The following is a 57,671-nucleotide window of genomic DNA, read 5'->3' on the forward strand; positions in this document are numbered from 1 at the left end:
ACCCAAGGGATACAAGGTCATCGCCAAATCGGGAGATGCCGTGGAAGAGCCCGGCGATTATCCGTTCGGCCTCAATCCTGCGGGTTATACCAGCCGCAGTATGATTGTCATCTGCAAATAGGCAGGGCTGTCGCGTCAGGTTCTCGGACTTGCGATCTGACGGCCGATTTCCTCGTAGCTGGACTTCAGCACTGTGCGCTGGATATCCGGGCTAGCCAGCATGCGCGCCACGACCAGCGCGCCAATACATTGCGACAGAATCGCCCACGCCAGGCTGTCGCTTTGCAGAACACCCGCCCAACGTTCCTGAAGCCGACAAATCCAGTGCTCTGCCTGTTGGCGGACAGTCACGTCGGAACGGGCAATTTCCGCCCCCAATGCCGGCAATGCACAACCGGTCTCCGGATTCTCGACGTGAGACATACTCAGGTACTGTTTCAAGCAGCGCTCAAGCTTGTCACGGTCCTGCCCCTCCCCCAGTCGCGTCAGGCTTTGCCCCAACTCACGCTCGACTATGCTTGCGAACAACTCGTCTTTCGACGAGAAGTGGCTATAGAAGGCGCCGCCACTCAAGCCAATCGCTTTCATCAGGCCGTCCACGCCCACCGTTGAAAATCCGGACTTCTTGGCCGATACCGCACTGCTTTCCAGCAGCTTTTGCCTGGTTTCCAGCTTGTGACTGGCCGAATAACGCATTGTCCTTCCCCCCTGGATTGCTCGCCTTGACGTCTGTCGAATCATAGCATAACGTTCGTTTAGTTAACGATCGTTTACCAAAAGGGATCTACCCATGAATAACAAGAAGGTCGTACTGGTCGTCGGTGCAGGTGATGCCACGGGCGGCGCCATTGCCAAGCGTTTTGCCCAGGAGGGTTTTGTCGCCTGCGTCACCCGCCGCAGTGCGGACAAACTCCAGCCACTGGTGGATGCCATCAAGGCCGATGGTGGCGAGGCCCACGGTTTCGCCTGCGATGCCCGCAAGGAAGACAATGTGGTGGCACTGGTCGAGCAGATCGAAAGCGAGATCGGCCCCATCGAGGCGTTCGTGTTCAACATCGGCGCCAACGTGCCGTGCAGCATTCTCGAAGAAACCGCCCGCAAATATTTCAAGATCTGGGAAATGGCCTGTTTCTCGGGGTTTCTCAACGCCCGGGAAGTGGCCAAACGCATGGCCAAGCGCCAGCGGGGCACGATCCTGTTCACCGGTGCCACTGCAGGCCTCCGTGGCGCAGCCGGGTTCGCCGCATTTGCCGGTGCCAAGCACGGCATTCGTGCACTGGCGCAAAGCATGGCCCGAGAGCTCGGCCCGATGAATATTCACGTTGCCCATGTCGTCGTCGACGGCGCCATCGATACCGATTTCATCCGCGACAGCTTCCCAGAGAAATACGCGACCAAGGATCAGGACGGCATCCTCGACCCCGAACACATTGCCGAGAATTACTGGTACCTGCACAGCCAGCCCCGCGACGCCTGGACTTTCGAGCTGGACCTGCGCCCCTGGAGCGAACGCTGGTAAGCCCTCCCCTACAACAATAAGCAGAGTGCACCGAACATGAGCAAAACCGTGGAATTCCTTTTTGACCTGGGCAGCCCCACCACTTACCTGGCGTATACCCAGCTACCGGCAATCTGTGAGCAAACCGACAGCCAGCTGATCTACATCCCGATCCTGCTCGGCGGTGTGTTCAAGGCCACCGGCAACGCCTCCCCGGCGACCATTCCGGCCAAGGGCCGCCACATGATTCAGGACCTCGACCGTTATGCCCGGCGCTACGGCGTGCCACTGAAGTTCAATCCGCATTTCCCGATCAACACCCTGGTGCTGATGCGTGCCGTGACCGGCATTCAGCTGCACCATCCCGAGCGTTTTGTCGCCTTCATTGACTGCCTGTTCAAGGCCCTGTGGGTCGACGGCCGCAACCTCAATGACCCGGCAACCGTGGCCGCGGTGCTGAGCGGCAACGGTTTCGATCCCAATGAGGTGCTGGCACTGACCGCCGACGAAACAGTCAAGGCAACGCTCAAGGACAACACCGAGAAAGCAGTGCAGCGCGGCGTATTCGGCGTACCAAGCATGTTTGTCGATAACCAGCTGTACTTCGGCCAGGATCGACTGGACTTCGTAATCGAGGCCCTGAGTTAAATATCGACCACCAACCGCCCCTTTGCCGCTCCCGACAAGAGTAGTTCATGGGCGGCTTCTGCCGATTCCAGCGTGAACGAGTGCGGGTCAAGCAATGGCGCGATCTTGCCCGCCTCGATCAACTGCGCCGCCTCGTGCAGAATTTCGCCGTGATGCTCACGCCCCTTGCCGGTCAGGAGCGGCAGCAAAGTGAAGACACCGGAGTAAGTCGCCCCGCGAAAGGAAAGCGGTGCCAGGCTGTGCTGCCCCCACCCCAGGCAACTGAGCACATGACCGTGATACATCCGTGCCGCCTCGAATGACGCATCCAGCGTTTCACCCCCCACTGTGTCATAGACAATGTCGAAGCCCTCACCGGCCGTGTGCTCGGCCACATAGTCTTCAACCGAAGACTTGCGGTAATCGATAAACGTCGCGCCGAACCCTTCGATAATCGACTGCTGTCCGGCAGAACCCGTGGCAAAAACTTCTGCGCCAAAAGCGCGGGCAATTTGCACCGCGACATGGCCAACGCCACCGACGCCGCCATGAATCAATACCGTCTGCCCGGATCGAACGCGCGCCCGGTCCACCAGGCCTTCCCAAGCCGTAATAAGCACCAGCGGCAATCCGGCAGCCTCCCGCATGCTCAAATTGTGCGGCTTGCGAGCCAACAGTCGCGCATCGACCGTCGCGTATTCGGCCAACGAACCTTGAATACCGCCAATACCGGTGGCCATGGCATACACCTCGTCCCCCGGCAACCAGCCACTGACACCCTCCCCCAACGCCTCCACGGTTCCGGCCAGATCCATCCCCACTATCGCCGGCAATGGTTGAGCCGCATGGGCCGCCTGCCCGGAGCGGATTTTGCCGTCCAGCGGATTGACACCGCTGGCCTTGATCCTGACCAGTACCTGCCCCGCCTGCGGCACGGGCCGTGCAATGGAAACCAAACGTAACGGCGCATTGGCCGAGTCGACCATCAGAGCGCGCATATTCAGTGAGTCAGTCATTTCGCCATGCCCCATCAGAAGTGGATGTGGGACCATCTTGACTCGCTCAATTCATGCCGATAAGACGCCATATCGCTATAGTGACCATTCCACTACAGCATCAATGAGCGATCCCGTGGACAAACTCAATGCAATGGCGATTTTCGTGCGGGTGGTCGAACGGGGCAGTTTTTCCGCGGTTGCCCGGGAGTTGCAGACCAGCCAGCCGACCATCAGTAAAGTGCTGCAGGCACTGGAAACCCGACTGGGCGGAAAGCTGATTGCCCGCAGTACCCGCAAGCTGTCCCTGACGAACGAAGGTCAGCGCTATTACAACGAATGCCGACTCATCCTCGCCGCCGTGGACGCGGCGGAACATAGCTTTCAATCCGGTCGGGAAAGGGTCGCCGGACCGTTGAAAATCGGCTCGTCGGTCAGTTTCGGACGCTTGCAGATCGCCCCCCGCTTGCCGGACTTTCTCAAACACTACCCTGACGTACAGATCGACCTGCAACTGAGCGATCAAAACCAGGATCTGGTCAGCGAAGGGCTGGACGTCACTTTCCGGATCGGAGCCCTGAACGACAGTGGCCTGATCGCTCGCCTTGTCGGTAGCACCCACCGTGTGACCGTCGCCTCCCCTGACTACCTCAGGCAAAACGGCCAACCGCAGACACCGAAGGAACTGGGCGGGCACAACTGCCTGATGTTCAACCTGTTGAGCAGTCAAAACCTGTGGCTGTACACAAAAGACGCCCAACGCCACGAAGTGCGGATCAAGGGCAATGCGCAGAGCAACAATTCCGAGGCGATCCGCGAAATGGTGCTGGGGGGATTGGGGATTGCACTGTCACCGGTGTGGCTATTCAGCGAAGATCTGAGCGCCGGCCGGGTGAGCGCGATTTTGCAGGACTACAGTACGTTGTCGCTACCAATTTATGCCGTATCCCCGGCGAATCGTCGCCAATCCGCCAGGGTCAAAGCCTTTGTCGACTACATGGCTCAAGCGCTGGAAAAAGCACCTGAGCTTCACATCAGATAGCCGCAGTACGGGTATTCAGCCACTCCAGTGCAGCACCTTCGACCAACGGACTCAGGCGCTCGCGCACTTCGGCGTGGTAGGTGTTGAACCACTGCTTTTCCTCGTCCGACAGCAGCGAGGTTTCCAGGCAGCGCGTATCGATCGGGCACAGGGTCAGCGTTTCGAACTTGAGGAACTCGCCGAATTCGCTTTTGCCTGCCTCTCGGTTCATCGCCAGGTTTTCGATCCGCACACCCCAACGACCCGGACGATAGGTGCCCGGTTCAATGGACGTGATCATGCCGGGTTGCATCGCGGTTTGCGGTGCAGGTGCGGCCTGATAAGCGATGACTTGCGGACCTTCGTGGACGTTCAGGAAGTAACCGACGCCATGACCGGTGCCGTGACCGTAGTCGACACTTTCCGCCCAGATGGGCGCACGGGCGATGGCATCGAGCAGCGGCGACAGGATGCCTTTCGGGAACTGCGCACGGGACAAGGCAATCACGCCCTTGAGCACGCGGGTGCAATCGCGTTTTTGCTCATCGGTCGGTGTGCCCACCGCAACCATCCGCGTGATGTCGGTGGTGCCGCCCAGGTACTGGCCGCCGGAGTCGATCAGCAACAGACCGTCCCCTTCGATCACCGCATGTTCTTCTTCGGTGGCGTGGTAGTGCGGCATCGCGCCATTGGCGTTGAACGCGGCGATGGTGTTGAAACTCAGCGACACATAATCCGGACGGCGCTCACGGGCGGCGGTGAGCTTTTCGTCGATGGTCAGTTCGGTGATGCGCTCGCGCCCCAGCGCCGAGTCCAGCCAGGCGAAAAATTCGCACAGCGCTGCGCCGTCCTGTTCCATGGCCTGACGAATGTGTTCGGCATCGGCCAGGCTTTTTTGCGATTTGGCCAGGGTGGTCGGGTTCAGGCCTTCGATCAGCTTCACCCCGCTGTTCAGGTTGTCCAGCAACCCCGCCGTGACCCGCGTCGGGTCGACTTGCAGGCTCGCACCGCTCGGCACGGCGCGCAGTGCGGCGGCGACTTCGCTGTAATCGCGCAAGGTCACGCCGTCCTGTTCGAGGATGGCGCGCAGCTCGGCGCTGACTTTGCTCAAGGCGACAAACAGCGTGGCCTGCTGTTGATTGATCAAGGCGAAAGAAACAAACACCGGGTTGAACGACACGTCGCCGCCACGCAGGTTGAACAGCCAGGCGATGTCATCCAGGGTGGCGATGAAATGCCAGTCGGCACCCCGCGCCTGAAGGGTTTCACGCAGTTTGGCGAGTTTTTCGCCACGGCTGACAGTCGCCTGTGGTGGCAAGTGCTGATAGATCGGTTCGTTCGGCAGGCCTGGGCGGTCGCTCCAGACGCCGCTCAGCAGGTCGATGTCGGTGCGCAGGCGAGCGCCACGCTCTTCAAGTTTACCGCTCAGGGTCCGTGCCGAAGCCACGGCCATGACCGCGCCATCGACCGCGACAACGCCGCCCTCGGGGGTTTGCTCGGCCAGCCATTCCAGTGGCCCGGGTTGACCCGGTTGCAGCTTGACCAGATCAATGCCGCTGCCCTTGAGTTCCTTGGTCGCCTGCTCCCAATAACGGCTGTCGGCCCAGACGCCGGCAAAGTCCGGGGTCACGATCAGGGTGCCGACCGAACCATGGAAGCCCGACAACCACTGGCGCCCCTGCCAGTAACCCGGCAGGTATTCGGACAGGTGCGGGTCGGCCGACGGCACCAGCAAGGCGTGAATGCCCTCCCGGCTCATCAGTTCGCGGGTTTGCGCCAGGCGCTGGGGCACCGATCCATTGATCGAAAGCTGCGTATTCATCGTGTCTCCTGCTAACCACTTCATCATTATTGTTGAGTGCCGATCAATGTCGGCGCTTCGTCGCCCTATTGCCAGAATGCCGGAGCACTGGCGCAGGCTGCCTTGATCAGTTGAACCGCCTGGTCGATGTCCTGCTCGGTGGTGAAACGCCCGAGGCTCAAGCGGATGGTGCGGCCGGCCGAGCGGGCATCGTGCCCCAGGGCCAGCAGTACATGGGATGGGGTATTGCTCGCGGAATTGCAGGCCGAGGTCGCAGAAAATGCGATCGATGCCAGCAACGCCGCCGGGTTGAACTCGCCTTCGTCGAAGGTCAGGCTCAGGGTATGGGGAATGCGCCGGGTCGGGCTGCCGTTGAGACGCACGCCGGGAATGCTCTGCAATTGCTCGAGCAAGCGTTCACGCAAACGCACGATGGTGGCTTTCTCTTCATCGAACGCAGCCGCCGCCAGTGCAAAGGCCGCGCCCATGGCCACGATCTGATGGGTCGCCAGCGTGCCGGAACGCAAACCGCCCTCATGCCCGCCGCCATGGATCTGCGCCTGCAAACGCTGTTGTGCACGTGGGCCGACGTACAACGCACCAATGCCTTTGGGGCCATAGAGCTTGTGCGCGGAAAACGACATCAGGTCCACCGGCCACTGCGCGAGATCGATCGCCACTTTGCCCGCGCCCTGTGCGGCGTCGACATGGAACAACGCCCCGCGATCACGCACGACCTGACCGATGGCGGGAATGTCGTTGAGGGTGCCCAGCTCGTTGTTGACCAGCATCAGCGACACCAGGAAGGTGTCCTCGCGCATGGCTTCGCTGACCGCTTGCGCGGTGATCAGGCCATCGGCGTCCGGCACCAGATACGTCACTGCGATACCGGCATCCTGCAGTTGCCTGGCGGTATCGAGAATGGCCTTGTGTTCGATCTGGCTGGTGATGATATGGCCGCCGCCAGTACTGCGGGCCTGGGCCACGCCTTTGAGCGCAAGGTTGTTGGATTCTGTGGCGCCGGAGGTCCAGACGATCTGCCCGGGCGTCGCGCCGACCAGTTCGGCGACCTGGTGTCGCGCCTGTTCGACCGATTGCCGGGCCTGCTGGCCGAAGACGTGGGAGCTGGAGGCCGGGTTGCCGAAATTGCCGGTAAAGCCCAGACACTCGACCATCACCTTGATGACCCGCTCATCCACCGGCGTGGTGGCGGCGTAATCGAAATACAACGGACGTTTATTCATAAAAGACTCGCAGAGCGTGTTCCGGGATCAGGAAGCTCGTGACTGCAAACGGCAAAACGCAGCCTTGTGAGCTGCGCGCTGTTTTCAGAACGCTACCAATACCTGATCGGATGCCGTTAAAGAAGAATTACTTCATTTAAAAGTGCGTAGGAACGCTCCTGAAAAGTCAGCTTAACAGGCATCGGGCAACCGGTTGAAGCAATGCGTCAGCTAAAGCTTTCGAGCAACAGCGGATACAGCGAACCCACGAGCAGTGCGGCCATGCCCCAATTGAACAGGCGCAGCCAGCGGCGATCCTTCAGAACATTGCGCAACAGCGTGCCGCAAGCGGCCCAGACACCGACGCTCGGCAAGTTGATGATCGCAAAGACGGCCGCGATCACGATCACATTCGTGAAGTAACCCTGCATCGGCGTATAGGTACTGATAGCGCCAATGGCCATGATCCAGGCCTTGGGATTGACCCACTGGAACGCGGCGGCGCCCAGATAGCTGATCGGTTTCGCCTCGCCCTTCTGATTCTCCGACATGGGCCCGGAATGGGCGATTTTCCACGCCAGATACAGCAAATACGCCGCCCCTACATAACGCAGCACGGTGTAGAGCACAGGGTAAGTCTGGAACACCGCGCCAAGGCCGAAACCGACCGCCACCACCAGTACGAAGAAGCCACAAGTGATACCGAGCATGTGCGGGATCGTGCGGTTGAAGCCGAAGTTCACCCCGGAGGCCAGCAACATGGTGTTGTTCGGGCCGGGTGTGATCGAGGTGACGAGAGCAAACAGGGCGAACCCCAGCAGCAGGTCGAGTGAGAGCGTCATGGGTGGCAATCCGTCAGGGTCGGTCAGGTGTTGACCCTATCGCACACCCTGGAGGAAACCCATGGACAGTTAGGCAAAACTTGGAGCAGTACAGTTTCGCCTCAGCTTGGACGACCGTGAAGCTGTACAGATCGCCCGACGTTCATTTCACCCTGGTTGTCGAAGTTGAACGACTTTTGCGGTTGGCCGAGCAGTTCAGCTTTTTTCGCGTGGTATTCGTCGAAGGACAAACCGCGGCGGTTCAGCGCCTCCAGTGCCAGTTCCTTGCTTTCTTCAGCCGTGTAAGGCCGAAGCTCCGGGGAAACATGGCTGGCACATCCGGCGAGTACGGAGACGGCGAGCATCAGCAAAGTGGCAATCATCGGTTTCATTTTGGCGTCCTGGCGACTGGGTTCGAGGCAATGAACACAGGCTACTCGCGCCTCCCGGGCAGCAGAAATCAACGCTTTCAATAGTGGCTATCAAGAAACGGCGATCATTGTCGATGTGCTGGGAGAACGCGGCCCGGGAGTGCACTGGTTGGAACCGACTTGATGGCACTTGAATGGCGCTACTGCTCGTCGGGCACTCGGTGAGGCGAAAGACACTGGCCTATATTTATTCGGTCGTACAACGGCACAGGTACTTTCTATTCACAAAACAGGAACAGGGAGATCCATCATGAGCGTCAAACCCATTCCAGAGGGGTATCACAGCGTCACCCCCTATCTGGGCATCAACAAAGCCGCCGAAGCCATCGCCTTCTACAAAAAAGCCTTTGGCGCCATTGAAATCATGCGCCTGGACATGCCCGATGGCGGTGTCGGCCACGCCGAACTGCGCATCGGCGATTGCCCGATCATGCTGGGCACACCGTGCGATCAAGGGCCGCTGAGCAACCCGGACAATTCGCCGTCCGTGGGTCTGCATTTGTACGTGACGGATGTCGACAAGTCCTACAAACAGGCGATCGATGCCGGCGCAACCGTTGTATCGGAGGTCAAGGATCAGTTTTACGGCGACCGTTCAGGGACCTTGAAGGATCCCTACGGGCACCTGTGGTTCCTGGCCACGCACAAGGAAGACCTGACTCAGGAACAGATTGAGCAACGGGCCAAGGAGATGTTTGCCCAGGGTTGAAATCCCGGGTGCTGGAGCGGGCCTCTTCGCGAGCAGGCTCGCTCCCGCCGGGGCCCCGCCTTCAACAGCACCGCCGACTTGCTGATCACTTGCGCAAGCATGCCCGCCATTGACCTGTCGGCAATGAGAAACATTTTCTTTCATTTCCCCTTTCGGGATTTCCCCTGCTCATCCGTCCTACATAGATGCAGTCCTTTCGCGTAGGCAAAAGCCACGATCGGACCTTCAGGGCGCTCATCCCTGCGAAGCCCGCAGCCGAGCTGCCTCTCATCGAGCCAAGACCTCCAACATGTTAAAGAAGTCCCGTTCAAAAATCTGGTTCCTGGTCCATAGCTGGCTGGCATTGCCGATCTGGTTTTTCGTGCTGATCGTGTGTGTGACCGGAACCCTGGCCGTCATCAGCCAGGAGATCGTATGGCTGGCCAACCCGCCAATGCGCGCCAGCCAACCCTCGGACGATGCTCCGCTGCTCAGCTACCAGCAGGTCATCGAGGCCATCAACAGGGCCGAACCGCAGACCGTGGTGCAGAGCATCAGTCGCCCCGACGAATCGCACTTCGCCCTGGATGTCGAAGTCAGCTACCCCGACGGGCGCTCGGTGGTGATTTATGTCAATCCGTACAGCGGCGTGATCCAGGGCATCGCGCCGGAGTTCAACTTCCGCGCCTTTACCCGCGCCCTGCACGCTTGGTGGCTGGTGCCGTTCACCAATGGTTACAGCTGGGGCTGGTACCTGGTGTCGTTTCTCGGCTTGCCATTGCTGGCGTCGCTAATTACCGGTTTGGTGGTCTACAAACGCTTCTGGAAAGGCTTCTTCCGCCCGACCCTGCGCATTCGCCACGGCGCGCGGATTTTCTGGGGCGACTTTCACCGCTTGAGCGGCATCTGGTCGATCTGGTTCATCGCGGTGATCTCCGTCACTGGCACCTGGTTCCTGATCCAGGCATTGCTGTCCGATAACCAGATTTCCATTTCCACGGAAAAGATCATCCCGGCGATGTCCCGCGAAGCGGTGCCACTGTCAGCCGATGGCTCGCCCCCGCCGCGTATCGACCTCGACCGCGCGGTTGAAATCGCCACACAGGAAATCTCCGGGCTGGAGGCCAGTTTCGTCAGTCTGCCGGGCAATGCCTACAGCCATCTGGATGTCGGTGGACGCGGTTGGTACCCGTTGATGTTCCAGACCGCCACGATCAACCCGTACAACGGCGAAATCGCTGCCTCGCGCCTGATCTCGGACCGTTCGGCCCTGGAGTTCGTCACTGAGTCCATGCGCCCGCTGCACACCGGCGATTTCGGCGGACTGTGGATCAAACTGATCTGGGCGTTCTTCGGCCTGTTGCTGAGCATGATGGTGCTCAGCGGCCTGCTGATCTGGACCAAGCGCACGGCGCTGGCCACCGCCAATGCCTTCAAACGCAGTAACAAGAAACAGCGCGACACCGCGGCGCAACCGGCCACGAACCACGAAGTGTCGGAGGTCGACCTGTGAGCCAAGACATTGCAGCCCCGCAACCCTCGCGCCTGAGTGTGTTCTGGCACAGATGGCGCTTTCACCTGAACGTCCTGTTGCTGCTGATCCCACTCGGTTTCATGCCCAAGTACTTCGCCGACGAGGCATTGATGCGCGGCGACAGTGGCCTTGGCGAACGGGAGGTCGGCGAAGTCCGGGTCGGCCCCTGGAGCCTGCGCCTGGCGGAACTGCGCAACTCAGCCCCGATGCTCGAAGGCCCCGCCGGCTACATGAAGGGTTTCAACGCCGCGTTGTGCGAGGCCTGTATCGGCCAGGTCAAGGCCACTTACCTGCGCATCGGCAAGCCCCGAAGCCTGCGCGCCGCCGGGGTGATTTTCTTCGGTGCCCCGTACCGCATGGGCGCTTCGCTGCCCGTCCCGGAAAAGACCACGGCCGACGCCGAACTGTGGATCACCATGGAAGGCTGGGACGGCGCCATGCATCAGGCATCCATTCCTTTGAGCCAGGCTTCCCCCGCCACCATCGCCTGGTTGAACAAACAAGGAGGCAAACCATGATCAACCCTCTTCGCTCGCTCAACCCCCTGTTGCTGGTGCTCTGCGCCGGTTTCAGTGCCAGCGCCCTGGCCCACAACCCGATGTGCGAATGCAAGGCCATCGACGCCGAACAGATCAAGTGCACCGGCGGTTTTTCCGACGGCAGCGGCGCTCCGGGCGTGACCCTCGATGTGATCGGCTACGACGAAACCATTCTGGTGCCGGGTAAGCTCGGGCCTGATTCGACCCTGACCTTCAAGAAGCCCGGCGCCGAGTTCTATGTGCTGTTCGATGCCGGCCCCGGTCACGTCGTGGAAATCGACCAAGCGGACATCGAGGCACCATGAGCACTCCAACGACCCAAGTTGTGCGCCCGGCCGGGGCCGGTCACGAAACCCTCTACGTTCTGCTGCTGTGCCTGATGATCTTGGCGGTGGCCGGCTCGGTGGTGCTCTGGCGTGGTGAATCCCATGAGGTGAGCAGTGTCAGCAGCCATCAACTGGATGCGCGCCGTGACCTCAGTGCATCCGAGCAAGGTATCTACGCCGATTTGCGGGTGACGCTGGACGAGATTCATTTGTTGCGCCAGGAACAGCAAGCGCTGCCGACTCCCGAGGCCCTCGCCGGGGAAGGATTTGCCCCGTTTTCCCAGGATGCCAGCTCCGTCAGCCGGGGCGGCCATGCCTGGCAATTGCTCGACGCCAAGGCCTATTTCGGCCAGAGCCAGACGCCGACGGTCGCCGGTTCATTCCTGATGCGCCTGGCCGCAGCCAATGATGCGCCGGACATCTGGCTCAACCGCGCCAGCAAGCTCACGGCACCGGCCGACCTCAGCGACGCCGCGCTCGAAAGCGCCGGTTGGCAGCAGGTCGTCGCCCAATTCGATGCCGGCGTAACCCGCCAGCACCGGCACTGAACCCTCGCCTTTATCCGAGAGAAGACCGCTTTCCCATGCCCAATTCATCTCACCGTTGTTTTTTGCGCCTGCTGCTGGTCGGCCTGCTCGCCTGCCTGCTGCCATCACTGGCCAGCGCCGACGAAGCCAAGCGCCTGCGCATCGGCATCACCCTGCATCCTTACTACAGCTACGTGGCGAACATCGTCGGCGACAAGGCCGAGGTGGTGCCGCTGATTCCGGCCGGTTTCAATCCGCATGCCTACGAGCCCCGCGCCGAAGACATCAAGCGCATCAGCGGGCTGGACGTGATCGTGCTCAATGGCGTCGGTCATGATGATTTCGCCGATCGCATGATCGCCGCCAGCGAAACCCCAAAGGTCCCGGTGATCGAAGCCAACGAAAACGTGCCGCTGCTGGCTGCCACCGGCGTGGCCGCACGCGGTGCCGGCAAGGTGGTGAACCCACACACCTTCCTGTCGATCAGCGCCTCCATCGCCCAGGTCAACAACATTGCCCGGGAGCTGGGCAAGCTCGATCCGGTCAATGCCAAGACCTATACCGAAAACGCCCGCGCCTACGGCAAGCGCCTGCGCAAGATGCGCGCCGATGCCCTGGCCAAACTGACCCAGGCACCGAACGCCGAACTGCGGGTGGCAACCGTGCACGCGGCCTACGACTACCTGCTGCGTGAGTTCGGACTGGAAGTGACAGCCGTGGTCGAACCGGCCCACGGTATCGAACCGAGTCCGAGCCAGCTGAAAAAAACCATCGATCAACTGCGTGAACTGGACGTGAAGGTGATCTTCTCGGAGATGGACTTTCCTTCTACTTACGTCGACACCATCCAGCGCGAATCCGGGGTGAAGCTGTATCCGCTGTCGCACATTTCCTACGGCGAATACACCGCCGACAAGTACGAAAAGGAAATGACCGGCAACCTCAATACCGTGGTGCGGGCGATTCAGGAGTCGGGCGCATGACATCGAAAGAAACCATCCTGGCCGATGCAGAATCCCCTGTGGGAGCGAGCCTGCTCGCGAAGGCGCCCACCAGTCTGTCAGCATCATCGTCAACTGACACACCGCATTCGCGAGCAGGCTCGCTCCTACAGAGTTCGGGGCCGACTCTGGATTTTGCCGACATCAGCCTGACCCTCGGGCGCACGACGATCCTCGACAAGGTAACCTTCCAGGTCCGCCCCGGCAGCGTGCACGCGCTGGTCGGCCCCAACGGCGGTGGCAAGAGTTCGCTGATCAAGACCCTGCTCGGGCAAATGCCGCACCAGGGTCGCTTGAGCCTGCAGTGGCCTGCGGTGCCTGGGACCATCGGCTATGTGCCACAGGCGCTGGAGTTCGACCGGGGCTTGCCGATGACCGTCGACGATTTCATGGCCGCCATGTGCCAGCGTCGCCCGGCCTTTCTGGGGCTGAGCAAACACTACGCAACGGCGATTGGCGAGGCGCTGGAGCGGGTCGGCATGCAGGACAAACGCAAGCGCCGCATGGGCGCGCTGTCCGGTGGCGAACGGCAACGGGTGTTGCTGGCCCAGGGGCTGATTCCGCCTCCGCAATTGCTGGTGCTCGACGAGCCGATGTCCGCCCTCGATGAGGCCGGCATCCGGGTGTTCGAACGCTTGCTCGGCGACTGGCGTGCGGCGGGCATCACCGTGCTGTGGATCGAGCACGACCTGGAGGCGGTCGGGCGCCTGGCCGATCACGTCACCGGGCTCAATCGCCGGGTGCTGTTCGACGCCACGCCGCAACAGGCGCTGACACCGGAGCGTCTGTTGACCCTGTTCTCGACCCACCCACGGAGCCTTGCCTGATGAGTTACGAAGCTTTTCGCCTGATGGTCCAGGGCTGGGCGTCGTCGGGTTATCTGCCCGAGGCGCTGGCCTATGGATTCGTGGTCAACGCCTTGATCGCCGGGCTGCTGATCGGCCCGGTGCTGGGCGGCCTGGGCACGCTGGTGGTGGTCAAGCGCTTCGCGTTTTTCTCCGAGGCGGTCGGTCATGCTGCACTGACTGGCGTGGCCATCGGCATTCTACTCGGCGAACCCTACACCGGGCCTTACGGCAGCCTGTTCGGCTACTGCCTGCTGTTCGGCATCCTGCTCAACTACCTGCGCAACCGCACCGGCCTGGCGCCGGACACCTTGATCGGTGTGTTTCTCTCGGTGTCGCTCGCCCTGGGCGCGAGCCTGCTGCTGATTCTGGCGGGCAAGATCAACGTGCATATTCTGGAAAACGTGCTGTTCGGCTCGGTGCTGACGGTCAACGGCAATGACCTGCTGGTGCTGGCCATCGTCGGTTCGCTGGTCATGGCCCTGGCCTTGCCTTTGTACAACCGCATCATGCTCGCCAGTTTCAATCCACAACTGGCGGCGGTACGCGGGGTGGCGGTGAAAACCCTGGATTACCTGTTCGTGATTCTGGTGACGCTGATCACCGTCGCCGCCGTCAAGGTCATCGGCGCGATTCTGGTCGGCGCCCTGCTGGTGATTCCGGCCGCCGCGGCACGCCTGCTCAGCCAATCGCTGAAGGGCTTTTTCTGGTGTTCGGTGCTGATCGCCACCGTCAGCACCCTGTGCGGGATTCTCGCGCCGATCGTCTTTGACCTGCCGATCCCGTCCGGTGCCGCGATCATCCTCGTGGCCGGTATCGCCTTCGCCCTGGCCGCCCTCGCGCGCGGCGTTGTCCCCAGCCTGAAAGGGAACCTTGGATAAATGATTTTTTCACTGCGCCAACTGACCCTCGCCATTGCCCTGTGCGGGCTGGCGACAACGGCCATCGCCGCCGACAACGGCAAACCGCTGCGTGTACTGGCCTCTTTGCCGATTACTTATGGGCTGGGTGAAGTCTTGCTCAAGGGCACCGATGTCAGCCTCGAACGTGCGGCCCCGGCCAACTTGCCCGGCAGCCGCCAGACCGCCTACTTCACCGGCCGTGGCGCCCCGGCGCTGGCCAAGCTGGCGAACGATACCGATGCGGTGATCGGCCTGCGCTCACTGTGGCCGGATGACCCGTTGTACCCGATCTCCCGGCGCAGCAACATCCGCATCGTCGAAGTCGACGCCGCCCGCCCGGTGGACGGCGCCCTGCCCGGCATAGCCCTGCAGCCCGACAACAAGGTCGACGGGCTGAACAGTCAGCCGTGGTTCTCCAGCAATAACATGGGGCGCATGGCCAATGTGATGGCGGCGGATCTGGTACGTCTGGCTCCCGAGGCCAAGCCGAAAATCGACGCCAACCTGGCAGCGTTCAAGCAGCGTTTGCTTAAGCTCAGTGCCGCCAGCGAGGCGCGGCTGGCCAGCGTGGACAACCTCAGTGTGATGAGCCTCAGCGATCACTTCGGCTACCTGATCGGCAGTCTCAATCTGGAATTGATCGACCAGGACGCACGCGCCGATGCCGAGTGGACACCGGAGGCGCTCACGCAACTGGCCACGACGCTCAAGGACAATGACGTGGCGGTGGTGCTGCATCACCGGCAGCCGTCGGATGCGCTGAAAGCGGTGATTGCCGGGTCGGGTAGCCGGTTGGTGGTGTTGAGTACCGATGCCGAGGATCCGGTGGCGGAACTGGAGGGGAATGTGGATCTGGTCATCAAGGGGCTTAGTGGCGTGTAACCTCGGCTGGACCGCGTTATCGTTCTTCGCGAGCAAGCTCGCTCCCACAGGGGACTTGTGTCGCGCCATAAATCCAATGTGGGAGCGAGCCTGCTCGCGATAGCGGCCTTACAGACAACACAAATGCACGACATGAAAAAGCCCGCTGACTGTCACCAGTCCAGCGGGCTTCTTTTTGCATGACGGATCAGTGCGCCACAGCCGCCTGCTCGTCCATTTTCTGCCGCAGGCTCAACGGGCGCATGTCGGTCCAGGTTTCTTCGATATAGGCCAGGCATTCCTTTTTCAGCCCGCTTTTGCCCACGGTGCGCCAGCCTTGTGGCACGGCTTTGTAGTCGGGCCAGATCGAGTATTGCTCTTCGTGGTTGACCACGACCTGAAAGAGGATGTCCTCGCGGTCGAATACTGACGTCATGGTGTCTCTCCATCGTTATCGGGCGGGCTGCGCCGTGTGCGCAGCCGTTATGTAGAAAGAACGTTCCGCAGGGCGGAAAATTTAAGGATTGGCAGTGGCGGCGGCCAGGGCCCGGCCGAAGATTTCGGCCACGCGATCGATCTGCGCAGCAGTAATCACCAGCGGCGGCAGGAAGCGCACCACCGCGCCATGGCGGCCACCGAGTTCCAGGATCAAGCCACGCTTGAGGCATTCGCGCTGCACCAGGGGTGCCAGGCGGGCGAAGGCCGGCGGATGGCCTTGGGCGTCCAGCGCGCCTGTCGGGTCGACCAGTTCGACGCCGAGCATCAAGCCACGCCCGCGAATGTCACCCAGTTGCGGGAAGTCCCGCTGCAGGATGCGCAGGTGCTCGGCCAGACGCTCGCCCATCGCGGCGGCATGCTCGCAGAGCTTGTGTTCGACCAGATAACGCATCACCGCGGAACCGGCGGCCATGGCCATCTGGTTGCCACGGAACGTCCCGGCATGGGCGCCCGGCAGCCAGGTGTCGAGCCAGTCGCGATAGACCACCACCGCCAGCGGCAGGCTGCCGCCGATGGCCTTGGACATCACCACCACATCGGGAATGATCCCGGCATGCTCGAAGGCGAACATCCTGCCGGTGCGGGCGAAGCCACTCTGGATTTCATCGACGATCAACGCGACGCCAGCCTGCTCGGTGATCCGCCGCAGACCGCGCAACCAGTCCAGATCCGCCGGGATCACCCCGCCCTCGCCCTGCACCACTTCCACGATCACCGCCGCCGGCAATTGCACGCCGGCCTCGGGATCGTTGAGCAGGTTTTCCAGGTAACTCAGATTGGCTTTGACCCCCTGCGCGCCGCCAAGCCCGAACGGGCAGCGGTAATCGTAAGGGTACGGCATGAACTGCACGCCGCTGCCGAGCAAGGCGCCCAGAGGCTTTTTCGGCCCCAGGCTGCCCATCAGGCTCAACGCGCCCTGACTCATGCCGTGGTAACCGCCCTGGAACGACAGCACGGTGCTGCGGCCGGTGGCAGTACGTACCAATTTCAGCGCGGCTTCCACGGCGTCGGTGCCGGTCGGGCCACAGAACTGGATCTTCGCTTCAGCGGCCAGGGCAGGCGGCAGCAGACCGAACAGATCCTGGACGAACTGGTCCTTGACCGGGGTGGTCAGGTCCAGGGTGTGCAACGGCAGTTCATCGGCCAGCACCTGCTGGATGGCTTCGATCACCACCGGGTGGTTGTGCCCCAAGGCCAGGGTTCCGGCTCCGGCCAGACAATCGATGAAGGTTCGGCCTTCGACATCTTCGACGTAGATGCCCTTGGCGCGCTTGAGCGCCAGGGGAATGCGCCGTGGGTAGCTGCGGGCATTGGATTCCTGCCGGCTCTGACGGGCGAGCAATGGCGATTCGTTGAATTGATAAAGCGTCTCGGCGGGCGTCGCCGGCTGCTCTTCGATAAGGCTGGTAGCGACTGACATCTCTCGACCCCTCAATACGCTGTGGATAGTGACCAAAACTGCACACCGGGCAGGTGCGCGTTCCGGTCACGGGGCGCACTTGTCAGGTTTTCCTGTTCTGGAAACGCATCAGCGCTGGAAGGATTTAGGCGGATGGAAAGAAGTTGCAGTCGATGGTAAACACAGTTCCCCTGTGGGAGCGGGCTTGCTCGCGAAGAGGCCATCACATTCAACATCTATGTCGACTGTTACGCCGCCTTCGCGAGCAAGCCCGCTCCCACAGGGTATGGTGGTGTATTTCAGACCGGTTGCAGTGGCATCGTCAGCTCAACCCGCAAGCCGTCCGGCCGGCTATCGAAATGCAGCGTGCAACCGCAACGCTGAACGATGGCCTGGACAATCGCCAGCCCCAGACCACAACCGGTGCTCTGGCCGTTGCGCCAGAAACGCTGGGTCAGGTGTTGCAGATCTTCTTCGGCAATCCCCGGCCCATGGTCGCGCACCACGAACTGCACACGATTGCCGGTGGTTTCCAGGCTCAACTCCACCGTTTTGTCGGCGGGGGTATGGCGCAGTGCGTTGTCGAGCAAGTTGCGCAGCGCGGCAATCGACAGCACGGCGGGCATTTGTACCGGCGCGGCGGAAACCTTGCCCGGTGCCTGAAACCTGATGCGCTGGCGATCGCCGCTCGCCGCGTCCTGGATCGCCAGTTTCGCCACTTGCTCGGCGTTGCATTGCACACCGTCGTCAAACGACAGACTGCCCTCGACGCGCGCCAGCAACAGCAATTGCTCAAGTGTGCGGTGCATGCGGTCGGCGCCCTCTTCGGCCCGGGCCAGGGACTGATCCCGGGCGCTGCCGTCAGTCATCCGCGCCACTTGCAGGTGGGTCTTGATCGCGGTCAGCGGGCTGCGCAGTTCGTGGGCCGCGTCTCCGGTCAGGCGCCGTTCGCGCTCGATGGTCTTGCCGATGCGCTGGAGCAACTGGTTCTGGGTTTCCAGCAAGGGTTGCAGTTCGCTGGGCAGCGGCTGGATCTGCAAGGGTTCGAGGGAGTCTGCACTGCGGCGCATCAAGGCGTCACGCATGCGGTTGAGCGGCGCCAGCCCCTGGCCGATACCCAGCCAGAGCAAACACAGGCAACCGAGCAGCGCCACGCCCACCGGCACCGAAGCGGCCAGCAGGATCGACATGTTCAACGCCTCGCGCTCGATCTGCCGATCGGCGGTGGTGATGCGCAGATCGCCCCGGGCCAGTGTAAAGCTGCGCCACGGCGCGCCGTCGATCATCTGATCGTGAAAACCGAGTTTCTCGGCCTCCAGGGTCTGCTGCGGCTCGGTATGGCTGCGGGCGAGGATTTCACCGCGCAACGAGCTGACCTGACAGGCCATGCCGCCCGGAATGTTCAGCTGTTCGGCACTGAAGTGGGTGCCCTCGCCCTTGCTCGGCACGGGCGGCAGTTGCTCCATCAGGCCGGCGACCATGCGTGCCGAGGCCACCAGGCGCTGGTCGAGGGAAAACATCATTTGATTGCGCAAATCACTGAGCATCCAGGCCGCGGCCAGGGCCCAGATCAAGGCAAAGGCGGCGCCGAGCGTCAGGCTCAGGCGCAAACGCAGGCTCATCACTTCGATTCTTCTCCGCCATCAGCCGGCCCCAGGCGATAGCCCAGGCCGCGCACGGTCTCGACAATGCCGTTGCCGAGCTTGCGCCGCAGGTGATGGATATGGACGTTGAGGGCGTTGCTTTCCAGCTCGTCGTTGAAACCGTAGACGCTGTCCTTGAGTTGCTCGGTGGACAACACGCGACCACGGTTATGCAGCAAGGCCTGCAGCAATGACTGCTCGCGACGCGAGAGGTCCACCGGCTGCCCCGCGAGCGTGGTTTCGCGGCTGCTCGGGTCGTAGGTCAGGGCGCCATGCTCGATCAGGTTGACGCTGCGCCCCGCCACCCGCCGTAACAGCGTGTGCAAGCGTGCAGCGAGTTCACGCAAGTCAAACGGCTTGAGCAGATAGTCGTCGGCGCCGGCTTGCAGGCCATCGACGCGGTCGGTGACCGAGTCCCGGGCGGTGAGGATCAAGACCGGCAACTCCAGGCCTTGATGGCGCAACTGCTGCAGCAGCTTGAGGCCATCTTCGTCCGGCAATCCGAGGTCGAGCACCATCACGTCGAACTCCGCCACCTTGAGCATCGCCCGGGCGGCGGACGCCGTGGCGACGTGTTCCACGGTCAGGCCCTGGGCGGTCAGGCCGGCGACGATACCGCTGGCGATCAATTCATCGTCTTCGCAAACCAGTACGTGCATGGGGAGCCTCGTAGAAATAAAGCCTATTAAGCCGTTGACCGATTAAGTCGACATTATGCCGCAAGCGCCACCGCCACAAGGCCGGGGCGGTTAATCATCGGTTAATCGCCACCCGCCACTGTGCACCTCATTAGCACAGGGCAAAGGCTTATCCATGCGTCGTCTGTTTTTACTTTTTACTCTCTTGATCGCGGGCCTGGCCCAGGCGGGAACCAATCCGTTCGACACCAAACCTGAATTTCTCCCGGTTGATAAAGCCTTCACGTTTACCTCTGAACGCCTGGAATCCGGTGAAACCCAGCTCTATTGGCAGATCACCGACGGCTATTACCTGTACCAGAAACGCTTGAAGTTCGACGGATTGCCTGTCGGGCAGCATCCCGCGTTGCCGGAAGGCGAAGCCCACAGCGACGAGTTTTTCGGTGAACAGCAAGTCTACCGCCAGGGCCTTGAACTGAAAATTCCGGCTGGCGCGAGCGGTCAGGTCAAGGTCAGTTACCAGGGCTGTGCCGATGCCGGTTTGTGTTATCCGCCGCAAACCAGGGCCGTGGACCTGGGCAATACCATTGCGCTGAATGCGGCCACTGAAGCACCGGACCAGGCGCTGGCCAGCGGCCTGCAACAACGGGCGCTGGGCTGGAGCCTTTTGCTGTTCTTCGGCCTGGGCCTGTTGCTGGCCTTCACGCCTTGTTCATTGCCGATGCTGCCGATTCTGGCCGGGTTGATCGTCGGCAGCGGCGCCACGCCCAAACGTGGATTCGCCCTGGCCAGCAGTTACGTGGTCAGCATGGCGCTGGTGTATGCGGCGATGGGTGTCCTGGCCGCCTCCCTCGGGGCGAACCTGCAAGCCTGGTTGCAGAACCCCTGGCTGCTGGGGAGTTTCGCGGCGATTTTCGTGCTGCTGGCGCTGCCGATGTTCGGCTTTTTCGAACTGCAACTGCCGGTGGCCGTGCGTGATCGCCTGGAAAACGTCTCGCGCAATCAACGCGGCGGCAACCTTCTCGGCGCCGGGGTGTTGGGGGCGCTGTCCGGTCTGCTGGTCGGCCCGTGCATGACTGCACCGCTGGCCGGCGCCCTGCTCTACATCGCGCAAAGCGGTAACGCGGTGCATGGCGGCTTGATTCTGTTCGCCATGGGTATCGGCATCGGTGTGCCGCTGCTGTTGCTGGTGACCGTCGGCAATCGCTTCATGCCCAAGCCTGGCGCCTGGATGAATCTGGTCAAAGGCATTTTCGGCTTCTTGTTCCTCGCCACCGCATTGTTGATGCTGCGCCCGGTGCTGGATGAATCCCTGTGGGTGGGCTTGTGCGGTGCGCTGCTGTTGATCGCGGCCTACAGCGCCTGGAAACAGTCGGAAGGTTTTGGCCGTATCGCGCACCTGTTTGGCGCCAGTTCGCTGTTGCTCGGTTTGTGGGGTGGCCTGTTGGTGATCGGTGCGGCCGGTGGCGGCGATGATCCGTTCAAGCCATTGCAGGTCTACCGCACCTCGAACCAGGCTGTGGCCGCCGTGCCGGTTGGCCACGATGCCTTCACCACCATCAAGGATCCGCAGGCACTGCAACGGGAACTCGACGCCGCGCAGGCTCAGGGCCAGTGGGTGCTGCTGGACTACTACGCCGACTGGTGCGTGTCGTGCAAGGTCATGGAAAAACAGGTCTTCGGCAAAACCCGTGTCCTCGAAGCCTTGAGCGATGTGCGCTTGCTCCGACTGGACGTCACCGCCGACAATACCGCCAGCCGCGAACTGCTCGGCCGTTACAAAGTGCCAGGGCCACCGAGCCTGCTGTGGATTGGCGCGGACGGTGAAGAGCGGCGCAGCCAGCGCATCACCGGCGAGGTCGATGCCGATACTTTCCTGCAACGCTGGACCGACACCCGAGACGCCCGTTAATGCTGACCTTCACCCTCGGCACCTTTGCCATCGCGCTTAATCACCTACTGTTGATCAGTGCGCTGGCGCTGGCCACTTTTGTCGGCTGGCGGGTGGCCAAGCGTGGCGGTGACAACCCCGAGTCGGTACTGTTCAGCCTGTTTCTACTGGGCATGCTGGCGGCCAGAATCAGTTTCGTGGCGGTCTATTGGGTGCACTATCGCAATGATCCGTGGCAGGTCATCGACCTGCGCGATGGCGGTTTTCTCGCCTTGCCGGGGGTGGTCGTGGTTTTGCTCGCCACGCTGTATCGCGGCTGGCGTCGCCCGGGTCTGCGCCGTCCATTGGGCTTTGGCGTAGCCAGTGGCCTGGCGTTCTGGCTGTTGGCGACGTTCTCCCTGTCGATTTATGAACAAGGCACACGCTTGCCGGAAATCGCCCTGCGCAACGCCGCCGGTGAAACCGTGCAACTGGCCGACTACAAGGGCGGCCCGTTAGTGATCAATCTCTGGGCCACCTGGTGCCCGCCGTGCCGCCGGGAAATGCCGGTGCTGGAAAACGCCCAGCAACAACGGCCGGACCTGACGTTCCTGTTCGTCAATCAGGCGGAAAGTATGCAAAGCGTCGCGACCTTTCTGGAAACCCAGGGCCTGAGCCTGTCCAACGTGCTGTTCGACGGCAGCGGGCGTCTGAGCCAGGCCGTCGGTTCCATGGCATTGCCGACTACGCTTTTCTACAACCCCGAGGGTCGCCTGCTGGGCAGCCATCTGGGCGAATTGTCGGAAGCCAGCCTGGCCCGCGCACTGGAAAACTTCGACACCGTACCCGCCACCTCTTCAAGGAAATTGCCATGCCCCGCCTCCGCCACCTGCTGACCCTGAGCCTCGGTGCTGCCCTGTTGCACCTGCCATCGGTGCAGGCCGAAGAGTTGCCCGATGCGATCAAGAAAATCGAGGCCAAGGGCGCGAAAATCGTCGGCCAGTTCGACGCCCCCGACGGCTTGCGCGGTTATGCCGCGCAATACCAGAATCGCGGCATGGCGCTGTACCTGACCCCGGATGGCAAACACGTGTTGCTGGGCAACCTGTATGACGCCGAAGGCAATGACCTGAGCAGCGCGCCATTGCAGAAACTGGTGTATGCCCCGATGGCCAAGGAAGTCTGGGCCAAGTTCGAAACCAGCAACTGGATCGGCGACGGCAAGAAGGATGCGCCGCGCGTGGTGTACCTGTTCAGCGACCCGAACTGCCCGTACTGCAACATGTTCTGGGAACAGGCCCGGCCATGGGTCAAAGCCGGCAAGGTGCAGTTGCGCCACATCATGGTGGGCATCATCCGCGAAGACAGCCCGGGCAAATCCGCTGCACTGCTCGCGGCCAAAGACCCGGAAAAAGCCCTGCAGGACCACGAGGGCGCTGGCAAAGACAGTTCGCTCAAGGCCTTGAAGGAAGTGCCGCCGGCGATTCAGGCAAAATTCGCGGCCAACATGCAATTGATGGAAGAGCTTGAGCTGCAGGCTACGCCGGCGATTTTCTACATGGACGACAAGGGCAATCTGCAACAGCAGCAAGGCGCGCCGTCGCCGGACAAACTGGCGAAGATTCTCGGGCCGAAGTAAGCAAGATCAAAAGATCGCAGCCTTCGGCAGCTCCTATAGAGACCATTCGATTCCTGTAGGAGCTGCCGAAGGCTGCGATCTTTTTCGCAAACCCTACGCCGGATTGCGCCCTGCCAAAAATGCCAGCAGCGCTTGGGTGACAAATTCCGGATTTTCCAGATTGGAAATATGCCCCGCCTCCGGCACCAGCACCCACGGGCAGCCAATCAGCTCAGCCATTTCACGGGTTTCACTCGGTGGCCGAGGCTTGTCCTGATCACCGCACATCACCAGTGTGTTCGTTGCGTCCAACTCGACCAGACGCGACAATTGATCATCCCGCCCAAATGTAATCCGCCCCAGCGTCACGATGCTTTCACGCAGGCGCTCCGGCGACAGTGCAGCGAGTTTGGCGCGGAAGTCCTGATACAGCGAGGACTGCGGATCAATGCCCGGCCGGAAGAAAATCGGCACCACGATATCCAGCAGCTGCGGTGAGATCGTGCCGCTTTCTTCAATCTGCCTTAACAACGAGAAGTAATACTGGCGGGTCGGCTCCGGTTCGGCGCCGACGTAGGTGTCCATCAACACCAGGCCATTGATCCGGTGCGCTGCCGACAGCGCCAGGCGCACACCCCACATGCCACCGACCGACAAACCGACCAGCGTGACCCGCTCGATGTCCAGATGATCGAGCAAGACCAATGCCTGACGCGCCAGGTCATCCAGCGATGTAGTTCCGACAGGCAACGGCCCGGACTCACCGTGACCCCACAGGTCCAGCGCGATCACTCGATACTGTAGCGCCAGCGCAGCAATCTGCGGCGCCCACATGGCCTGGTCCCACAGGTAACTACCGGCCAGCAGCACCGCCGGCCCGGTGCCCTGATCGATGTAGTGAAGGGCTTGTCCGTCTATCGTTACGAAGGGCATCGACTGTCTCCGCTGGAAAAAATGGAGCAGGAAGACTGAGCGGCTGACGGATCGCAGTCAATCACGAGAATGTATGCGTTTGTATAACCGCCATCGCGAGCAGGCTCTCGGTGCCATTGGTCGGAAACGCCTTTTTTCGCCATTAAAACTGTCAAGTCTGACAGTAGCCGCCACCCTGTTTCGAGAGCATATCTAACCACTGCCAAAATCGCCGATATACAGACAGGAGTGGTTACCGTGGCTAAAAAAAAACGCCGGAATTGCCGTACCCCAAAGTCAAGTACGCAACCAGTGACAATCTGCTGTATCCCCTGGAGGCCATAAATGGCACCAAGGTCACTGTTGCCTTTGAAGGCATGCGCAAACGACACAGGATTCAACTGCATTGGGATGGACCATCAGGGCCAGGCAGCCCAACGCTGCCGGTTGTCGATGGCCGTGACATTGGCAGTGTAGTGATTCCGATCGATGCGTCAGTCATTGGTGCCTGTGTCGGTAAAACCGTGTCCGTCTGGTACACCGCGACACTTGGCGATCAGACGCAGGAATCCTACAAACTGGAACTGACGGTCGAAACGATTGAACCTGAAGACCTGCCAACACCTGAATTTTGCGACCTGAAATTCGAAGACGGCGATTGGTGGCTGAACATGCGCTGGTTCGACGGCAATGCCCGGATCGCCCTGCCGGTGTGGCCCTTCATCGCCGCCGGACAGCGCTTGTGGATCCTGGCTGTAGGCAATGAGCATCAGGAAGACAACTACCGTTTCTCCTGGGTGCTGGAAAACCACGTCGTGACAACACAGGAAGCTGAGCCTGAACGTAAACTTGAACTGAAGCTCTCGCGCACCTGGCTGGCTGGTTGTGAGGACTATTCTTCTGTCACTTTGAATGTGGCCGTGACATTCGATGGTGCACTCGGCACTCGGCACTCGGCCGGTGGATCCGTCGGTTTCACTCCTGCCAGCAAACGCCCATGAATTACTTCACACCACTGCCAAGCTACGGGTGACTGAAATTGAGGAGTTCGACGACTTTGAAAACTATCCGAAAAAGGAGTATCTCGGACCTGGCAGTACTATCGACACGCGTCTTTTGAAGTTCGTATTGCCTCAAGACTCTCCCAAGGGCATCGGGCTGCATGTCGTGCGAACTCCCCCCGAAGACTTTCCAGAAATGCTTCAGGGGAAGGCGTTGGCTCTATGCTGCGGAGGCGTACCAGAACAATTGCGGCTGGCACGCTTACTGCTCAAATGGAAGTGCAGTCGCATCAAATTTGCGTACGCGACAACCGGCGAGGGCGCAACCTTCAGGTTCATTGGCGACGGAGATCTGTTGCTTGAGGAGCGATGGGTGGAAAGCAGGACGTGGGTGAATTTTCAGGACCTGCAAGGTCGCCTGCTTCATTGCATCGAGGTGGAGAGCTTGCAACACGGGTCGATTGATAACCTGACCATCTGGCACAAGGGGGAACCCAATCCCGTGTAAGCCGCTGACAGTACGTCGATACCCTGTGTATCGACGTACTGTCAGAGTGGTTCGCTTAACGGTACTGGAGATTTACAACCCCTCCAGCTCCGCCATCAGGTCGTTCAAGCGATCCACCTTCTCCTCGGTGATCTCGCTGGCCGCCAACCCGTCGATGTACTCGGCCAGTTCCTCCACCGTGCTGCACTCGAACATCGCCCGCAACGGCACATCCCGTTGCAGGGTTTTCTGCACCCGCGAGGCGATTTGCGTGGCCAGCAGCGAATGCCCGCCCAACTCGAAGAAGTTGTCGCGAACGCCCACTTTCTCGACCTTCAACACCTCGGCCCAAATGTCTGCCAGGGTCTGCTCCAGCTCATTGCGCGGCGCCTGGTAATCCTGGCTTTGCAGTTGCCCGATCTCCAGCGCCGGCAGGGCCTTGCGGTTCAGTTTGCCGTTGGCGTTGAGCGGCAGCTTGTCCAGCCACAGCCAGTGCAGCGGCACCATGTATTCCGGCAACTCGGCACGCAGGCGTTGCTTGATGCGCTCCAGGCGTTCAGCCGGATTGAGCACTGAATCGACCGCCACCAGATAGCCGACCAGGTGCTTGCCGTTCGCCCCCTCCTGTACACCGACCGCCGCATCGCGGACTTCCGGTTGTTCATGCAGGCGCGCCTCGATTTCGCCCAATTCGATGCGATAACCGCGGATCTTCACCTGATGGTCGATGCGACCGACGTACTCCAGTACGCCGTCACTGCGACGACGGGCCAGGTCGCCGGTGCGATACAGGCGCTCACCCGGTGCGCCGAACGGGTTCGGCACAAACACCGGGGCGGTGCGTAGCGGATCGCTGACATAGCCACGGCCGACCCCGGTCCCCGCCACGCACAGTTCACCCACCGCGCCCAACGGCACCAGTTCCAGCGCTCCGTCGAGCAGGTACAACCGGTTGTTGTCGGTCGGCGTGCCGATCGGCAGGTAGCTGCCGCGAGTCGACGCCATATCTACGCAGAAGAACGCCACGTCATCCGAGCACTCCGCCGGACCGTAGGCATTCACCAGGCCGATCTGCGGATAGCGTAGCAACCATTGATGCGCCAGCTCCGGCGGCATCGCCTCACCCGTCGGCAACATCCAGCGCAAGCCGTCGAGGCTCATGCGCTCCTGGGCGAGCATGCCCTGGATCAGCGACGGCACGCTTTCCAGCACGCTGATGCCCTGGCTCTGCACATGGGCCAGCAAGCCCTGCGGGTCGTGGGCGATGGTGTTCGGCACGATGTCCACCCGGGCGCCGAACAATGGCGCGGCGAGGAACTGCCAGACCGAAATATCGAAGCTTTGCGAAGCGGTTTGCGCGATCACGTCGGCGTCGCTCAGGTTCAGGTACGGCACCTTGCTCAGCTGGTTGTTGAGCATGCCGCGCTGTTCGACCATCACGCCTTTGGGCAAACCGGTGGAGCCGGAGGTATAGATCACGTAGGCGAGGTTGTCCGGTCCGCTGTAGACACCAGGATTGTCCGCCGACAGCGCAAGGGCCTGGACTTCCTCCCAGACCAGCAGCCGTGGCCGGCTGGCGCAGCCGGACTCGTCGAGCAAGGCCTGCGCCTGTTCACGGCACGCTTGCGTGCACACCAGCAATGGCGTGCGGCTCAAATCGATGATCCGGTTCAGACGCTGACTCGGCAAACCCGGGTCCAGCGGCAGGTAACCCGCCCCCGCCTTGAAGCTGCCGATGATCATGCCCAGTAAATCAAGGCTGCGTTCGGCCAGCAAGGCCACTGGTTGATCGCGCCCGATACCGGCGGCGATCAACGCATGACCGAGGCGGTTACTGCGCTGGTTCAGCTCCAGATAGCTGTACTGCCGGTCCAGACAACTGGCGGCAATCCGCTGCGGGTGCCGGGCGACTTGCGTTTCAAACAATGCAACGTAGCTTTGCTCCAGCGGGTAATCCTGTTCGCTCTGGTTGCAGCCATGGATGAGGAAGTCCTGCTCCTCGGCCCCCAGCAACGGCAGGTCGGCCATGTCGCCATGGAAACCCTCCACCAATGCCAGCAGCAGACGCTTGAACTCAGCGAGCATGCGCTCGACCGTGGCCTCATCGAAATAGCGCTGGTCGTAAGACAGGTGCAAACCCAGGTCATCCCCCGGATAGCACACCGCTGTCAGCGGGAAGTTGGTGTGGGTCCGGCCCGAATCCGAGGTCGCGTTTAGGCTCTGCGCACGGTCCAGCACCGAGACCTCCACCGGGGCGTTTTCGAACACGAACAGGCTGTCGAACAGCGGCTGGCCTTTGGGCAGTTCGCTTTGCTCCTGGATGTTCACCAGCGGCATGTATTCATATTCACGCAGTTGCATGTTGTGGTCGAGCAGACCGCTAAGCCACTGGCGCACGCTGCAACGCTGGCCGTCCTCGGGCATCTTCACCCGCAGCGCGATGCTGTTGATGAACAGGCCGACGGTGCGCTGCATCTGCGGCATGTCCACCGGACGCCCGGCCACGGTGACGCCGAACAGCACGTCGCGATCACCGCTCAAGCGCCGCAGCACCAGCGCCCACGCCGCCTGGGCGAAGGTATTGATGGTCAACTGATGGGCCTGGGCCAGTTCGCGCAATTGCGCACCGTCACGGGCATCGAGCCTTGTATAACGGTCGCCGACGATCATGCCGCCGCTGTCGCCGGCATGTTCGCGCAGCAATGGCCGGTCGCTCGGGATCGGCGTGGTCCGTTCGAAACCCTGCAAGTTGGTTTTCCACCACTGCCGCGCTTCGGCCAGGCTTTGGTGTTGCAGCCAGCCGATGTAGTCGCGATAACGTGTCACAAGCCCAAGCTGCGCTTCCCGGTCTTCACCGAGGGCGCTGTAGATCTCGAAGAAATCATTCATCAACAGCGAACGGCACCAGGCGTCGATGAGGATGTGGTGGTTGCTCATCATGAACCAGTAGCGCGCCGCGCCCACACGGATCAAACGCAAGTGGAAGGGTGCCTGGTTGAGCAGATCGAACCCGGCCTCGCGTTCGGTCTTGAGCAGGGTTTGCAGCTTCGGCTCTTGCTCGGCTTCGGCGAGATCGCTCCAGTCGAGGTATTCGATCGGCGTGCTGCCCGGTTTGTGGATCACTTGCAGCATGTCTTCGCCGACGTTCCAGCAAAACGACGCGCGCAACGCTTCGTGGCGGGCGATCACCGCTTGCCAGGCCTGGGCGAAACGCTGCGGGTCGAGTTCGCTGTTGATGCGGTAGCGGTCCTGCATGTAGTACAGGCCGGTGCCCGGCTCCAGCAAGGTATGCAGCAGCATGCCTTCCTGCATCGGGGTCAACGGGTAGACGTCTTCGATGACGGCGGCCGGGACCGGCAGCGCATCCAGTTGCGTCTGGCTGAGATTCGCCAGCGGGAAGTCCGACGGCGTCAGGCCGCCCGCGTCGTCGCGCAGGCAATGCTCGATCAGGCTGCTCAACTCACCGAGGTAGGCATCGGCCAACTCGTTGATGGTTTGCCCATCGAAGCGTTCTGCACTGAAAGTCCAGCGCAGTACCAGTTCACCGCCATACACCTGACCGTCGACGCTCAGCTCGTTGGGCAGCGGGGCATTGCCATCGTGGGCCGCGCCGATGGCTTCATCCAGTGGATGGAACAGCGCGTCCGCCCCGAAGCTCTGGTCGAACTGCCCGAGGTAGTTGAAGGTGATCGGCGCCACCGGCAACCCGGCCATGCGCTGGCGACTCTGGTCATCGGCGAGATAACGCAGCACGCCATAGCCCAGGCCTTTGTGCGGCACGGCACGCAGTTGCTCCTTGATTGCCTTGATCGACGCGCCCTGCCCGGCGGCTTCTTCGATGTTCGACGGGGTCAGGCGCAGAGGATAGGCGCTGGTGAACCAGCCGACGGTGCGGGTCAGGTCGATCTCGTCGAACAGCGCTTCGCGGCCGTGGCCTTCCAGTTGAATCAGCGCCGATGGCTGACCGCTCCAGCGGCACAGCACGCGGGCCAATGCGGTCAGCAGCAAGTCGTTGACCTGGGTGCGATAGGCACTCGGTACCTGTTGCAGCAACTGCCGGGTACGTTCGCTGTCGAGGCGCACGCTGACGGTTTGCGCATGCCGGTTCTGCCGCCCGCCCTCGGGGTGATCGCAGGGCAGATCGGCGGTGGGCCCGGCCAGCTGCGCTTGCCACCAGCCCAGTTCTTCGCGCAGGGACTCGCTGCCGGCGTAGGCCTGCAAGCGAGCGGCCCAGTCCTTGAAGGCGCTGGTTTTCGCCGGCAGTTTCACCGACTGCTGCGCGTCCAGTTGGCGATACACGGTTTGCAGATCGTCCAGCAGCACGCGCCATGAAACGCCGTCGACCACCAAATGGTGAATCGCGATGAACAGCCGTTGCTGACCGTCGGGACCATCGACCAGCAACACACGCAACAACGGCCCTTCTTCAAGGTCGAGGCTGCGCTGGGCATCAGCGAACAAGGCCGCGCATTTGTCCATGGACGAAACGCGCACCTGCCACAACACCGGCGCATCGGAAATCGACTGGTGTGTGGCCTGCCATTGGCCGACGACCTTGCTGAACCGCAGGCGCAAGGCGTCGTGTTGTTCGATCACCGCCAGCAGCGCTTGCTCCAGGCGATGAGGTTCGAGGGCGACAGTCGGTTGCAGCAACAACGCCTGGTTCCAGTGCTGGCGTTGCGGGATGTCGGTGTCGAAGAACCAGTGCTGGATCGGCGTCAGACGCGACTCACCCATGATCAAGCCTTGCTCGGCGCTGACCTGCCCGCTGCGGGTGGCCACGGCGGCGAGGCTCTGCACGGTCTGGTGCTGGAACAGATCGCGAGGGCTGAAGTGAATGCCCTGCTGCCGCGCCCGGCTGACCACCTGGATCGACAGGATCGAGTCGCCGCCCAACTCGAAGAAGTTGTCGTTGAGGCCAACCTGAGCGACGTTCAGCACTTCGCACCAGATCTGCGCGAGGGTGATTTCCAGCTCGTTGCCGGGCGCCACGTAGTGTTGGCGATTCAGCTCAGGGTCCGGTGCCGGCAGTGCGCGGCGGTCGAGCTTGCCGTTGGCGGTCAGCGGCATGCTGGCCAGAAGGATCAAGTGCGTGGGTACCATGTAGTCTGGCAGTTGCGATTTCAGATGCGCTTTGAGGGCTTCGCGCAAGACCGATTGCTGTGCTTCGTTGTGTTCGGCGACGTCAGTCACCAGATAGCCGACCAGTTGCTTGCCACTCGGTGCATCGAGCGCCAGCACCACAGCTTCACGAATCGACGCATGCTCAAGCAAACGGGTTTCGATCTCGCCCAACTCGATGCGGAAGCCGCGAATCTTCACTTGATGGTCGATGCGACCGAGGTACTCCACCAGGCCGTCGGCGCGCTGGCGCACAAGGTCGCCGGTGCGGTAGATGCGCCCGCCGCTGGCGGCAAACGGATCGGCGACAAAGCGCTCCGCGGTCATGCCCGGACGCTGGTGATAACCCTGGGCCAGACCCGCGCCACCGACGTACAACTCGCCCGTCGCGCCTTGCGGCACCAACGCCAGGTCGGCGTCGAGAATGTAGGCCACGCGGTCGCCGATCACGCTGCCGATCGGTACGCTACCGGCGCCCTCTTCCAGTACTTCAGGGGCAAGACTGGCCAGCGGCATGACCACTGTTTCGGTCGGGCCGTAGGCGTTGAAGAACTGGCTCGGCTTGAAGGCTGCGCGAATGCGCGCCAGGTGTTCACCGGTCAAAGCTTCGCCGCCGGTGATGATCATGCGCACCGGCAGGGTTTCATTTTGCGTTGCCAGCCATTGGGCCAACTGGCTGCCGTAGCTCGGCGTGAAACCGAGGACGTTGATGTGATGAGTGCGGATCAAACCACAGATTTCTTCAGCGTCCCACTGGCCCTGCGCACGCAGCACCACTTGCGCCCCGCTCAACAACGGCACCAGCAAACGCTCTGTGGCGGCGTCGAAGTTGATCGAATAGAAGTGCAGTTCGCAATCGTCCGGGCGCATGCCAAAGCGCTCGATCACAGCGCGGCAGTGCATGGCGATTTCGCCGTGGGACACCACCACGCCTTTCGGTTTGCCGGTGGAACCCGAGGTGTAGATCAGGTATGCCTGATGTTGCGGCAGGCTGGTAAACGGCAGCTCGGAAATCGGGTAGCTGGCCAGTGCGGCGGTGTCTTCTTCAAGACACCAGCGGCCGACGGTCGCCGGCAACTCGCCCAGGGCCTTGAACATCGCCACATCGCTGAGCAGCAAACCGATGCCGCTGTCTTCGATCATGTAATGCAAGCGGTCCAGCGGGTATTCCGGATCCAGCGGCACATAGGCGCCGCCGGCCTTGAGGATCGCCAGTAGGCCGACGACCATTTCCAGCGAACGCTCCAGTGCCAGGCCAACACGAACCTGCGGCCCGACACCGCGCTCACGCAGCATCCAGGCCAGGCGGTTGGCGCGGCTGTCGAGTTCGGTGTAGCTCAAAGTCTGCCCGGCAAAGGTCAGGGCTGGAGCGTCTTGGCGCGTCAAGGCTTGCTCGGCGAACAGGTGATGGATGCACTGATCCAGCCGATGTTCGCCCGGCTCGACGCCAAGGCTGTCAAGAAGATCTTGTTGTTCGCCGCACGCCAGCAGCGGTAGCTCGCTCAAGCGCTGCTGCGGATCGGCAATCAGCGCCTCCAGCAGATTGCGCCAATGCCCGGCCATGCGCGCAATGCGCGGTTCGTCGAACAGATCGGTGCTGTAGGTCAGGCAGCAACCCAGGCGATGGTCGAGGTCGGTGACCTCCAGGTTTAGGTCGAACTTGGTCGCGCGGGCATCGTTGGCCAGGTACTCGACCGTCATGCCGGCCAGGCTGCGGCTTTGCTGGAACTCCCAGCGCTGCACGTTGCACATCACCTGGAACAACGGGTTGTAGGCCGCGCTGCGGGGCGGCTGCAGGGCTTCCACCAGATGATCGAACGGCAGGTCCTGATGGGACTGGCCTTCGATCACCGTGTGGCGCACCTGTTCGAACAACTCGCCCACGGACATCTGCCCGTCGAGCTGGCAGCGCAGCACTTGCGTATTGAGGAACGCACCGATCAGCCCTTCGCTTTCCGGACGAATGCGGTTGGCCACCGGCGCACCGATGCGCAGATCGGTCTGGCCGCTGTAGCGGTACAGCAGCGTAGCCAGGGCGGCGGTCATGGTCATGAACAGGGTCAGGCCGTGTCGCGCATTGAAGGCGCGGACCTTTGCCGCGAGCTCATCACTGAGGTCAAAGCGATACAACTCACCCTGATGGCTTTGCACCGGCGGGCGCGGCCGGTCGGACGGCAACTCCAGCAACGGGTGTTCGCGGCCCAGTTGCGTGGTCCAGTAATCGAGCTGGCGCTGACGCTCGCCGGCCTCGAGCCACTGACGCTGCCACACGCTGTAATCCAGGTACTGCACCGGCAACGGCGCCAACGGCGATTCACGATCATCGACGAACGCTTCGTACAGCGCGCTGAGCTCCCGGGCAAAAATGTCCATCGCCCAGCCTTCGGTGACGATGTGGTGCAGCGTCAGGACGAAGTAGTGTTCCTGTTCGGCGGTCTTGACCAGACAAGCGCGCAGCAAGGGTCCGGTCTCCAGATCGAACGGCTGGTGCGCTTCGTCGTCGGCCAGTTGCTGCACCTGCCACTCGCGGACTTCGGCATCCAGCGCGGTGAAATCCTTCCATGCCATGCGCACGCCGGTTTGCGTGTGCACCTGTTGGCGGGCGACGCCGTCGATGCTCGGGAACGTGGTGCGCAGGGTTTCGTGACGCAGGATCAGGGCTTGCAGCGCCGCCTCGAAACGCGCCACGTCGAGCACGCCGCGCAGCCGCGCCATGCCGCCGACGTTGTAGGCCGGGCTGTCCGGCTCCATTTGCCAGAGGAACCACATGCGCTGCTGGGAATAGGACAGCGGCACCGGCTGGCTGCGGTCGACTTTTTCAATCGGCGGCTGCTTGTTGGTGCTGCCGCTGGCCTGGATCAGGCGAACCTGTTCGGCAAAGGCACCGAGTTCGCTGTGTTCGAACAGCGCCCGCAGCGGCAACTCGACGTCGCAGGCCTGGCGGGTGCGGGAGATGATTTGCGTGGCCAGCAGCGAGTGGCCGCCGAGGGCAAAGAAATCATCGCGCAAACCGACTTGCGCCAGGCCCAGCACTTCGCGCCAGATGCCGGCAATCTGTTGCTCCAGTTCAGTCTCTGGCTCGACGTGTTCGCGCACCTGCCACTGCGGTTCCGGTAAGGCGCGGCGGTCGAGTTTGCCGCTCGGGCCGAGGGGCATTTCGTCCAGGCGCATCAGTTGCGCCGGCACCATGTATTCCGGCAGTTCGGCGGCCAATGCACTTTTCAGGCGCGCGGTTTGCTCGGCTTCGTCCCCGGCATTGCTCGCTGCGGTGTAGTAACCGATCAACTGCGCCCCGGCCACGGTGTCGCGCACCAGCACCACGGCTTGCGCAACGCCGTCCTGGGCTAGCAGCCGCGCCTGGATTTCTTCCGGCTCGACCCGGAACCCGCGCAACTTGACCTGCTGATCGAGACGGCCGAGGTATTCGATCACGCCGTCCGCCGTCCAGCGCGCCCGGTCGCCGGTGCGATACAGGCGCGCGCCCGGCTCGCCCAATGGATCGACCACAAATCGTTCAGCGGTCAACGCCGGGCGACCGAGGTAACCACGGGCCAGGCCAACGCCGCTGATGCACAACTCACCCGGCACGCCGGCCGGTACCGGGTTGAGATCGCTGTCGAGTACACGGCAGATCACATTGCCCAATGGCCGGCCAATCGGCGAGCGTTCGCCATCGGCGCTGGAGCATTGCCAGTGGGTGACGTTGATTGCGGTTTCAGTCGGGCCGTAGCGGTTGTGCAGTTGCACCGCCGGCAGCTGCGCCAGCACCCGGTTGCGCAGTTCGGCGGGCAAGGCTTCGCCACCGGAAAACACCCGGCGCAGGCTGGTGCATTCAGCGCTGAGCGGTTCTTCGATGAACAGCGAAAGCAGCGGCGGCACGAAGTGCAATGTGGTCACGCCGTACGCTTGCACCAGTTGCGCGATGCGATGCGGATCGCGGTGTTCGCCGGGACCGGCGATCAACAGGCGTGCGCCAGTGATCAGCGGCCAGAAACACTCCCACACCGACACGTCGAAACTGATAGGCGCCTTTTGCATCAGCACATCGGTTTCGTTCAGGCGATAAGTGTCCTGCATCCATTGCAGGCGCTCGGCCAGCGCGGCGTGGGTGTTGCCGACGCCTTTGGGTTGGCCGGTGGAACCGGAGGTGTAAATCACATAGGCGAGGTTGTCGCCGTGCAGGTGCAGCCCCGGCGCATGGCTTGGCCAGCTGTCCAGGTGCAGGGTGTCCATGGCGATCACGCTGACACCCTCGCTGGCCGGCAGGCGCTCGAGCAATCGGGTTTGCGTCAGCAGCAATTCAACACCGCTGTCGCTGAGCATGTAGGCCAGGCGCTCGGCGGGGTAATCCGGGTCCAGCGGCACGTAGGCGCCACCGGCCTTGATGATCGCCAGCAGACCGATCAGCAGTTGCGGCGAACGCTCGCAGGCGATGGCCACGCAGACGTCCGGGCCGACGCCTTTGTCGCGCAGGTAATGGGCCAGACGGTTGGCCCGGGTGTGCAGTTCGGCGAAGTCCATCTGACCGCCCTCCCACACCAGCGCAGTGCGCTCAGGTGTCAGGCGGGCCTGTTGGTTGAGCCATTCCGGCAGCCATTGGCTGGCCATTGCGCAGGGTGCAGTGGCCCAGTCCGATTGCTGAAGGTGTTCGGCAGCGGTCAACAATGGCAGGTCACCGATGGCGGTATCCGCTTGCTCGCAGACAGCCCGCAGCAGGTTGCTGAAATGCTCGGTCAGGCGCTCGATGGTCGCGGCCTCGAACAATTCGCTGGCGTAGTCGAAGGACAAGGTCAGGCGACCGTTGCGGTCTTCTTCGCTGTGCAACTGCAAATCGAACTTGGCTTCGCGGCTGTGCCACGGCAGCTCTTCAGCCAACAGCCCCGGCAGGCGCTTCAAGGCGCTGAGGTCGCGTTGCTGATGGTTGAACATGACCTGGAACAGGCCCTGCTCGCGGGCCTGCGGGAAGGCTTCCAGCAGTTGCTCGAACGGCAGATCCTGATGTGCTTGCGCACCCAACGCCGCCTGCCGGGTCTGCGCCAGCAGCTCAACGAATGGCAGGCGCGAGTCCACCTCGGCACGCAGCACCTGGGTATTGATGAAGAAACCGATCAGGCCCTGGGTTTCCAGGCGCGGACGGTTGGCATTGGGCACGCCGATGCGAATATCTCGTTGGCCGCTGTAGCGGTGCAACAAGGTCTGGAACGCAGCCAGCAACAGCATGAAGGCGGTCGACTCATGGGCCTGGGCGGTCTGACGAACCGCATCGCTCAGGGGGGCGCCCAGACGCACGGTGTGGCGAGCGGCGCTGTGCAGTTGTTGCGCCGAACGCGGATGGTCGGTGGCCAGGCTCAGGGTTGGATGTTCATCACCCAAGCGGTCTTTCCAGTAGGCCAGTTGACGCTCGCCTTCCCCTTGCGCCAGCCATTGCCGCTGCCAGCTGCCGTAGTCGGCGTACTGCGTCGGCAATGGCGCCAGCAGCGCTTGCTGGCCCCGGGAGGCGGCCGCATACAGGCGTGAGAACTCGTCTATCAGCACATTCAGCGACCAGCCGTCAGCGATGATGTGGTGCATCGTCACCAGCAACTGATGGTCTTCGTCGTCGAGGCGAACCAGCTTCACACACAGCAGCGGGCCTTTCTCCAGATCGAACCGGGTCCGCGCTTCGTCCTCGCGGATCTGCTGCGCCCGGACCTCACGCTCGGCGGCCGGCAGGTCGCTGATGTCGATCAGTTGCAGGTTGAACCCGGCAGCCGCATCCACCTGTTGCAGCGCCACGCCGTCACGTTCGAAGAATCGCGTGCGCAGGGATTCGTGGCGTTCGATCAACTGCTGGAAACTGGCGCGCAAGGCGTCCTCATCCAGTTCGCCGCGCAGGCGCAAGCCGCCGGGAATATTGTAGGCGCTGCTGTGCGGGTCGAGTTGCCAGGTGATCCACAGGCGGTTTTGTGCCAGGGATTGCGGCATCGGTTGCTGGCGCGACAGCGCCGTGATCGCGCCCTGGGCCAGACCACCGTCCTGTTGCAAACGGGCCACGACATCGGCGAATGCGCCGAGGGTCGGGGCTTCAAACAGCAGGCGCAGGTTCAACTCCAGACCCAATTCTTCCCGCAGGCGCGCCACCACTTGCGTCGCCGCGATGGAGTTGCCGCCTAGCAGGAAGAAGTGATCGTCGGCGCCCACCTGCGCCACTTGCAACTGCTCACACCAGATCCGGCCGATCAGGCTTTGCAGCTCGGAGCCGGACTCGATCCGGCCTGTACTTTCGGTGGCAGCCGACGGGAACACCGCGTAGCTGTCAAGACTGCCATCCGCCAGGCGATTGCGACACGCCGAGCGCTGCAATTTGCCGCTGGAGGTCTTGGGCAGCGCGCCCGGATTGAGCAGCAGCACCACGCTCGGCGCTTGCTGATACACCTCAGCGACGGCTTGGCGAATGGCTTTGATCAAGGATTCCGGCGGCAGGATTTTCTGCACGCTGCGGCTGATTTCGGCGGCGATGCCGATACCTTCCTGACCCTCGACCGTAACGGCGAAGGCGGCAACCCGGCCTTTGCGCACTACTTCCACCTCACGTTCGACGGTCTGCTCGATGTCCTGCGGGTACAGGTTGTGCCCGCGCACGATCAGCATGTCCTTCAGGCGCCCGGTGATGAACAGTTCGCCGTTGCGCAGGAAGCCCAGATCACCGGTGCGCAACCAGGTCTGGCCGGCGTGCCGGACGAAGGTCTTGGCGGACGCCTCGGGGTTGCGCCAGTAGCCTGAGGCGATGCTCGGCCCGCTGGCCCAGACTTCGCCGACGACGTTGTCGGCCTGTTCGCTGAGCGAGACCGGGTCGATGATCAGCACCGCGTGCGCCGGTTGGCTGATACCGCAACTCATGATCGGGCTGCCTTCGCCCGCTTCGACACGGTTCTGCGCCAGGGCCTGATCGTCCACCCGCAGGTTGCCGATGCCTTTACCGCGCGCGGTGCCGGCCACGAACAAGGTGGCTTCGGCCAGACCATAGGAGGCCATGAAACTGTCCGCAGTGAAGCCGCAGGTCGCGAACTTCCCGGCGAAGCGTTCCAGGGTATCGAGGCGAATCGGCTCAGAACCGGAATACGCCACGCGCCAGCCACTCAGGTCGAGCCGTTCCAGGGCTGACTCGCTGACCCGCTCGCTGCACAAGCGATAGGCAAAATCCGGCCCGCCGCTGATGGTGCCGCCGTATTCGCTGATTGCCTCCAGCCAGCGCAACGGCCGGCCGAGGAAGTACGCCGGAGACATCAACACGCAAGGCACGCCGCTGAAAATCGGCTGCAACAGGCCGCCGATCAGACCCATGTCGTGGTACAGCGGCAGCCAGCTGACGATGACGTCGTCGGGGTTCAGGTCAATGCCGAAACCGTGGCGAATCAGCAATTCGTTGGCCACCAGATTGCCGTGGCTGACTTGCACGCCTTTGGGCAGCGCGGTGGAGCCGGAGGTGTATTGCAGGAAGGCAATGTGATCGTCCTGCAAGTCCACCGCGACCCAGCGCTCGGCCAGTGCACCGTCGAGGGTATCGACACACAGCAGCGGCGGCGCCCCGTCGATTTGCTGCAATCCATCGCGCAGCCCGGCGCTGGTCAACAGCAAGCGCGGCTGGGCATCGCTGATGATCGACAGCAGGCGCTCCTGGTGATGACGGCGTGCCGACTCCGGCGGGTAGGCCGGCACCGCGATCACCCCGGCGTACAGGCAACCGAAGAACGCCGCGACGTAATCCGGGCCGCTGGGGAACAGCAACACGGCGCGGTCGCCAACATCCGCTTGCGCCTGCAATGCGCCGGCAATCGTCCGCGCCCGCAGATCCAGTTCGCGATAACTGAGCACCACAGCCTGATCCGGGGTCTCGGCAAGAAAGCGCAGGGCCACCCGATCCGGCGTCAGGGCCGCGCGGCGCTGAAGGGCTTGGACCATTGTGCTGGGGAGTTCGAACGCGTCGATCATGAGGTTTCCTGCCTGAATTCGGCTTGGTAGGAGCGAGCCTGCTCGCGAAAATCCGGAGAGCGCCGCGGGGTGTCAGACGCCCATCGTCATCGTTGATGACCATCGCGAGCGAGCTCGCTCCTTCGGGGTGATGAGGGTTGCGCTGTGCAATTCACCAATGAGAACGGATGACGTCTGGAAATAATTAGTCGCCAGGCTGGAACGCAAAGCGCACTGAAGTGCGTCAGCGTGTCGCAGTTCTCACTCTGCACTGTTGCGACGCATTAGTTCTTTTTCTCATTTGACAATCATTATCATTAAGCCTAATTTGTCGCTCGATCTGTAGGACGGCCCCCCCGGTCCATTCGCCGTCCCACTAACCTTTTGGCAGCAGGGTGATTTCCATGATGGAACCAGTATCCACAAGCAGGTGCGATACACCGCTACTTCAGGCATTCGTCGACAATCGACTGATTCTGGTGAAGATCGCAGCCCGAATTACCGGTTGCCGCTCACGTGCCGAAGATGTTGTGCAGGATGCATTCTTCCGGCTGCAATCAGCCCCGCCCATCACCAGTTCGATCAAGGCTCAGCTCAGCTACCTGTTCCAGATCGTGCGCAACCTGGCGATCGACCACTACCGCAAGCAGGCGCTGGAGCAGAAGTATTCCGGCCCTGAAGAGGAAGGGCTGAATGTGGTGATCCAGGGTGCGTCACCGGAAACCTCGCACATCAATTTCTCGACGCTGGAGCACATTGCCGATGCGTTGACCGAGTTGCCGAGCCGCACCCGCTACGCCTTCGAGATGTATCGCCTGCACGGTGTACCGCAAAAAGACATAGCCAAGGAACTCGGCGTCTCGCCGACCCTGGTGAACTTCATGATCCGTGATGCGCTGGTGCACTGCCGCAAGGTGTCGGGCCAGCGTGGCGATATGGCTGCTCGCCAATAAGATCCGATTTTTCAGCGCCGCCATCGCGAGCAGGCTCGCTCCCACAGGGTCCTGCGAACACAGGACAAATGTGGGAGCGAGCCTGCTCGCGATGGGGCACTCAAGAACACCGAAGATCTTGGGCCTCAGGCCAGTCTGCACCGATCAAAAAACCGCTCCCGCCCCAACACCATCAAGGCCGCGCGCTTGTGCGGGAAGTCGAACTCTTTCTCGCAGTGAAAGCACTGCTCCTGCATGTACCCGATCATCTTCGCGTTATCGGCACGAGGCTCGGCAACCACGCGCTGCGTGCGCGGATCATCAAGAAACAGGTAATGCACCAGCGCCGATAACCAGCTCGCCACCTTGTGCGGACCACGGTGATGTTCTTCGCCCACCAGCATGTGAATGCCACGGTCGTAATCGCCGGCCTCGTAGAAGGGGGCGATGCGATCCTCCCTGGCCCAGTAGGCTTCGAAATAAGCGAACGGCTGATCGTCGAAACAACCGATCAGCGTCAGCGTATGCGGGTCGGCTTCGAGTTTGCTCAGGTATTGGCGATGCTGTTCGAGGCTGCCCTCCTCCTGCCAGAAACTGGCGACACGCGGGCTGTTCTGCCAGCGGTTGAAGCGCGCCAGGTCTTGCTCGATGTCCAGCGTGCGCAGGGAAACCCGGGCACCCAGCCGCGCATCGAAGCGTCGATACACTTCACCCCGGGGTTTGACCGGCCGCCGTGGATGGCGCTTGCCGTCGGTGATGAGCATCTGCTGCGGATAGCTGCCGGTCAAGGAATGCCCCAGCCACGGTTGCGGCAACTGCCAGAACAAGGTGCGCTCGCAGAGATACTGACCGCTGACGGAAGTCGCAATCAGCAGACCGCTGGACACAACTTCGTCCGGCACGTCTTGCAGTTGCCAGACCAGGCGCTGACAGTCGGAGTCGCGAGCGAACAGCCAGTAACAGGCCGCCCACAATGCCTGCCCTTCAGGTCGACTGAAACGCTCCTCCATTTGCACGTGCAACTCGGGGCCACGATTCAGCCGCAGGGCGGGCAACGGTTGCCCTTCCAGGCTGAGGCTCAGGCAGCAATGGGTTTCATCAGCGACAAGACGACTGCCTGTCGGCAGACACAGGGCAGTCAGGTCATTCAAATTGGGCATGGGTCGGGCTCACGATAATCGTCGACAGTTCAACGAAGTGACGTGAGCCAGTCGTGGAAATTTAACGAAACCACCTCGAATCTAAATGAGTATTCGCAATGACTGATCTCCAGACAAAAGACGTTGCACTGATGCTAGATCGACCTGACCCAGATTTCGCGGAAGGCATAGTCATTCCCGCTTCCGGAAGCTTCGTGACTCTTGATTTGCAGCTCTACCTGCGAAGTACCCGCGATAAAAGTACCCGAGTGCGGCGTCCAGTCAGTCATCGAAAAAACCTTCTCTGGTGCAATGACTTGCGACCCGCTTTGGAGTGAGAGTTTAGGAGTGACATAGGTGTTATTCCACCTGCGCACAGTCATCCCAAATTCATAGGTTCGACCCGCTTGCAGCCCATGAAAGGATTTTTCTAAAACAATCCCGGCAGAGTTATTGGTCGCGGTGTGGTTGTGTAATACATAGATGTCGCCATCTCTTTCGATAATGAGATCCGATGCATCAGACCCCGCCGCCCCTCTCATCCATCCATTCCAGTTATCGGTACCATCTGTTTCTGAAAAAGTCGTTGTATCGTCAAAGGGTTCCCGAACCTCAAGACTCAATGGCGGGAACAGCACCGACCCAGCGCAGCAGCTTCCGTCCAGCACAGCCTGGAAAACAAATGCGAGATGGCTACGGTCTTTCAGATTCTGCAAAGCCGACCAAGGAATATTTCGACACCAGCCCTCCTCGAACTCTTGTTCCGTGACGGGTTCTGCATCGGCCACTCGCAGCATGACTGGCGAGCCGTCGACCTGTTGACCGCAGACATTCAACGTCGTCTTTTGACCGACCACCATGAACGGCCAATGCGTCACCTCTACGGTAACGCCAGTCGGGTCATCAGGTTTTTTCAGCGTAAGTACATTATCGACAGCTTGCTCCACCACGGGGGAGGGAACACAGCACAGAGAGACCAACAATGGATTGCTCATGACTAAATGCCTTTCGTTATGTGCCCCCAGAAGAGGGAACACCGGAAAGTCATCTAAGCCCGGAGCGTTCAACAACGTCTACTGTCATATTTGACAGGTTAAAGCGCAAATCCGATCAGCGGTTAATCACATGCTTTCATGAAAATGCCACCGTTACCGAGGCACCGGCACAAGCGCAATTTTGTACGGATCGAAAATCTTCAACATCTGGCCATTGTCCCGCAAGCCCTGCAGCAACTTGCTGAAGGCCTCGCCAGTGATGGGCGCGGTCGGACGCAGAATGGCGTAGTGGTGATAGATCTGGTCGACGCGCTGGGACACCAGCAATTCATCGGCGACTTTTTTATTGCGCAAGAAGTAGTCGCTCAGGTAGGAGCGCGTGACCAGGGCAATGTCGGCCCGGTCGCGCAATACCATCAGCAGATTGCTGTCATGGGAATAGGTCAGCGTGGCGTTGTAGTTTTTCGCGAGGTACAGGGGATCAGCATTGAAGTTGGCGAACTCGTAGTGATAGCCGCTGAACAGTGCCAGGCGCTTGCCTTTCAGGTCGGCAAAATAGCTTTGCTGTCGATCGGGCAGGCGTTGCGCGACAAAAATCTCGGCGTCTTCCAGCCCCATGTCGACGGCCGTGTGGGGGATCTCTTCCCAACCCCAGGCGGGATTTTCGAAGATGGCCATGTCGACCCGGCCCTGCTTGAAATCACCGAAGCGCCGGGGAATGGAAGTGGGCACCAGGACAAACTGGTAGTCACTTTGCGATGCATTCAGGGCCTCGACCAGTTGCGGCAGCAACCCGGTATCGGCCCCGGATTCCGGGCGCACGGTGTAAGGCGGAAAATGCGCGGCACCAATGCGCACCAGTTGCGCAGCCTGGGACGGCATCATCGTTGACGCCGCAAACATCGACAGCAACAGCCGCGAGGCTGATCGAATTGGCGAACCCATCAAAACGACCCCACTCCCCAATAAAACAGCATCAATGCATTCAAGCTAGGCGGTTTCTTCCAGTTAGCCAGTTTAATGCCGACCAACACTAACTTATTGCCGGTCTTCCAGCACCAGAATCAACGCCTCTTCAGCCAACTGATCGAGGCTCATGCTGCCGTCGGCGCGAAACCAGGTGGTGGTCCAGGACAATGCGCCGGTCAGGAAGCGTCGAGTGATAAACACATCGCCGCGGATAAAACCGGCGGTCTTGGCTTCACCCAGTACTTGCAGCCAGATGTCTTCGTAGATATCCCGCAGCGCCAGGACCTTGGCCTGGCCCTCTTCGGACAGCGAGCGCCATTCGTAGACCAGCACGGCCATGGCCTCGCCGCTGCCGCCCATGATCGACTGCAACTCACAGCGGATCAGCGCCAGCACCTGCTCGCGCACACTGCCGGCCTCGGCGATGGACGCACGCATCAACGCGGTGTTGTAGCGAATGGTCTCCTCCATCACGGCGCGCAGAATTTCGTCCTTGCTCTTGAAGTGATGGAAAATACTCCCGGACTGAATGCCCACGGCGCCGGCCAGGTCGCGCACGGTCGTGCGTTCATAGCCTTTATTGCGGAACAGGTGGGCCGCCACTTGCAGCAACTTGCCACGGGCGCTGTCCGGATCGGTCAATTGGCCGTCGTCGACCAATTGGCGCATCACCCTCAGGGCTTTTTGCTCGTCCACCCATTCTCTCCTACAGTCGATCAATCAGTAACGCCGATCCCCCCGAAAACACCGGAGTTGCGCGGGCAATTTAAGCGCATGGATGCAACCAAGCAAGCGCTTGGGCAGAAGAAAATCAAGTCATTTACAAACCAAGCGCTTGCTTGGTAATGTCGACGCACTTCGGTTGGAGGTGGCTATGGAATGGACTGCGCCTAAAACAATTCGCATCGGTTGCGCCAGCGCCTTCTGGGGCGATACCTCGACCGCTGCCGCGCAACTGGTGGAACACGGGCATCTGGACTATCTGGTTTTCGATTACCTGGCGGAAATCACTCTGTCGATCATGGCCGGCGCGCGGATGAAAGATCCCCGGGCCGGCTATGCGGGCGACTTCATCGAAGTGCTCGCGCCCTTGCTGCCGCGGCTCGCGCAGCAAAACATCCGGGTCATCAGTAATGCTGGCGGGGTCAATCCCCAAGCCTGCGCCGCCGCCCTGCAAGCGGCCTGCGACAAGGCCGGGGTGGCGCTGAAGATCGCCGTGCTGCTGGGTGATGACCTGCAGCCGCAATTCAAACAGCTGGGCAACCTGGGCATTCATGAAATGTTCAGCGGCGCGCCCCTGCCATCGATGTGCGTCTCGACCAATGCCTACCTCGGTGCACCCGGCATTGTCGAAGCCCTGCGTCTGGGGGCGGACATCGTGATCACCGGGCGCGTGGTCGACAGTGCGGTGGTCAGCGCCGCGCTGGTGCATGAGTTCGGCTGGTCGTGGCATGACTACGACAAGCTCGCCCAGGCGGCATTGGCCGGGCACATCATCGAATGCGGCGCCCAGTGCACGGGCGGCAACTTCACCGACTGGCGCGACGTACCCGACTACGAACACATCGGCTTTCCCATCGTCGAAGTCAGCGCCGACAGCCAGTTCATCGTCAGCAAACCCGAAGGTACCGGTGGGCTGGTCACGCCGCTGACGGTGGGCGAACAGATGCTGTATGAAATCGGTGACCCACGTGCGTATCTGCTGCCCGACGTGGTGTGCGACTTCACTCAGGTCAAATTGCTGCAACAAGGCAGGAACGCGGTGCAGGTGCACGGCGCCAAAGGCCTGCCGCCGACCGCTCAATACAAGGTCAGCGCCACGTACCCCGATGGTTTCCGCTGCACCGCCAGTTGCCTGATTGCTGGCATCGATGCCGTCGACAAGGCGCGGCGGGTCGGTGATGCGATCATCAACAAGACCTCGGAAATGTTCCGCCAGCGCGGCTGGGCACAGTACAGCGACGTGAATATCGAGTTGCTGGGCAGCGAGGCCACCTACGGCCCCCACGGCCAGCGTCAGGACAGCCGCGAAGTGGTGATCAAACTCGCGGTGCGCCATCCGGACAAGCAGGCATTGATCGTGTTCTCCCGGGAAATCGCCCAGGCCGCCACCGGCATGGCGCCAGGGCTGACCGGCATCGTCGGTGGCCGGCCGACGGTGTATCCGCTGATCCGGCTGTTCTCGTTCCTGATCGACAAAACCGCCTGCACGCTGGACATTGATTGCATGGGCCAGCGCCACCCGTGTGCCCTGCCCGCCCTCGATGTGCTCGACCCGCTGGACCTGCCAGCCCCGCTCGCCCCGCCGAAACCGGTTGGCCTGGCCGACGCCAGCGTGGCCCTGGTCAAACTGGCGGTCGCCCGCTCTGGCGACAAGGGCAACCACAGCAACATCGGCGTCATGGCCCGCGCGCCCGAATTCCTGCCATGGATTGCCGAAGCCTTGACCCCGGAAGTGATCATCGACTGGATGGGCCACGTCCTCGATCCAATCCACGGGCGGGTCGAACGCTGGTACTTGCCCGCCAGCCACAGCCTGAATTTCCTGCTGGAAAACGCCCTCGGCGGCGGCGGTGTCGCCAGCCTGCGCATCGATCCGCAAGGCAAGGCCTTCGCCCAGCAACTGCTGGAAATCCAGATCCCGGTGCCGCAGCGCATCGCCGACCAGTTCAACTAGAGGATTGCCACCATGGCCTACGATTCGATTTTCAAAGCCGATTTGTTTGCCGGCCAAAACATCATCGTCACCGGTGGCGGCAGTGGCATCGGCCGCTGCACCGCCCATGAACTGGCGGCCCTCGGCGCCCATGTGCTGCTGGTCGGGCGCAAGGCCGACAAGCTCAAAACCGTTGCAGCGGAGATCGCCGACGACGGCGGCAAGGCCGACTGGGCGGTTTGCGACATCCGCGAGGAAGAATCGGTGCAGCACCTGGTCAGCGAACTGATCCGCAAGCATGGCCCCATTCATGGCCTGGTCAACAATGCGGGCGGGCAGTACCCGTCGCCCCTGGCCTCGATCAATCAGAAGGGTTTCGAAACCGTGATGCGCACCAATCTGGTGGGCGGTTTCCTGATGGCCCGGGAAGTGTTCAACCAGTCCATGAGCCAGCACGGCGGCGCCATCGTCAACATGCTCGCCGACATGTGGGGCGGCATGCCCGGTATGGGCCACTCCGGCGCGGCACGTTCGGGCATGGACAACCTGACCAAGACCGCCGCGTACGAATGGGGTCATGCCGGGGTGCGGGTCAACGCCGTGGCGCCAGGCTGGATTGCCTCCAGCGGCATGGACACCTACGAAGGCGCCTTCAAGGCTGCGATTCCGACCCTGCGCGAACACGTGCCGCTCAAGCGCATCGGCACCGAATCGGAAGTCAGCGCGGCGATTGTTTTCCTGCTCAGCCCCGCAGCGGCGTTTGTCAGCGGCAGTACCTTGCGCATCGACGGCGCCGCCAGCCTCGGCGGGCGCGCCTGGCCGATCCACAAGGCGACCAACAGCGAGTCGTACAACGGTTTCCACCGCGCCTACATACCAGAAGTATTGAAGGACAAGGAATAACCCATGCCCGTGATTCAGTCGTTACTCGATCCCCACAGCGAGCCGTTCGCCCGGAACCGTGCAGCGATGCTGAGCGCCATCGAGCAAGTTCGCGTGCTCGAACAGAACCTGCTGAACAAGGCTGCCGAAGCCAAGCCGAAGTTCGAAAAACGCAGCCAATTGCTACCTCGCGAGCGCCTCAATCTGCTGCTGGACCCCGGCGCACCGTTTCTCGAACTGGCGAGCCTGGCCGGCTACAAGCTGCACGACGACAAGGATGGCAGCTCCGCCGGTGGTGGTTTGATCGCCGGGATCGGCTACGTGTCTGGCGTGCGTGTTCTGGTAGTCGCCAACAACAGCGCGATCAGGGGCGGGACCATCTCCCCCAGCGGCTTGAAGAAATCCCTGCGCCTGCAACAGATCGCCATGGAAAACAAACTGCCGGTGATCACCCTCGCCGAAAGCGGCGGTGCCAACCTCAATTATGCGGCGGAGATTTTCGTCGAAGGCGCGCGCAGCTTTGCCAATCAGGCGCGGATGTCGGCCATGGGGTTGCCGCAGGTCACCGTGGTGCACGGCTCGGCCACGGCGGGCGGTGCCTATCAGCCGGGGCTTTCGGATTACGTGGTGGTGGTACGCGGCAAGGCCAAGCTGTTTCTCGCCGGCCCGCCACTGCTCAAGGCCGCTACCGGCGAAGTCGCCACCGATGAAGAACTGGGCGGCGCCGAGATGCACGCACAAACCGCCGGCACCGCCGAATACCTGGCTGAAAACGACGCTGACGGCGTGCGACAGGTACGCGAGATCATCAGCCTGCTGCCGTGGAACGAACAGTTGCCCCCACTCCCCGAGCGTCGCTGGGAGGAACCGCTCTATCCCATCGACGAACTGCTGGGCCTGATCCCGGATGACCCGAAAAAGCCCTACGACGTGCGCGAAATCATCGCCCGTCTGTCCGACGCTTCGAACTTTCTTGAATTCAAGGGCGAGTTCGATCAGCAGACTGTGTGCGGTCATCTAAAAATTCAGGGCCGCGCCTGTGGCTTCATCGGCAACAACGGCCCGATCACGCCAAAAGGTGCGAGCAAGGCCGCCCAGTTCATCCAGCTGTGCGACCAGAGCCAGACGCCGCTGCTGTTTTTCCACAACACCACCGGGTTCATGGTCGGCACCGAATCGGAACAGCAAGGCGTGATCAAGCACGGCGCGAAGATGATTCAGGCGGTGGCCAACGCCCGGGTGCCGAAGCTGACCATCGTCGTCGGCGGCTCCTACGGCGCCGGCAACTATGCAATGTGCGGGCGCGGCCTCGACCCGCGTTTCATCTTCGCCTGGCCCAACAGCCGCACCGCCGTGATGGGCGGCGCGCAAGCGGGCAAGGTACTGCGCATCGTCACCGAGGCCAAGCAGGCCAAGGACGGGCTGGTGCCCGACCCGAAAATGCTCGACATGCTCGAACAGGTCACCGCGCAGAAACTCGACAGCCAGTCCACGGCGCTCTACGGCAGCGCCAATCTGTGGGACGACGGTTTGATCGACCCGCGCGATACCCGGACTTTGTTGGGTTACTTGCTGGATATCTGTCACGAGGCCGAGGTGCGGCCATTGCAAGCCAACAGTTTTGGCATAGCCCGGTTCTAGGCCCGCTCAAGGAGAACAATAAAAATGATCTTCACCCAGGAACACGAAGCACTGCGCCGCACCGTTCGCCAGTTCGTCGAGCACGAGATCAACCCGCACGTCGAGGAATGGGAAAAGGCCGGGCGCTTCCCCATCCACGAAATCTTCCGCAAGGCCGGCGACCTCGGTTTGCTGGGCATTTCCAAACCGGAAAAATTCGGCGGCATGGGGCTCGACTACAGCTATTCGATCGTCGCCGCCGAAGAGTTCGGCACCATCCATTGCGGCGGCATTCCGATGTCCATCGGCGTGCAGACCGACATGTGCACCCCGGCGCTGGCCAGATTCGGTTCCGATGAATTGCGCGAGGAATTCCTGCGCCCGGCCATCAGCGGCGAACAGGTCGGCTGCATTGGCGTCTCCGAAGTCGGCGCCGGCTCCGATGTCGCCGGGCTGAAAACCACCGCGCGCAAGGACGGCGACGACTATGTGATCAACGGCAGCAAAATGTGGATCACCAACTCGCCGAGCGCCGACTTCATCTGCCTGCTGGCCAACACCTCGGACGACAAACCGCACATCAACAAGTCGCTGATCATGGTGCCGATGAGCACGCCGGGCATCAGCCTCAGCTCGCACCTGGACAAGCTCGGCATGCGCAGCTCGGAAACCGCTCAGGTGTTTTTCGACAACGTGCGCGTACCGCAGCGCAACCGCATCGGTCATGAAGGCGCGGGGTTCATGATGCAGATGCTGCAGTTCCAGGAGGAACGCCTGTTCGGTGCGGCCAACATGATCAAAGGCCTGGAGTACTGTGTCGACAGCACCATCGAATACTGCAAGGAGCGCAAAACCTTCGGCAACGCGCTGATCGACAATCAGGTGATCCACTTCCGCCTGGCGGAACTGCAAACCGAAATCGAATGCCTGCGGGCGCTGGTCTATCAGGCCACCGAGCAATACGTCAAAGGCCAGGACGTCACGCGCCTGGCCTCCATGGCCAAGCTCAAGGCCGGGCGGCTGGGTCGCGAAGTCAGTGACAGTTGCCTGCAATACTGGGGCGGCATGGGCTTCATGTGGGACAACCCGGTGGCCCGGGCTTACCGCGATGTACGGCTGGTGTCGATCGGCGGCGGCGCCGACGAAATCATGCTGGGGATCATCTGCAAACTGATGGGCATTCTGCCGGGGAAAAAGAAATGAACAACCTGCCGGTTTGTCAGACCTTGCTGCTGGAACTGCACAACGGCGTGTTGCACATCACCCTCAACCGCCCGGAATGCCGCAATGCGATGAGCTTGCAGATGGTCGCCGAGTTGCGCTCGGTGCTGGCCGCGGTACGCGATAAACCAGGGGTTCGCGCACTGGTGATCGGCGGCGTCGGTGGGCACTTCTGTGCTGGCGGCGACCTCAAGGACATGGCCAACGCCCGCGCTCAAGGCCCAACTGCGCACAGGGATCTGAACCGGGTGTTCGGCGCGCTATTGCAAGAGGTGCAACACGCACCGCAAGTGGTGATCACTGTGCTGCAGGGTGCGGTGCTCGGCGGAGGTCTCGGCCTGGCCTGCGTCAGCGATATCGCCCTGGCCGATCACCAGGCGCAATTCGGCCTGCCGGAAACCAGCCTCGGCCTGTTGCCTGCGCAGATCGCGCCGTTCGTGGTGCAACGCATCGGCTTGACCCAGGCCCGGCGCCTGGCCCTGACGGCCGCGCGTTTCGACGGTACCCAGGCGCGACGCATGGGGCTGGTCCATTTTGTCGAGCATGATCCGCAGGCCCTGGCCGAACGTCTCGATGAGGTGTTGGCGCATGTGTTGTGTTGCGCGCCGGGGGCGAATGCGGCGACCAAGAAACTCTTGCTGGCCAGTGCCGGACAACCGTCGGATGCCCTGCTGGATCAAGCGGCTCAATGGTTCAGCGAAGCGGTGACCGGAGCCGAAGGCGTCGAGGGAACGATGGCCTTCGTGCAAAAACGCAAACCGGGGTGGGCCATTTAAAAGCTTCGCGAGCAGGCTCGCTCCCACATTTGAAATGCATTCCCCTGTGGGAGCGAGCCTGCTCGCGAAGAGGCCAGCACTTTCACCGCACAATTTGAGAGACGCCCCTATGCCCGGACTCAAAAAAATCCTCATCGCCAACCGCGGTGAAATCGCCTGTCGCATCCAGCGCACGGCCCAGGCGCTGGGCTATCGCACCGTCGCCGTGTTCAGCGACGCCGACGCCGATGCACTGCACGTGCGGATGGCCGACGAGGCGGTCAACATCGGCCCGGCCCCGGTGCAACAGTCTTACCTGAACATTCCGGCCATCCTCGACGCAGCCCGGCGCACGGGCGCGGATGCGATCCATCCGGGCTACGGTTTCCTCTCGGAAAACGCCGGGTTTGCCCTTGCCTGCCGGGATGCCGGCATCACCTTTATCGGCCCCAGCCCCGAGGCCATCGAACTGATGGGCAGCAAGCGCCTGTCGAAGATCGCCATGATCGAAGCCGGCGTGCCGTGCATCAACGGTTATCAAGGCGCCGGGCAGGACGACACCACCCTGAGCCGCGAGGCAGAGCGCATCGGCTATCCGCTGATGATCAAGGCCAGCGCTGGCGGCGGTGGACGCGGCATGCGCCTGGTGCACAACGCCAGCGACTTGCTGGAACAGATTCGCACCGCGCGCTCCGAAGCCCTGAACGGTTTTGGCAGCGGTGAACTGATTCTCGAACAGGCACTGGTCGAACCCCGTCACGTCGAGATCCAGTTGTTCGGTGACCGGCATGGCAACCTGATTTACCTCGGCGAACGTGATTGTTCGGTGCAGCGCCGGCATCAGAAAGTCATCGAGGAAGCACCCTGCCCGGTGATGACCGCTGAGCTGCGCCAGGCCATGGGCGAAGCGGCGCTCAAGGCCGGACGAGCGGTGAAGTACGTCGGCGCGGGCACCGTGGAGTTTTTGCTGGATGCGCGCGGGCAGTTTTATTTCCTGGAGATGAACACCCGACTGCAAGTGGAGCACCCGGTGACCGAACTGATCACCGGGCTGGACCTGGTGGCCTGGCAGTTGGGCATCGCCGAAGGGCAACCGCTGCCCTTGCGCCAGGAACAGGTGCAACTCAAGGGCCATGCCATGGAAGTACGCCTGTATGCCGAAGACCCGACCCAGGCTTTCCTGCCGCAAACCGGTCTCGTCGTGGCCTGGGAACCGGCATTGCAAGACGGCGTGCGTATCGACCACGGCCTGATCGAAGGCCAGCTCATCAGTCCCTTCTACGACCCGATGCTCGGCAAACTCATCGCCCACGGTGCCACCCGCGAAGAAGCCCGGCGCAAATTGCTGCGGGCGGTACAAGACAGCGTGCTGCTGGGGCTGCAAAGCAATCAACGCCTGCTTGCCAGCCTGCTGGAACACCCGCAGTTCGCCAGCGGTGATTTCAGTACCGATTTCATCCCACAGCATTTCGCCGACCACGCCTGCCTGCATCCCGAAACCCCAAGCGCGCACCACTTGGCCATCGCCGCCGCCCTGTTCTATCAGGCTGCAGCACAGGCTCACCCGGCCCCACTTTGCGGTTGGCGCAACAACGCCAGCGTGCCGCTGCACTATCGCATCGGCCTTGAAGATCAGGACTGGCCGGTGGCGTTGCAGGCGACCCCGGGCCAGCCTATGCGCATTCAGGTCGCCGAGCGCAGCCTCGAACTGAAGATCATCCACAGCGACGGATGCTGGGCCACCCTCGAAATCGAAGGCGTTCGCCAACGCCACGCTTATCGCCTGGAGGCCGGGCGTCTCTGGCTGTTTACCCGGCCGGGTAGCCTGCAGTTCGTGGATCACACTCAGGCGCAGGTTACCGGCCAGGCCAGTGTCAGCTCCGGCACCCTCAAGGCACCGATGGACGGGGCGATTGTCGACGTCCTGGTCAACGAAGGCAGCCAGGTGACCAAGGGCCAACTGCTGGTGGTACTGGAGGCGATGAAAATGGAGCATCCATTGAAGTCGGGCATCGACGGTGTACTCAAACGCTTGCAAGTCAAAGTCGGGGATCAGGTGACAAACCGGCAGATTCTGTTGGAGGTCGAATAAGCCGCTAGGCGGAACCGCCGGGTTTGGCTACGCTCAAACCCTACAGGACGCGGATACCAGGAAACCTGCAATGCCTCACTGGCTGGTCATTGATCTGGAGGCCACCACCGATGAGGGGGGTTGGCCCGTAACGGATATGGAAATCATTGAAATCGGCGCCACCCTGGTGGATCGCAAGGGACGCGAACTGGACCAGTTCCAGCGCTTCGTCCGGCCTTTACGGCGGCCGTTGCTGACGCCGTTTTGCCGCGAGCTGACGCACATCACCCAAGCCAACATCGACGCCGCGCAACCGCTGGGCGAAGTCTGGCCGGCGTTTGAACGCTGGCTCGGCCAACATCACACGCGACTTGAGGGCTGGGCCAGTTGGGGCGATTACGATCGCAAACAACTGCTTCAGGATTGGCAGCAGCTGGGACTCGCCAGCATGCTAGCCAACGTGCCGCACATGAACCTCAAACAGCGTTTTGCCAAGGCCCGACGACTGGAGCGCCCGCTGGGATTAAACGGCGCGTTGCAACTGGCCGGCTTGCAGTTCAACGGCCAACAACACCGGGCGCTGGAAGATGCGCGCAATACCGCACGCCTGCTGCCGCTGGTTCTGCCGCTTTAGACAGGTGACGACGCCAAGGGCCTTGTGCATACTGGCCGGCCCTTTTTAGCCCTTTTCGAGGAATCGCCCATGTTCAAAGTCAACGAGTACTACGACGGTACCGTCAAGTCGATCGCCTTTGGCACCGCAGAAGGTCTAGCGACCATCGGCGTCATGGCTCCGGGCGCCTACGAATTCGGCACCAGCCAGCGTGAAATCATGCACGTGGTCAGCGGCGCATTGACCGTCAAACTGCCAGACAGCAGCGACTGGGAAACCTTCGCCGCCGGCAGCCAGTTCAACGTGCCGGCCAACAGCAAGTTCCAGCTGAAAGTCGCCGTCGACACCGCTTACCTGTGCGAATACCGCGGCTAAACCGCGGGGCTTCACCGCAATCAAAAATGCCCGTGTTTTTCGACACGGGCATTTTTTATTCTGCGCAAAATTACTCGAGGATCTCCACCGGCATGCCGACTTCCAGTCGACCGTTGCCGTCGTTGACCAGGTTCTGGCCGAACATTGCGCCGTCCGCCTGGGAACGGTATTTCTGCAAGGTGGCCAACGGTTCGCGGTCGTCGCTGCGCTCCCCGGTTTGCGGGTCGATGGTGGTCAGGATGCAGCGTGAACAGGACTTGACCACGCGGAACTCGACCTCGCCGATACGGATACGCTTCCAGCCGTCCTCGGCGAACGCTGCACTGCCTTCAATCACCAGGTTCGGCCGGAAACGCAGCATCTCCAACGGACGCCCGACCCGTTGCGACAAGTCCTCGAGAGAGGCCTGACCAATCAGCAACAGCGGATAGCCATCGGCGAACGCCACCTGATCGTCATCCTTGCCGTAGCCAGCCTCCGTCATCCGCGCCCGATCCAGCGGCACCTGCACCAGGCGTGTCGGTTTGCCGATGAACTGGCTGACCCAGGCCCCTGCTTCATCGCCTGCATCGGGGACTCGCAAGGTATCGCGCCAGATCGTCACTCCACGCAACTCTGCATCGTTACCAGGCAAGGCAATGTCGATCGGCGAATGGCCGGGCGCGCTAAGGGTCAAGCCACCCTCGGCATTCCACAGCGCCGACAACTGGCTCATCTGCGCCACCGCACGCTGGGTCAGGAAGCGTCCACTGGCCTCATCCACCAGCATCCAGCGTCGATCGCCGTCCAGCCCGAGTTTATCGAGACCGATCGCTTGCAAGGTCTCGCCCTTGGCGGACTTCAACGGATAACGATACAGCGCGCTCAGACGCAACATGGCCAGCTCCCTGGTAGGTTAAAACGCCACCCTATACGAGCTTGGTGACTGAATCAAAGGCTGACGATCAGACACCGCAAACCTGCTCCCACAGTTGTGCAGACCCGCTTAGGCCGGCACTTCGTCAAGCATCAGGCGCTGGCGCACCACGTCGACGAGTTTGTCCGGCTGGAACTTGGAGAGGAAATTGTCGCAGCCGACCTTTTTCACCATCGAGTCGTTGAAGCTGCCGGACAGCGAAGTGTGCAGCACCACGTACAAGCCGCGCAGGCGCGGGTCGTTGCGGATTTCGGTGGTCAGGCGATAGCCATCCATTTCCGGCATTTCCGCATCGGTGAAGACCATCAGCAGTTTTTCGGTCATGTCCACGCCGGTATCAGCCCAGGCCTTGAGCATGTTCAAGGCCTTCAACCCGTCGCTGGCGATGTGCATCTTCACGCCCAGCTGTCCGAGGGTATCGCGCAATTGCGCCAGGGCCACGTTCGAGTCATCCACCAGCAGCACCTCTCGGCCACGGGCGCGTTCCAGCACCGGATCCTCGAGCTTGTCGCGGGAGACCTTGGCGTTGTACGGGACGATTTCGGCCAGGACCTTTTCGACGTCGATGATTTCCACCAGTTGATCATCGACCTTGCTGATGGCCGTCAGGTAGTGCTGGCGGCCGGCGCTGCTCGGGGGCGGCAGAATGGCTTCCCAGTTCATGTTGACGATCCGGTCCACGCCACCGACCAGGAAGGCCTGAACCGAACGGTTGTACTCGGTGACGATAATCGTGCTGCCAGGCCCCGGCACCAACGGGCGCATGCCAATGGCCTGGGACAGATCGATCACCGGCAGGGTCTGGCCACGCAGGTTGACCACGCCGCACACAAAAGGATGGCGCTGCGGCATCAGCGTCAACTTTGGCAACTGCAGGACTTCCTGCACTTTAAAGACGTTGATCGCGAACAATTGCCGTCCGGCGAGCCGGAACATGAGAATTTCCAGGCGATTCTCACCCACCAATTGCGTGCGTTGGTCTACCGTGTCGAGAATGCCGGCCATCAATGACTCCTGGTCTTGTTCGGATGAATTCACTTAAAGAAGGTTATCGGCTGTTTTTGCCGAAGCTTGACCCTCTCCAAAATGCCATGCCCGGGCATTGATGTCATATTAACATCATGCTTTACTAGCACTGTGATTCCATCTGCTGCACTTCTGCGTCACGCGACCATGGTTCGCGCGAAAGGTTCCCCTGTGTAAGGGATTCCCCTATCAACAATCAGGTGCAACCTGATATTCGCAATATCCAATAGCCATTAATGTGACGCCATTCTCATTGCATGAACGGAGTCAGGCTTTTGTGTGCGATCGCAAGTAAGTGGCCAACCACCCTCTCGTGTTCCCCAGCCTGCCTCCGGGCCAGCCGCAGCTCGTTCACCCGACGACTCGGCAATGCCGGGGTCCCGACCGCCCTCGTCGACACACACGATATCCCCTCATTTGAAATGACGTTGTGGAGATAAGTATGCCGAACGACCGTAAAGAGTGGGCCCAGCGGCTCCCCGAGTTTCTCGTCGAAGCTGAAACACTCCTGGCTAAAACCGAGGAATGCCTGAGTCATCTGCAGTTGATCAGCAATGACAAGGACGCCATCGACTGCATGCTCAGCATACTGCTCAAGCTGGCCAACAAGGCCGATGCCCTGGCGTTGGCGGCCGTGTCTGAATTTTCTCTGCATATTCATGGCCTGCTGAACCACGCCCAGAACACCATGAGCCTGCACGACGAGGCGCTGAGTGCCCTGAAAGACTGCCTGACCCTGATTGCCTGGCAACTCGAACTCATCGACCAGACCACCGGACAGCTCAGTCTCGACGACAGCGAGCAGGTCACCCTGATCGAAGCCTTTGCCTTTCAGGTCGGGCAAAGCCGATTTCGACCACCGGTCAATTCCAGGCCGTTCACCCTCGTATCCTATTCGGAACGACAGGCCTGAACTTGCCAAACCATGCCGTATAACGTGTTTTGACTATCAATGCCGCGCTGTAACTTGAGTGCGCACATGTCGCAAATGAATATTTCATAGCTATAAGCGACATCTATTAACAACCACTATTGCCCATCGTCAATTGCGCGCCTGTCTTGACCAGGACATTGCCTGGTATCAACAACAAAACCCAGGGGCAATCGGCATTTTGCGACGGCAACAATCAACTTGTTCCATTATGGAAGCGTCGTCCAGACGAGTGGGTTCCTGACTTTTCGGACATACATACGGACGCGACCAACGGTATCTTAAGTGCTACTATGCCGCCTGTTAGTTGACGCCAATTAATGGCAGTGTGAATTCAGCCGGATACCGCTCGCTCCAGTTCGGAGCTGAACTCTCCAACAAAAAGTACATCCCGTTGAAGTCGGCGCTCCACATTAAAAACAGGGGCCTGTCAGCCAGCATGACCGGTCAGCCCGCAGCGAACATCCATTGGCTCCATCCGCTATGCACGCCAGCCTCAAGTCAATCGCCATGTGGCCACCTTCCCGAGCATATGCACGCACATTCACGCTGTTGCTATGCGCCTGCTCGACCCTCGGCAGCCTACTGGTTTATGGCTTGTCCATCCCGTTGCCCCTGTCGTTGCTGGTGCTCAGCGTTGCGACGCTGACCAGTGTTGCCGTGCAGTACTGCCTCTCGCGCAAATCCATCAAGTTCCAGCCTCAGGAACTGGCTGACCGGCTGTTGCAGGTTCAGGAAAACGAGCGTCACCGGCTGAGCCGGGAACTGCATGACGACATCGGTCAATTGCTGACCGCCGCAAAACTGCAAAGTGACTGGCTCAAACGCCGGATGCCCGAAGAACTCCAGGAACAATGCTCGGTCCTCTGCGACACGCTGGAAGAAACCCTGGCCAAAGTTCGTGACGTATCCGCCATTCTCAATCCCCGGCAGTTGACCAGCCTTGGGCTGGAAGCCAGTCTGCGGGCACACCTGCTCAAGACCCTGGCCAACACCCCGGTGCACTGGAGCCTGGAATGCCAGCAGCGCCTGACCGGCATACCGGAGGAAATGGCCGTGGCCGCTTTCCGTATCACCCAGGAAGCGGTCACCAACATCCTGCGACATGCCCAGGCCAAAAATCTGCTGGTGTGCCTGCAGCGCCTGCCCCAAGGCCTGAAGTTGCAGATCAGCGATGATGGCCAGGGCTTTGCGCCCGCAACAGACCCTGTTCGTGAAGGGCAGCGCGGTATGGCCGGGATGTCGGAACGGATCGATCAACTGGGCGGCACATTGAGCGTTACCAGCGAGCCGGGCAAAGGCACTCAAATCGAAGCTCTTTTTCCCTGGGCGCCCCGTGCGCTCGAACGGGCCAGTTCGAATAAGGTTATGCATTGACTTGTAATTTACTACTGGTGGATGACCACTCGCTGATCAGGGCTGGCGTGCGCGCCCTGGTAATGGATCTGCCCGGCTATGCCGTCATCGGTGAGGCCAGTGACGGCTCACAGTTGCTGGAAATGGTCGAGCATCTGTCCCCGGATATTGTCCTGCTGGATATTTCGATGCGCCGGACCGGCGGCCTCGAAGCCTTGCAGCAGCTCAAGCGAGTGCGCCCGCAGAGCAAGGTCCTGATCCTCTCGATGCACACCGACCCGGCCCTGATCATGCAGGCGCTGGAGTCCGGAGCCCATGGCTACCTGCTCAAGGACACCACGGCGACCGAGCTCGAACAAGCACTGGAGGCGTTGCGCAACAACGAGCGCTATCTGAGCCCGGCTATTGCCCACACGGTGATCACCCAGGCGCTGACG

Annotated in this window: 48 protein-coding genes (2 of these 48 running past the window's edge); 30 read left to right on the forward strand and 18 right to left on the reverse strand. The window is 61.5% G+C overall.

From position 1 onward, the window contains the following. On the forward strand, window positions 1-121 hold the 3' portion of the coding sequence (locus AC3IT9_RS20670; protein WP_150726366.1) for a hypothetical protein. It extends 161 nt beyond the left edge of the window; only the last 121 of its 282 coding nucleotides appear in the window; the start codon falls outside the window, past its left edge; the stop codon is at window positions 119-121. 14 nt (window positions 122-135) lie between these two features. On the opposite strand, the gene AC3IT9_RS20675 is transcribed toward AC3IT9_RS20670, so the two are convergent. Beyond that, on the reverse strand, window positions 136-696 hold the full coding sequence (locus tag AC3IT9_RS20675; protein ID WP_489270907.1) for a TetR/AcrR family transcriptional regulator: 561 nt from the start codon (window positions 694-696) through the stop codon (window positions 136-138). A gap of 94 nt (window positions 697-790) precedes the next feature. Here AC3IT9_RS20675 and AC3IT9_RS20680 point away from each other — a divergent pair, with 94 nt between their 5' ends. Both AC3IT9_RS20680 and AC3IT9_RS20685 read left to right on the forward strand, forming a co-directional pair. Then, the gene (locus tag AC3IT9_RS20680) at window positions 791-1,519 is read left to right on the forward strand and encodes an SDR family oxidoreductase (protein WP_489270908.1); all 729 of its coding nucleotides are present in this window, start codon (window positions 791-793) and stop codon (window positions 1,517-1,519) included. Window positions 1,520-1,555: 36 nt separating this feature from the next. Then, the gene (locus tag AC3IT9_RS20685) at window positions 1,556-2,146 is read left to right on the forward strand and encodes a 2-hydroxychromene-2-carboxylate isomerase (RefSeq protein ID WP_489270909.1); all 591 of its coding nucleotides are present in this window, start codon (window positions 1,556-1,558) and stop codon (window positions 2,144-2,146) included. Here AC3IT9_RS20685 and AC3IT9_RS20690 read toward each other — a convergent pair. Continuing rightward, entirely contained in the window at window positions 2,143-3,141 is a 999-nt protein-coding gene (locus AC3IT9_RS20690) for a zinc-dependent alcohol dehydrogenase family protein (RefSeq protein ID WP_489270910.1), read from the reverse strand. The two genes, AC3IT9_RS20685 and AC3IT9_RS20690, sit on opposite strands and share 4 nt — an antisense overlap. A 103-nt stretch (window positions 3,142-3,244) precedes the next feature. Between AC3IT9_RS20690 and AC3IT9_RS20695 the strand changes: the two genes are divergently transcribed. Continuing rightward, window positions 3,245-4,162 carry a LysR family transcriptional regulator gene (locus AC3IT9_RS20695; protein ID WP_191628047.1) on the forward strand — a complete coding sequence of 306 codons (918 nt, stop codon included), beginning with the start codon at window positions 3,245-3,247 and terminating at the stop codon, window positions 4,160-4,162. Here the strand turns inward: AC3IT9_RS20695 and AC3IT9_RS20700 are convergent. The 4 genes from AC3IT9_RS20700 to AC3IT9_RS20715 all read right to left on the reverse strand — a co-directional run bounded on the left by AC3IT9_RS20700 (window position 4,155) and on the right by AC3IT9_RS20715 (window position 8,378). Next, on the reverse strand, window positions 4,155-5,963 hold the full coding sequence (locus AC3IT9_RS20700) for an aminopeptidase P family protein (protein ID WP_489270911.1): 1,809 nt from the start codon (window positions 5,961-5,963) through the stop codon (window positions 4,155-4,157). The genes AC3IT9_RS20695 and AC3IT9_RS20700 overlap by 8 nt on opposite strands. A gap of 65 nt (window positions 5,964-6,028) precedes the next feature. After that, a complete protein-coding gene (locus AC3IT9_RS20705) occupies window positions 6,029-7,186 on the reverse strand; it encodes a cysteine desulfurase family protein (protein ID WP_150726359.1) in 1,158 nt (385 codons plus the stop codon). A 206-nt stretch (window positions 7,187-7,392) separates the two neighbouring features. Next, window positions 7,393-8,007: a LysE family translocator gene (locus tag AC3IT9_RS20710; protein WP_150726358.1), complete on the reverse strand. Its 615-nt coding sequence runs from the start codon at window positions 8,005-8,007 to the stop codon at window positions 7,393-7,395. Window positions 8,008-8,108: 101 nt separating this feature from the next. Further along, the gene (locus tag AC3IT9_RS20715; RefSeq protein WP_150726357.1) at window positions 8,109-8,378 is read right to left on the reverse strand and encodes a hypothetical protein; all 270 of its coding nucleotides are present in this window, start codon (window positions 8,376-8,378) and stop codon (window positions 8,109-8,111) included. Window positions 8,379-8,667: 289 nt separating this feature from the next. Here AC3IT9_RS20715 and AC3IT9_RS20720 point away from each other — a divergent pair, with 289 nt between their 5' ends. The 9 genes from AC3IT9_RS20720 (at window position 8,668) to AC3IT9_RS20760 (ending at window position 15,661) form a co-directional block, all read left to right on the forward strand. Then, window positions 8,668-9,126 (forward strand): VOC family protein, encoded by a 459-nt coding sequence (locus AC3IT9_RS20720; RefSeq protein WP_057713877.1) that lies wholly within the window; start codon window positions 8,668-8,670, stop codon window positions 9,124-9,126. Window positions 9,127-9,415: 289 nt separating this feature from the next. Further along, entirely contained in the window at window positions 9,416-10,618 is a 1,203-nt protein-coding gene (locus AC3IT9_RS20725) for a PepSY-associated TM helix domain-containing protein (protein WP_489270912.1), read from the forward strand. Continuing rightward, window positions 10,615-11,157, forward strand: coding sequence for a thiamine pyrophosphate-binding protein (locus AC3IT9_RS20730; protein WP_150759452.1), 543 nt, complete (start codon window positions 10,615-10,617; stop codon window positions 11,155-11,157). The genes AC3IT9_RS20725 and AC3IT9_RS20730 overlap by 4 nt, the downstream gene beginning before the upstream one ends. Further along, window positions 11,154-11,483, forward strand: coding sequence for a hypothetical protein (locus tag AC3IT9_RS20735; RefSeq protein WP_150755967.1), 330 nt, complete (start codon window positions 11,154-11,156; stop codon window positions 11,481-11,483). The genes AC3IT9_RS20730 and AC3IT9_RS20735 overlap by 4 nt, the downstream gene beginning before the upstream one ends. Further along, the gene (locus AC3IT9_RS20740) at window positions 11,480-12,052 is read left to right on the forward strand and encodes a DUF6162 family protein (protein ID WP_150755968.1); all 573 of its coding nucleotides are present in this window, start codon (window positions 11,480-11,482) and stop codon (window positions 12,050-12,052) included. Before AC3IT9_RS20735 ends, AC3IT9_RS20740 begins: the two co-directional genes overlap by 4 nt. 35 nt (window positions 12,053-12,087) lie before the next feature. Beyond that, complete coding sequence (locus AC3IT9_RS20745) at window positions 12,088-13,014, forward strand: metal ABC transporter substrate-binding protein (protein ID WP_489270913.1); 927 nt, start codon at window positions 12,088-12,090, stop codon at window positions 13,012-13,014. Further along, window positions 13,011-13,859, forward strand: coding sequence for a metal ABC transporter ATP-binding protein (locus AC3IT9_RS20750; RefSeq protein WP_489270914.1), 849 nt, complete (start codon window positions 13,011-13,013; stop codon window positions 13,857-13,859). The genes AC3IT9_RS20745 and AC3IT9_RS20750 overlap by 4 nt, the downstream gene beginning before the upstream one ends. Further along, window positions 13,859-14,758, forward strand: a complete 900-nt coding sequence (locus AC3IT9_RS20755) for a metal ABC transporter permease (RefSeq protein WP_056727050.1) — start codon at window positions 13,859-13,861, stop codon at window positions 14,756-14,758. Before AC3IT9_RS20750 ends, AC3IT9_RS20755 begins: the two co-directional genes overlap by 1 nt. Then, on the forward strand, window positions 14,759-15,661 hold the full coding sequence (locus AC3IT9_RS20760) for a metal ABC transporter substrate-binding protein (RefSeq protein ID WP_489270915.1): 903 nt from the start codon (window positions 14,759-14,761) through the stop codon (window positions 15,659-15,661). It begins immediately after the preceding gene. 187 nt (window positions 15,662-15,848) lie between these two features. On the opposite strand, the gene AC3IT9_RS20765 is transcribed toward AC3IT9_RS20760, so the two are convergent. The 4 genes from AC3IT9_RS20765 to AC3IT9_RS20780 form a co-directional block, all read right to left on the reverse strand. Further along, window positions 15,849-16,076, reverse strand: a complete 228-nt coding sequence (locus AC3IT9_RS20765; RefSeq protein WP_057713869.1) for an MbtH family protein — start codon at window positions 16,074-16,076, stop codon at window positions 15,849-15,851. 81 nt (window positions 16,077-16,157) lie between these two features. Beyond that, window positions 16,158-17,558: an aspartate aminotransferase family protein gene (locus tag AC3IT9_RS20770; RefSeq protein WP_353741343.1), complete on the reverse strand. Its 1,401-nt coding sequence runs from the start codon at window positions 17,556-17,558 to the stop codon at window positions 16,158-16,160. Between the two features lie 278 nt (window positions 17,559-17,836). Further along, the gene (locus AC3IT9_RS20775) at window positions 17,837-19,162 is read right to left on the reverse strand and encodes an ATP-binding protein (RefSeq protein ID WP_489270917.1); all 1,326 of its coding nucleotides are present in this window, start codon (window positions 19,160-19,162) and stop codon (window positions 17,837-17,839) included. Continuing rightward, a complete protein-coding gene (locus tag AC3IT9_RS20780; protein WP_008020398.1) occupies window positions 19,159-19,839 on the reverse strand; it encodes a response regulator in 681 nt (226 codons plus the stop codon). The genes AC3IT9_RS20775 and AC3IT9_RS20780 overlap by 4 nt, the downstream gene beginning before the upstream one ends. Before the next feature lie 154 nt (window positions 19,840-19,993). Here AC3IT9_RS20780 and dsbD point away from each other — a divergent pair, with 154 nt between their 5' ends. Genes dsbD through dsbG form a run of 3 tightly spaced genes read left to right on the forward strand, consistent with a single transcriptional unit; the run spans window position 19,994 to window position 23,327 of the window. Beyond that, window positions 19,994-21,730, forward strand: coding sequence for a protein-disulfide reductase DsbD (gene dsbD, locus AC3IT9_RS20785; RefSeq protein ID WP_489270918.1), 1,737 nt, complete (start codon window positions 19,994-19,996; stop codon window positions 21,728-21,730). Next, window positions 21,730-22,584, forward strand: a complete 855-nt coding sequence (locus AC3IT9_RS20790) for a TlpA disulfide reductase family protein (protein ID WP_150726343.1) — start codon at window positions 21,730-21,732, stop codon at window positions 22,582-22,584. Before dsbD ends, AC3IT9_RS20790 begins: the two co-directional genes overlap by 1 nt. Continuing rightward, window positions 22,560-23,327, forward strand: a complete 768-nt coding sequence (gene dsbG, locus AC3IT9_RS20795; protein WP_150755976.1) for a thiol:disulfide interchange protein DsbG — start codon at window positions 22,560-22,562, stop codon at window positions 23,325-23,327. The genes AC3IT9_RS20790 and dsbG overlap by 25 nt, the downstream gene beginning before the upstream one ends. A 93-nt stretch (window positions 23,328-23,420) precedes the next feature. Here dsbG and AC3IT9_RS20800 read toward each other — a convergent pair whose 3' ends face one another. After that, the gene (locus AC3IT9_RS20800; protein ID WP_489270919.1) at window positions 23,421-24,239 is read right to left on the reverse strand and encodes an alpha/beta fold hydrolase; all 819 of its coding nucleotides are present in this window, start codon (window positions 24,237-24,239) and stop codon (window positions 23,421-23,423) included. A 260-nt stretch (window positions 24,240-24,499) separates the two neighbouring features. Here AC3IT9_RS20800 and AC3IT9_RS20805 point away from each other — a divergent pair, with 260 nt between their 5' ends. Then, window positions 24,500-25,219: a hypothetical protein gene (locus tag AC3IT9_RS20805; protein WP_489270920.1), complete on the forward strand. Its 720-nt coding sequence runs from the start codon at window positions 24,500-24,502 to the stop codon at window positions 25,217-25,219. A gap of 28 nt (window positions 25,220-25,247) precedes the next feature. Continuing rightward, window positions 25,248-25,727 (forward strand): hypothetical protein, encoded by a 480-nt coding sequence (locus tag AC3IT9_RS20810; protein WP_489270921.1) that lies wholly within the window; start codon window positions 25,248-25,250, stop codon window positions 25,725-25,727. A gap of 72 nt (window positions 25,728-25,799) precedes the next feature. Here the strand turns inward: AC3IT9_RS20810 and AC3IT9_RS20815 are convergent, their stop codons facing one another. Then, window positions 25,800-38,798 (reverse strand): non-ribosomal peptide synthetase, encoded by a 12,999-nt coding sequence (locus AC3IT9_RS20815; protein ID WP_489270922.1) that lies wholly within the window; start codon window positions 38,796-38,798, stop codon window positions 25,800-25,802. Between the two features lie 383 nt (window positions 38,799-39,181). Here AC3IT9_RS20815 and AC3IT9_RS20820 point away from each other — a divergent pair, with 383 nt between their 5' ends. Continuing rightward, window positions 39,182-39,730, forward strand: coding sequence for an RNA polymerase factor sigma-70 (locus AC3IT9_RS20820; protein ID WP_150755980.1), 549 nt, complete (start codon window positions 39,182-39,184; stop codon window positions 39,728-39,730). Window positions 39,731-39,855: 125 nt separating this feature from the next. On the opposite strand, the gene AC3IT9_RS20825 is transcribed toward AC3IT9_RS20820, so the two are convergent. The 4 genes from AC3IT9_RS20825 to AC3IT9_RS20840 form a co-directional block, all read right to left on the reverse strand. Further along, window positions 39,856-40,869, reverse strand: coding sequence for a GNAT family N-acetyltransferase (locus tag AC3IT9_RS20825; protein ID WP_489270923.1), 1,014 nt, complete (start codon window positions 40,867-40,869; stop codon window positions 39,856-39,858). Between the two features lie 134 nt (window positions 40,870-41,003). After that, window positions 41,004-41,843 (reverse strand): sugar-binding protein, encoded by an 840-nt coding sequence (locus tag AC3IT9_RS20830; RefSeq protein WP_489270924.1) that lies wholly within the window; start codon window positions 41,841-41,843, stop codon window positions 41,004-41,006. Window positions 41,844-41,996: 153 nt separating this feature from the next. Continuing rightward, complete coding sequence (locus AC3IT9_RS20835) at window positions 41,997-42,788, reverse strand: substrate-binding periplasmic protein (RefSeq protein WP_489270925.1); 792 nt, start codon at window positions 42,786-42,788, stop codon at window positions 41,997-41,999. Window positions 42,789-42,881: 93 nt separating this feature from the next. Continuing rightward, window positions 42,882-43,508: a TetR/AcrR family transcriptional regulator gene (locus AC3IT9_RS20840; protein ID WP_150726337.1), complete on the reverse strand. Its 627-nt coding sequence runs from the start codon at window positions 43,506-43,508 to the stop codon at window positions 42,882-42,884. A gap of 178 nt (window positions 43,509-43,686) precedes the next feature. On the opposite strand from AC3IT9_RS20840, the gene AC3IT9_RS20845 reads away from it, so the two are divergent. The 8 genes from AC3IT9_RS20845 (at window position 43,687) to ppnP (ending at window position 53,005) form a co-directional block, all read left to right on the forward strand. After that, on the forward strand, window positions 43,687-45,489 hold the full coding sequence (locus AC3IT9_RS20845) for an acyclic terpene utilization AtuA family protein (RefSeq protein ID WP_489270926.1): 1,803 nt from the start codon (window positions 43,687-43,689) through the stop codon (window positions 45,487-45,489). A gap of 12 nt (window positions 45,490-45,501) precedes the next feature. Further along, complete coding sequence (locus AC3IT9_RS20850; RefSeq protein WP_150759464.1) at window positions 45,502-46,371, forward strand: SDR family oxidoreductase; 870 nt, start codon at window positions 45,502-45,504, stop codon at window positions 46,369-46,371. 3 nt (window positions 46,372-46,374) lie between these two features. Further along, window positions 46,375-47,991, forward strand: a complete 1,617-nt coding sequence (gene atuC / locus AC3IT9_RS20855) for a geranyl-CoA carboxylase subunit beta (RefSeq protein ID WP_489270927.1) — start codon at window positions 46,375-46,377, stop codon at window positions 47,989-47,991. 24 nt (window positions 47,992-48,015) lie between these two features. Beyond that, entirely contained in the window at window positions 48,016-49,173 is a 1,158-nt protein-coding gene (gene atuD, locus AC3IT9_RS20860) for a citronellyl-CoA dehydrogenase (RefSeq protein WP_150726333.1), read from the forward strand. Then, window positions 49,170-49,967: an enoyl-CoA hydratase/isomerase family protein gene (locus AC3IT9_RS20865; RefSeq protein WP_353741352.1), complete on the forward strand. Its 798-nt coding sequence runs from the start codon at window positions 49,170-49,172 to the stop codon at window positions 49,965-49,967. Before atuD ends, AC3IT9_RS20865 begins: the two co-directional genes overlap by 4 nt. 109 nt (window positions 49,968-50,076) lie before the next feature. After that, complete coding sequence (locus AC3IT9_RS20870; RefSeq protein WP_489270928.1) at window positions 50,077-52,038, forward strand: acetyl/propionyl/methylcrotonyl-CoA carboxylase subunit alpha; 1,962 nt, start codon at window positions 50,077-50,079, stop codon at window positions 52,036-52,038. Between the two features lie 70 nt (window positions 52,039-52,108). Beyond that, on the forward strand, window positions 52,109-52,651 hold the full coding sequence (locus AC3IT9_RS20875) for a 3'-5' exonuclease (protein WP_150755990.1): 543 nt from the start codon (window positions 52,109-52,111) through the stop codon (window positions 52,649-52,651). Between the two features lie 69 nt (window positions 52,652-52,720). Beyond that, window positions 52,721-53,005, forward strand: a complete 285-nt coding sequence (ppnP, locus tag AC3IT9_RS20880; protein ID WP_150755991.1) for a pyrimidine/purine nucleoside phosphorylase — start codon at window positions 52,721-52,723, stop codon at window positions 53,003-53,005. A 70-nt stretch (window positions 53,006-53,075) separates the two neighbouring features. Here the strand turns inward: ppnP and AC3IT9_RS20885 are convergent, their stop codons facing one another. Together AC3IT9_RS20885 and AC3IT9_RS20890 are read right to left on the reverse strand one after the other, a co-directional pair. Continuing rightward, window positions 53,076-53,882: an MOSC domain-containing protein gene (locus AC3IT9_RS20885; protein ID WP_150726328.1), complete on the reverse strand. Its 807-nt coding sequence runs from the start codon at window positions 53,880-53,882 to the stop codon at window positions 53,076-53,078. 108 nt (window positions 53,883-53,990) lie between these two features. Beyond that, complete coding sequence (locus AC3IT9_RS20890; protein ID WP_007973464.1) at window positions 53,991-54,926, reverse strand: chemotaxis protein CheV; 936 nt, start codon at window positions 54,924-54,926, stop codon at window positions 53,991-53,993. A 463-nt stretch (window positions 54,927-55,389) separates the two neighbouring features. On the opposite strand from AC3IT9_RS20890, the gene AC3IT9_RS20895 reads away from it, so the two are divergent. From AC3IT9_RS20895 to AC3IT9_RS20905, 3 genes are all read left to right on the forward strand, one after another. After that, window positions 55,390-55,860 carry a hypothetical protein gene (locus AC3IT9_RS20895; protein WP_150726326.1) on the forward strand — a complete coding sequence of 157 codons (471 nt, stop codon included), beginning with the start codon at window positions 55,390-55,392 and terminating at the stop codon, window positions 55,858-55,860. A gap of 501 nt (window positions 55,861-56,361) precedes the next feature. Continuing rightward, a complete protein-coding gene (locus AC3IT9_RS20900) occupies window positions 56,362-57,255 on the forward strand; it encodes a sensor histidine kinase (protein WP_150726372.1) in 894 nt (297 codons plus the stop codon). Next, window positions 57,252-57,671, forward strand: partial view of a response regulator gene (locus AC3IT9_RS20905; RefSeq protein ID WP_150726325.1) — the 5' portion only. The gene runs 240 nt beyond the window's last position; only the first 420 of its 660 coding nucleotides appear in the window; it begins with the start codon at window positions 57,252-57,254; the stop codon falls past the right edge of the window. Before AC3IT9_RS20900 ends, AC3IT9_RS20905 begins: the two co-directional genes overlap by 4 nt.

Source organism: Pseudomonas sp. KH_046_1, assembly GCF_057839025.1.

Coding starts and splice junctions, on each gene's coding strand:
- AC3IT9_RS20850 (WP_150759464.1), top strand. CDS start 45,502: ATGGCCTACGATTCGATTTTCAAAGCCGATTTGTTTGCCGGCCAAAAC.
- AC3IT9_RS20715 (WP_150726357.1), bottom strand. CDS start 8,378: ATGAAACCGATGATTGCCACTTTGCTGATGCTCGCCGTCTCCGTACTC.
- AC3IT9_RS20815 (WP_489270922.1), bottom strand. CDS start 38,798: ATGATCGACGCGTTCGAACTCCCCAGCACAATGGTCCAAGCCCTTCAG.
- AC3IT9_RS20695 (WP_191628047.1), top strand. CDS start 3,245: ATGAGCGATCCCGTGGACAAACTCAATGCAATGGCGATTTTCGTGCGG.
- atuC (WP_489270927.1), top strand. CDS start 46,375: ATGCCCGTGATTCAGTCGTTACTCGATCCCCACAGCGAGCCGTTCGCC.
- AC3IT9_RS20895 (WP_150726326.1), top strand. CDS start 55,390: ATGCCGAACGACCGTAAAGAGTGGGCCCAGCGGCTCCCCGAGTTTCTC.
- AC3IT9_RS20870 (WP_489270928.1), top strand. CDS start 50,077: ATGCCCGGACTCAAAAAAATCCTCATCGCCAACCGCGGTGAAATCGCC.
- AC3IT9_RS20690 (WP_489270910.1), bottom strand. CDS start 3,141: ATGACTGACTCACTGAATATGCGCGCTCTGATGGTCGACTCGGCCAAT.
- AC3IT9_RS20770 (WP_353741343.1), bottom strand. CDS start 17,558: ATGTCAGTCGCTACCAGCCTTATCGAAGAGCAGCCGGCGACGCCCGCC.
- AC3IT9_RS20890 (WP_007973464.1), bottom strand. CDS start 54,926: ATGGCCGGCATTCTCGACACGGTAGACCAACGCACGCAATTGGTGGGT.
- AC3IT9_RS20705 (WP_150726359.1), bottom strand. CDS start 7,186: ATGAATAAACGTCCGTTGTATTTCGATTACGCCGCCACCACGCCGGTG.
- AC3IT9_RS20760 (WP_489270915.1), top strand. CDS start 14,759: ATGATTTTTTCACTGCGCCAACTGACCCTCGCCATTGCCCTGTGCGGG.
- AC3IT9_RS20865 (WP_353741352.1), top strand. CDS start 49,170: ATGAACAACCTGCCGGTTTGTCAGACCTTGCTGCTGGAACTGCACAAC.
- AC3IT9_RS20780 (WP_008020398.1), bottom strand. CDS start 19,839: ATGCACGTACTGGTTTGCGAAGACGATGAATTGATCGCCAGCGGTATC.
- AC3IT9_RS20725 (WP_489270912.1), top strand. CDS start 9,416: ATGTTAAAGAAGTCCCGTTCAAAAATCTGGTTCCTGGTCCATAGCTGG.
- AC3IT9_RS20735 (WP_150755967.1), top strand. CDS start 11,154: ATGATCAACCCTCTTCGCTCGCTCAACCCCCTGTTGCTGGTGCTCTGC.
- atuD (WP_150726333.1), top strand. CDS start 48,016: ATGATCTTCACCCAGGAACACGAAGCACTGCGCCGCACCGTTCGCCAG.
- ppnP (WP_150755991.1), top strand. CDS start 52,721: ATGTTCAAAGTCAACGAGTACTACGACGGTACCGTCAAGTCGATCGCC.
- dsbG (WP_150755976.1), top strand. CDS start 22,560: ATGCCCCGCCTCCGCCACCTGCTGACCCTGAGCCTCGGTGCTGCCCTG.
- AC3IT9_RS20790 (WP_150726343.1), top strand. CDS start 21,730: ATGCTGACCTTCACCCTCGGCACCTTTGCCATCGCGCTTAATCACCTA.
- AC3IT9_RS20900 (WP_150726372.1), top strand. CDS start 56,362: ATGCACGCCAGCCTCAAGTCAATCGCCATGTGGCCACCTTCCCGAGCA.
- AC3IT9_RS20700 (WP_489270911.1), bottom strand. CDS start 5,963: ATGAATACGCAGCTTTCGATCAATGGATCGGTGCCCCAGCGCCTGGCG.
- AC3IT9_RS20680 (WP_489270908.1), top strand. CDS start 791: ATGAATAACAAGAAGGTCGTACTGGTCGTCGGTGCAGGTGATGCCACG.
- AC3IT9_RS20825 (WP_489270923.1), bottom strand. CDS start 40,869: ATGCCCAATTTGAATGACCTGACTGCCCTGTGTCTGCCGACAGGCAGT.
- AC3IT9_RS20820 (WP_150755980.1), top strand. CDS start 39,182: ATGATGGAACCAGTATCCACAAGCAGGTGCGATACACCGCTACTTCAG.
- AC3IT9_RS20845 (WP_489270926.1), top strand. CDS start 43,687: ATGGAATGGACTGCGCCTAAAACAATTCGCATCGGTTGCGCCAGCGCC.
- AC3IT9_RS20750 (WP_489270914.1), top strand. CDS start 13,011: ATGACATCGAAAGAAACCATCCTGGCCGATGCAGAATCCCCTGTGGGA.
- AC3IT9_RS20835 (WP_489270925.1), bottom strand. CDS start 42,788: ATGGGTTCGCCAATTCGATCAGCCTCGCGGCTGTTGCTGTCGATGTTT.
- dsbD (WP_489270918.1), top strand. CDS start 19,994: ATGCGTCGTCTGTTTTTACTTTTTACTCTCTTGATCGCGGGCCTGGCC.
- AC3IT9_RS20765 (WP_057713869.1), bottom strand. CDS start 16,076: ATGACGTCAGTATTCGACCGCGAGGACATCCTCTTTCAGGTCGTGGTC.
- AC3IT9_RS20875 (WP_150755990.1), top strand. CDS start 52,109: ATGCCTCACTGGCTGGTCATTGATCTGGAGGCCACCACCGATGAGGGG.
- AC3IT9_RS20745 (WP_489270913.1), top strand. CDS start 12,088: ATGCCCAATTCATCTCACCGTTGTTTTTTGCGCCTGCTGCTGGTCGGC.
- AC3IT9_RS20720 (WP_057713877.1), top strand. CDS start 8,668: ATGAGCGTCAAACCCATTCCAGAGGGGTATCACAGCGTCACCCCCTAT.
- AC3IT9_RS20830 (WP_489270924.1), bottom strand. CDS start 41,843: ATGAGCAATCCATTGTTGGTCTCTCTGTGCTGTGTTCCCTCCCCCGTG.
- AC3IT9_RS20740 (WP_150755968.1), top strand. CDS start 11,480: ATGAGCACTCCAACGACCCAAGTTGTGCGCCCGGCCGGGGCCGGTCAC.
- AC3IT9_RS20685 (WP_489270909.1), top strand. CDS start 1,556: ATGAGCAAAACCGTGGAATTCCTTTTTGACCTGGGCAGCCCCACCACT.
- AC3IT9_RS20675 (WP_489270907.1), bottom strand. CDS start 696: ATGCGTTATTCGGCCAGTCACAAGCTGGAAACCAGGCAAAAGCTGCTG.
- AC3IT9_RS20885 (WP_150726328.1), bottom strand. CDS start 53,882: ATGTTGCGTCTGAGCGCGCTGTATCGTTATCCGTTGAAGTCCGCCAAG.
- AC3IT9_RS20800 (WP_489270919.1), bottom strand. CDS start 24,239: ATGCCCTTCGTAACGATAGACGGACAAGCCCTTCACTACATCGATCAG.
- AC3IT9_RS20755 (WP_056727050.1), top strand. CDS start 13,859: ATGAGTTACGAAGCTTTTCGCCTGATGGTCCAGGGCTGGGCGTCGTCG.
- AC3IT9_RS20710 (WP_150726358.1), bottom strand. CDS start 8,007: ATGACGCTCTCACTCGACCTGCTGCTGGGGTTCGCCCTGTTTGCTCTC.